Raw genomic sequence first — 57,416 nt, 5'->3', positions numbered from 1 at the left:
TCAGGGCGTAATGTCGACCTACAAAGGCCGTGCGCTGGGGACCATTGGGCATATTGGCTGCTTTAGCTTCCATGAAACCAAAAACTATACCGCAGGCGGTGAAGGCGGGGCGACGCTGATCAACGACCGTAAATTAGTTGAACGTGCAGAAATCATCCGTGAAAAGGGGACGAATCGCAGTCAATTTTTCCGCGGTCAGGTTGATAAATATACCTGGCGTGATATTGGCTCCAGCTATTTGATGTCCGATCTCCAGGCTGCCTATCTGTGGGCGCAACTGGAAGCGGCAGAGCGTATTAATCATCAGCGCCTGGTGCTGTGGCAGAATTATTATGATGCCCTCGAACCGCTGGCGCGTGCCGGGCGTATTGATTTACCCGCCATCCCGGAAGGTTGTGCGCAGAACGCCCATATGTTTTATATCAAGCTGCGTGATATTGACGATCGCACGGCGTTGATTAACTTCCTGAAAGAAGCCGAAATTATGGCGGTATTCCATTATATCCCGCTGCATGATTGTCCGGCTGGCGATAAATTTGGCGTGTTTTCCGGAGTCGATCGTTACACCACCAAAGAGAGTGAACGTCTGCTGCGTCTGCCGCTGTTTTATAACCTGTCGCTGGTGAACCAGCGCACAGTGATTACGACCTTACTCAACTACTTCTCCTGATATGTCGCTGGCTAAAGCGTCCTTGTGGACGGCTACCAGTACGCTGGTAAAAATTGGTGCGGGTTTGTTGGTGGTAAAACTGCTGGCGGTCTCTTTCGGCCCTGCGGGTGTGGGCCAGGCGGGAAACTTCCGTCAGATGGTCACCGTGCTTGGCGTGTTGGCGGGCGCCGGGATTTTCAACGGCGTCACGAAATACGTTGCGCAGCACCATGATGACCCGGCGCGGTTGCGTAAGGTGGTGGGGACATCATCCGCAATGGTGTTGGGATTCTCTACGCTGATGGCGGCGATTTTTTTGCTGGCAGCAGCGCCTATCAGTCAGGGATTGTTTGGTCATACGCATTTTCAGGGGCTGGTACGCCTGGTTGCGCTGGTACAGATGGGGATTGCCTGGGCAAACCTGTTGCTGGCGTTGATGAAAGGATTCCGCGATGCCGCAGGTAATGCGCTATCGCTGATTATTGGCAGCCTGGTCGGCGTCGTGGCCTACTACGGCTGCTATCGGTTGGGCGGATACGAAGGTGCTTTGCTGGGGCTGGCGCTGGTACCAGCGCTGGTGGTGGTGCCCGCCATGCTTATGCTGATCAAGCGTGGAACCCTCCCTGTGCAATACCTGAAACCTTCCTGGGATAACGGGCTGGCAGGGAAACTTAGCAAGTTTACGTTGATGGCGCTCATTACCTCTGTGACGCTGCCCGTGGCGTATGTGATGATGCGAAACCTATTGGCGGCGCAATACAGCTGGGATGACGTGGGGATTTGGCAGGGGGTGAGCAGTATCTCTGATGCGTACCTGCAATTTATTACCGCTTCATTCAGTGTGTATCTGCTGCCAACACTGTCTCGCCTGACTGAAAAGCGCGACATCACGCGTGAAGTTATCAAATCGCTGAAATTTGTATTACCGGCAGTTGCCGCCGCGAGTTTTACCGTCTGGCTGTTACGTGATTTTGCTATCTGGCTGCTTTTCTCCGCTAAATTCACCGCCATGCGTGATTTGTTTGCCTGGCAACTGGTGGGGGATGTACTGAAAGTGGGTGCCTACGTATTTGGCTATCTGGTGATCGCGAAGGCCTCGCTGCGGTTTTATATTCTGGCCGAAATTAGCCAGTTCATTTTGTTGACGGCATTTGCCCACTGGTTGATCCCCGCGCACGGTGCTCTGGGCGCGGCACAGGCCTATATGGCAACGTACATCGTCTATTTTTCTCTTTGTTGTGGCGTGTTTTTACTCTGGCGTAGGCGGGTATGACTGTACTGATTCACGTTCTGGGATCGGATATCCCTCACCATAACCAAACCGTGCTGCGGTTCTTCAACGACGCGTTGGCTGCAACAAGTGAGCACGCACGCGTGTTTATGGTTGCCGGTCAGGATACGGGATTTAGCGAGAGCTACCCGGCGTTATCACTGAGTTTCTACGGTGGAAAAAAGGCGCTGGCAGAGGCCGTTATCGCCAAAGCTAAGACGGATCGCCAGCAGCGTTTCTTCTTTCATGGGCAGTTCAATACTAGTCTGTGGCTGGCATTGCTGAGCGGGGGGATTAAGCCTGAGCAGTTTTACTGGCATATTTGGGGTGCCGATCTGTATGAAGTCTCCAGTGGGCTGAAATTCCGTCTGTTTTACCCGATTCGCCGAATGGCACAAAACCGCGTGGGTTGTGTCTTTGCCACGCGAGGCGATCTGAGCTATTTCGCTGAGCTGCATCCGCGTGTTCGCGGGGAATTGCTCTATTTCCCAACCCGTATGGATCCGTCGCTGAACAATATGAGCAATGAGCGCCAGCGACGCGGGAAAATGACGATCCTGGTCGGAAACTCTGGCGATCGCAGTAATGAGCATATTGCCGCGCTGCGTGCTGTCCATCAGCAGTTCGGCGACACGGTTAACGTGATTGTGCCAATGGGTTACCCGGCAAATAATGCAGGCTATATTGAAGAAGTGCGCCAGGCGGGTCTGGCGTTATTTAGCGCCGATAACCTGCAAATTCTCAGTGAAAAGCTGGAGTTTGATGCCTATCTGGCGCTACTGCGTCAGTGCGATCTGGGTTACTTTATCTTTGCCCGTCAGCAGGGGATTGGTACATTGTGTCTGCTGATTCAGGCGGGGATCCCGTGCGTGCTCAATCGTGAAAACCCATTCTGGCAGGATATGGCAGAGCAAAACATCCCGGTTCTGTTTACGACAGATGTACTCAATGAAGGTATCGTACGCGAGGCGCAGCGCCAACTGGCATCGGTTGATAAAAGTGCAATTACTTTCTTTAGCCCGAATTATCTGCAACCGTGGCATAACGCGCTGCGCATTGCCTCAGGAGAAACCGTATGAGTCTGATGCAATTCAGCGGTCTGCTGGTGGTGTGGCTGCTCTCGACTTTGTTTATCGCCACGCTGACCTGGTTTGAATTCCGACGCGTGCGGTTTAACTTCAATGTCTTCTTCTCATTGCTGTTCTTATTGACGTTTTTCTTTGGTTTTCCGTTGACCAGCGTGCTGGTATTTCGCTTTGATGTGGCGGTGGCCCCGCCGGAAATTTTGCTGCAGGCGTTGCTGTCCGCTGCCTGCTTCTACGCAGTGTACTATGTGACCTATAAAACACGCCTGCGGAAACGGAGCCCGGAGAGAACGCGCAAACCGCTGTTTACCATCAATCGCGTTGAAGCACATTTGACCTGGATTATCCTGATGGCGATTGCGCTGGTGAGCGTGGGCATTTTCTTTATGCACAACGGTTTCCTGCTGTTCAGGTTGCAATCCTATAGCCAGATTTTCTCCAGTGAAGTCTCCGGGGTGGCTCTGAAACGCTTCTTCTACTTCTTCATTCCGGCGATGCTGGTGGTCTACTTCCTGCGTCAGGACAGCAAAGCGTGGTTGTTCTTCCTGGTGAGTACCGTTGCATTTGGTTTGCTGACGTACATGATTGTTGGCGGAACCCGCGCCAATATTATTATCGCGTTTGCCATTTTCCTGTTTATCGGCATTATTCGCGGCTGGATTTCGCTGTGGATGCTGGCCGCGGCGGGCGTCCTGGGTATTGTCGGGATGTTCTGGCTGGCGCTGAAGCGCTACGGGATGAACGTCAGCGGTGATGAGGCGTTCTATACTTTCCTGTACCTCACGCGCGATACCTTCTCGCCGTGGGAGAATCTGGCGCTATTGCTGCAAAATTACCACAATATTGAGTTTCAGGGACTGGCACCGATTGTTCGTGACTTCTACGTCTTTATCCCTTCCTGGCTGTGGCCGGGACGACCTGGCATTGTTCTCAACTCAGCGAACTACTTTACCTGGGAAGTGTTGAATAACCACTCGGGGCTGGCGATTTCGCCGACGTTAATTGGTTCGCTGGTGGTGATGGGCGGGGCGCTGTTTATACCGTTAGGCGCGATTGTCGTCGGCCTAATTATTAAATGGTTCGACTGGTTGTATGAATTAGGCAACCGGGAAACTAATCGCTATAAGTCGGCGATTTTGCACAGTTTCTGTTTCGGTGCCATTTTTAATATGATCGTTTTGGCACGTGAAGGGTTAGATTCGTTTGTCTCGCGAGTGGTTTTTTTCCTCGTGATTTTCGGCGTCTGTCTGTTGGTGGCAAAATTGTTGTACTGGCTGTTTGATAGTGCGGGACTCATCCATAAACGAATAAAGTCGGTGCCCCGGACACAGGTTGAAGGATCGTAATGACAGATAACACAACTGCGCCGCTGTATTCACTGCGCGGATTAGAACTGATTGGCTGGCGCGATATGCAACATGCGCTGAATTACCTGTTTGCCGAGGGACGTCTCAGGCAGGGGACGCTGGTAGCAATTAACGCTGAAAAAATGCTGACAGCGGAGGATAACCCAGAGGTTCGGACGTTGATCGAGGCCGCTGAGTTTAAATATGCGGATGGGATCAGCGTGGTGCGTTCCGTGTGTAAAAAATTCCCGCAGGCGCAGGTATCACGTGTGGCGGGGGCCGATCTCTGGGAAGCGCTGATGGCTCGCGCCGGGAAGGAAGGAACGCCCGTATTCCTGGTGGGCGGTAAGCCTGATGTCCTGACGCAAACAGAGGCAAAACTGCGCGCACAATGGCACGTCAATATTGTTGGCAGTCAGGACGGCTATTTTACCGCCGATCAGCGTCAGGCGCTGTTTGAGCGTATTCATGCCAGCGGCGCACAACTTGTTACCGTGGCGATGGGTTCGCCGAAACAAGAAATTTTTATGCGCGACTGTCGCCAGGTCCATCCGCATGCGCTGTATATGGGCGTGGGCGGCACCTACGATGTGTTTACCGGGCACGTAAAGCGCGCGCCCAAATTCTGGCAGAGCCTGGGATTGGAGTGGCTGTATCGCTTGCTGCTGCAACCGAGTCGTATCACCCGCCAACTTCGTTTATTACGTTATCTCCGCTGGCACTATACCGGCAATCTCTGACATCACCTCTGCGTTGTTCAGTAGCGCGTTATGCTAAACGCGCTACTTATTCACAACATAATCGCTGCTTTCTCGCACAATCTATTCATTTTTTGAATGCTTTAATTGCCATTTAGGCGATTTTAAGAAACCATTCGCAACAATCATTGCAGTGCCGTGGTGTTTTTGGCGCCAACCGTAAAGTGGTCGGTGCTGAATGGCCTGTTATGGCAAAAAACGATGTACCCATAACGATAACCGGTAATACCGGAAACGATGCAAACACAACAAGAGGATCTATGGCCGAGAACAAACCTGAGCTACAGCGTGGGCTGGAGGCTCGTCACATCGAATTAATTGCCCTTGGGGGCACCATTGGCGTCGGACTGTTTATGGGGGCTGCCAGTACCCTGAAATGGGCGGGACCGTCGGTTCTTCTGGCGTATATCGTCGCTGGGTTGTTCGTCTTCTTCATCATGCGTTCCATGGGGGAGATGTTGTTCCTGGAGCCGGTCACCGGCTCATTCGCCGTTTACGCTCACCGCTACATGAGCCCCTTCTTTGGCTATCTTACCGCATGGTCATACTGGTTTATGTGGATGGCGGTGGGGATCTCGGAGATTACCGCCATTGGGGTCTACGTGCAGTTCTGGTTCCCGGAAATGGCGCAATGGATACCCGCACTGATTGCTGTTGGACTGGTTGCGTTAGCAAACCTGGCAGCAGTTCGCTTGTATGGTGAAATCGAATTCTGGTTTGCCATGATCAAAGTGACCACCATCATTGTGATGATTGTCATTGGCGTAGGGGTTATTTTCTTCGGCTTTGGTAACGGTGGTCAGGCGATCGGCTTTGGCAATTTGACCGAGCATGGCGGTTTCTTCGCGGGGGGCTGGAAAGGGTTCCTGACAGCATTGTGTATTGTTGTTGCTTCCTATCAGGGCGTGGAGCTGATCGGCATCACGGCTGGTGAAGCGAAGAACCCACAGGTCACGCTGCGTAGCGCGGTAGGTAAAGTGCTGTGGCGTATCCTGATTTTCTACGTGGGGGCGATTTTTGTTATCGTCACTATTTTCCCGTGGAATGAGATTGGCAGTAACGGCAGCCCGTTCGTTCTCACTTTTGCCAGGATTGGTATTACAGCAGCCGCTGGGATTATCAACTTTGTGGTCCTGACGGCGGCGCTATCTGGCTGTAACAGCGGGATGTACAGCTGTGGCCGTATGCTCTATGCGCTGGCAAAGAATCGCCAACTACCCGCCGCTGTTGGAAAAGTTTCGCGTCATGGCGTACCGGTTGCCGGCGTGGCCATTTCTATCGCCATCCTGCTGATTGGTTCGTGCCTGAACTACATCATTCCCAACCCGCAGCGTGTATTCGTTTATGTTTATAGCGCCAGCGTACTGCCGGGGATGGTGCCATGGTTTGTGATCCTGATAAGCCAGCTGCGTTTCCGTCAGGCCCATAAGGCGGCGATCGCCAGTCATCCTTTCCGCTCGATTTTGTTCCCGTGGGCGAATTATTTGACGATGGCGTTCCTGATTTGCGTATTAATCGGCATGTACTTTAATGAAGATACCCGAATGTCGCTGTTTGTTGGCATCGGCTTCTTACTGGCGGTGACGCTCATTTATAAGGTTTTTGGCCTGAATCGTCATGGCACAGCCCAAAAATTGCAGGAATAAGCGACAAAACGCACAAAGCGTGACCAAACGATAATTTATTTTAAAAAAGCACTAGACAGCAGACCGAGACCTCCGTAATATCCAGCCCCGCAACGGCGCTAAGCGCCCGTAGCTCAGCTGGATAGAGCGCTGCCCTCCGGAGGCAGAGGTCTCAGGTTCGAATCCTGTCGGGCGCACCATTTAGTAAGGTGCCGGAGCTGCGGTGGTTTTAATACCGCGTAAAAGATTTGCAGTGGTGGCTATAGCTCAGTTGGTAGAGCCCTGGATTGTGATTCCAGTTGTCGTGGGTTCGAATCCCATTAGCCACCCCATTAATTTAAAGTTGTGAAATGCGAAGGTGGCGGAATTGGTAGACGCGCTAGCTTCAGGTGTTAGTGTCCTTAGGATGTGGGGGTTCGAGTCCCCCCCCTCGCACCACGACTTAAAGAATTGAACTAAAAATTCAAAAAGCAGTAAAACGGCGAGTAGCGCAGCTTGGTAGCGCAACTGGTTTGGGACCAGTGGGTCGGAGGTTCGAATCCTCTCTCGCCGACCAATTTTGAACCCCGCTTCGGCGGGGTTTTTTGTTTTCTGTTCTTCGCTTTTGTACCTCTTCTCCCCCAAATGTCATGAAGTCCTAAAAAGCCGCAATCCCTGGTTTTTACAGTGCAATCACCGCATACGCTGTGTAATAATATGCGTGTAGATGCTCATTCCATCTCTTATGTTCGCCATCAGGCCTCATAAACTCAGGAATGATGCAGAGCCGTTTACGGTGCTTATCGTCCACTGACAGATGTCGCTTTAGCTTCATCAAACACCATGGACATAACGTTGAGTGAAGCACCCATTTATGTTGTCATACAGACCTGTTTAACGCCTGCTCCTTACCGAGCGGGCGTTTTTTTATGCATAAACAAAATCCTTCGAGCTGCTTCTCGAATGATTTTGCGTATACGATTGAAAAATATGTAAGCCCGGTAAGCGAAAGCGTCACCGGGCATTCAGGAGTTACTGCGGGGGATTGTTGTTCTGCAGTGTCAACATCAAGCCATCACGACGCAGGGTGGCGGCTTCTTCCGGCTGATGCAGCCTGTCCAGTGCGTCGGCAAGCCAGGCGTAGTCGTATGCATCCGGGCGTTGTTTAAGCGCGGCACGGAAGGCGAGCGTAGCTTCCTGCCATTCACCGTGCTTCATCAATGACTGACCAAGCGTACTCCACAGCAGTGGGCGGTCGCCCACCACTTTAATTTGCTGGCGCAGTACTTTTTCTATCTGTTCCGGGTTGTTGGTTTTCAGACGTGGGATCGGCAGCACCAGGCGGTCGTCATACTGACGTTTCAGACCATCGATGATGATTTGCTGTGCCGTATCGTGATCGTCACACTCAATCAGATGTTCTGCCATCGCCACCTGCAGGGCAACCTGATGACGAGTCTTACGGCTCTGGTTTTTCCACCATGCGCGTAATCCCTCGCTGCCCTGATCGGCGCGAACCTGATCCATCAGACCCACCCATGCCTGCTGTTCCAGCATCGCACGGTGCTCGTCATCACCCACATGCGCTTTCGCCATTGATGGAATGATATCCAGCAAAGAACTCCATGCGCCGGTGCGAATATAAGCCTGTTCAGCCAGGCGCAAGACTTCCGGATGACGTGGCGTCACTTCCAGCAGTTTGTCTACGCTGTGGCGTGCGGCATGGTTTTCATTACGCGCCAGCTGCAAACGAACACGGGCTATTTCGACTGGGATCGTATCATTTCCGGCGAGTTCGGCTGCGCGTTCAAGGTGTTGATTAGCGCGAGCTTCATCACCACGCTGCTGAGCCGCTTCTGCCGCCAACAGGTAATTCACCACCGGCTGTTCTGCGTGATCGGCATTTTTTGACATCAGCTTTTCAACCTGCTGATAGTCGCCTTCTGCCAGTTTAAGCAGCGCCTGCTCGGTCTGTTTACGCGCACGACGGCGTTTACGCCCCACGAACCAGCCGCGGGTATGCGCACCAGTACGGAATATACGGCGCAGCAGCCACTCAATCGCAAAAAGAATGACCATCGCGACGATCAGAATGATCACCAGACCCGTCACGCTGGTTTCGATGTTGTAGTTATCCGTCTGGATCAGCACGTAGCCCTGATGACCGGCTATCATCGGACCGACGACGATCCCGGCGATCAACAGCACAAAGAGCAACAATACTTTTAGCATCATTATTCTCCCTGCGGCGCGGCTGCCGGAGCATCTGCCTGAGGTACTGGTGCAGGTGCGGCTTCAGCCGGTGATGTGGATGGCTGGGCCAGCAAATTACGCACGCGAGTCTGCATTAGCTTCTCAAGAATAACCTGGCTCTGAAGCGTTTCCGGTACGTCCATGCTGATGCTTTGCTGGCTCAGTTGATCGACCTCTTCAAGGAACGCTTTTGTCGCCGCATCGTCAGTGTCGTAATAGGCGCGAACCCACGTGGAGACATTTTCCAGCGCCTGGCGGTATGTTTCTTCCTGATGGCGAGGTACGGCTTGCGCCGCCACTAGCAGGCGTGAACGGATGTTCTCACGTAAGTAAACATCCTGGTTTGGCGCCAGTAGCGGGACGGCGGTTTCATCACGACGGCGAATGGTGATAAAACTGTCCATAAAGTTCTGCCAGCTTTTTTGCAGATTGACGCGCCATTCGCTAATGGAACTGGAAAGCTCGCTGCTGTCAGAATCCATCGGTGAATCATCGGTATCGTTATCAGCCAGACGCAGGTTATCAATTTGGTTAGCGAGCTGGTTTACCTTGAGGATAATGCCATCATAGTCGACCTGAGTTACCGCAGAGAGGCTGGCGATATCGTCGGTAATCGCGCGACGAGCGGCAATTAAACTGGGGTCATTCATGTCAGCCAGGCTGGCGTCGGCGCTTTTCAGCAACGCTGCGGCGGTGGTAACGTCCTGATCGCTCCATAATTTACGCCCCGCCAGTTTCACCAGAAAATCGGCCTGCGCCAGTAGCCAGGTTTTGGCATCGCTTCCGGAGATAGTGGCGATTTTTTGCTGAACCTCATCAAGCTGTTTGGCCAGCGCAGTCTGCTGGCGATTGGCTTCATCCAGCTGTGTTGCCTGCTGCTTAATAATGCCTTCCAGCTCGGTCTTTTGGGTTTCTTGCGCTTTTTGCAGCGCCATGAGCTGGTTTGCCAGCGCATCACTGGTTGCTGTCTGCGTAGTGGCCTGCTGTTTTCCCCAGCCATACAGCCCCACACCTGCCGCCAGCGCAATAGCAATCGCCACCGCGCTCAGAATCAGCGCCGTGCTGTTCTTACTCTTTTTTTCAGTATTGACTGGCTGTGATGTGGTTTCCACGGCCTCCCTGGTCTCTTCAACCACGGCGGAGGTTTTTTCTTGTTCCGTCATTATGGCATCCCATTATGAGAGTTATTGTAATGCGCGTAGCAGCGCATCGTTGTCAGCGTTATCAGCGACCTTAATATCTTGCCAGCCCAGTTCCCGGGCGAGGTGCGCCAGACGCTCACTGACGACCAGCAGCCGACAGCGTAGTAACCAGTGCTCACGATACCATTGCGGAATGAGCGACCAGAGCTGTTGTAGCATCTCTCCGCTGGTGACAACCAGCGTGGTCACGCCGCGAGATTGCCAGCGAATCGCTTCCTCTGCGCCATCGTAATGTTTTGCACTGCGTTGATAACATTCACAAAAATCGACATCAGCTCCGCGTGCTGTCAGGGTTTCACCTATTAGCTCGCGGCCACCGTTGCCGCGTAATATCAGTGCGCGTTTTCCCGCAATATTTTGTAATTCAGGTAATTGTAGCAAGACTTCGCTGATTTCCCGATCCAGAGGGTAGTGAATATTGCATCCGCTCACGGTGTGTAACGCCAGCGCCGTTGTACGGCCGATGGCAAAATAGTGCGGGAGAGTGGACCAACTTACCCCTTGCCGCTGAAGCTCGGCATCGGCAAAGGTGACGGCGTGCTGCGAGAGTGCGAAGACCAGATCGTTTTCGGTGAGCGCCGAAAGACGGGGGGCAAGCGTTGGCAGTTCCCGGCCCGGCGCGAACTCAATAAGCGGAAAGCTCCAGGCCACCTGCCCCAGTGTGCGCAGACGGCTCACTAACTCTTCCCCAGTGGGAGACGGGCGGGTGACCAGAATACTCATGCGGGGGCATCTCCGTTATAAACTTCAGCCAGAATGGCGCGCGCACCGTTCTCCAGCAGTTCTTCTGCCAGAGATATACCCATTTTTTCCGCATCCTGCGCGGCGCCGCGACGTTCTCCGCATACCATCTGCGAACCGTCAGGCGCGCCAACCAGCGCTCGTAGCCAAATCTCACCGTTGATGAGTTCGGCATAACTGCCGATGGGCACCTGACATCCCCCTTCCAGGCGGGTGTTCATGGCACGTTCGGCTTTGACGCGTAGCGCAGTTTCTTCATGGTTGAGCGGCGCTAACAGCGCCTGAGTGCGCATGTCATCCAGTCGACATTCTATGCCAACTGCGCCTTGTCCGACCGCAGGCAGGGAGACTTCTGGCGGCAGAGCAGTACGGATTCGCGACTCCAGTCCTAAGCGTTTTAATCCGGCGACCGCCAGAATAATCGCGTCGTAGTCGCCGTTATCCAGTTTGCTCAGGCGAGTGCCTACGTTGCCGCGCAGCGAACGGATGATGAGGTCCGGACGACGCTTCGCCAACTGGCACTGGCGACGTAAGCTGGACGTTCCAACGATGCTACCTGCCGGGAGTTCATCCAGCGTGTTGTACTTATTGGAGACAAAAGCATCACGCGGATCTTCACGCTCGCAAATGGTGACCAGTCCAAGACCGTCAGGGAATTCAACCGGCACATCCTTCATGGAGTGCACGGCGATATCGGCGCGTTTTTCCAGTAGTGCGACTTCCAGCTCTTTAACAAACAAACCTTTACCCCCGACTTTTGCCAGTGGGGTATCCAGAATCACGTCGCCACGGGTCACCATGGGAACCAGTTCCACGATCAGACCGGGGTGGTTTGCCATTAAGGCGTCTTTGACATAATGTGCCTGCCAGAGCGCAAGGGGGCTTTGGCGTGTGGCAATTCTCAAAACATTGTCTAACATGCTTGTTACCGTCATTATCAATCATTGACCATCCTAACATCCTTATCAAAGGGATGTCAGCGTTACGCTCAAACGTAAGTGAGAGGAAAAGGCGCTGCATCATCACTGGCAGTGATTAATGACGAGAAACCTCCCGACCGTATGAAGGAATTTACACGTAACGAACGGTGCTACACTTGTAAGTAGCGCATCTTTCTTTACGGTCAATGAGCAAGGTGTTAAATTGATCACGTTTTAGACCATTTTTTCATCTGTAACTAATAAAAGTGCAGGTGAAAAAGGTAACGGTTATTTTTGACATACGGTTTATCCGGATTGATAACGAGGGTGGTGAGCGTTTGCGCCGCCGCTATCGACACCATGACGGATGCAACATCAGGCGATACGTCTTGTACCTCTATATTGAGACTCTGAAACAGAGACTGGATGCCATAAATCAACTGCGTGTGGATCGCGCGCTTGCTGCCATGGGACCTGCCTTCCAGCAGGTATACAGTCTGCTGCCGACATTATTGCACTACCACCACCCACTGATGCCGGGTTACCTCGATGGTAACGTTCCCAAAGGCATATGCTTTTACACGCCTGATGAAACCCAACGCCACTACCTGAATGAGCTGGAACTGTACCGCGGTATGTCGCCGCAGGATCCCCCAAAGGGCGAACTGCCGATCACCGGCGTTTACTCGATGGGCAGTACCTCTTCGGTAGGGCAGAGCTGTTCGTCTGACCTTGATATCTGGGTCTGCCATCAATCCTGGCTGGATAGCGAAGAGCGCCAGTTGCTGCAGCGTAAATGTAGCCTGCTGGAAAGTTGGGCCGCGTCGCTGGGCGTGGAAGTCAGTTTCTTCCTGATTGACGAAAACCGTTTCCGTCACAATGAAAGCGGCAGTCTGGGTGGTGAAGACTGTGGCTCGACGCAGCATATTCTGCTGCTTGATGAATTCTATCGCACCGCTGTGCGCCTCGCGGGTAAACGTATTCTGTGGAATATGGTGCCGGGCGACGAAGAAGAGCATTACGACGATTACGTCATGACGCTCTACGCACAAGGGGTGCTAACGCCAAACGAATGGTTGGATCTCGGCGGGCTCAGTTCGCTCTCTGCCGAAGAGTATTTTGGCGCCAGCCTCTGGCAGCTGTACAAGAGTATCGACTCCCCGTACAAAGCGGTGCTGAAAACGCTGCTGCTGGAAGCCTATTCCTGGGAATACCCCAATCCACGCCTGTTGGCGAAAGACATTAAACAGCGCCTGCACGACGGCGAGATTGTCTCTTTTGGTCTCGACCCATACTGCATGATGCTGGAGCGCGTGACCGAATACCTCACGGCGATCGAAGACCCGACGCGTCTGGATTTAGTGCGTCGATGTTTCTACTTAAAAGTCTGTGAGAAACTGAGCCGTGAACGCGCCTGCGTGGGCTGGCGTCGTGAAGTATTAAGTCAGTTAGTGACAGAGTGGGGTTGGGATGAAGCCCGTCTGACCATGCTGGATAATCGCGCTAACTGGAAAATTGACCAGGTACGCGAAGCGCACAACGAACTGCTCGACGCAATGATGCAGAGCTATCGTAATTTGATCCGCTTTGCGCGCCGTAACAATCTTAGCGTCAGCGCCAGTCCGCAGGATATTGGCGTGCTGACCCGTAAGCTGTATGCCGCATTTGAAGCCTTGCCCGGCAAAGTGACGCTGGTGAACCCGCAGATCTCACCGGATCTCTCAGAACCCAATCTGACCTTTATCCACGTGCCGCCAGGTCGCGCTAACCGTTCGGGTTGGTATCTCTACAACCGCGCGCCTAACATGGATTCGATCATCAGCCATCAGCCGCTGGAATATAACCGCTACCTCAATAAGCTGGTAGCGTGGGCGTGGTTTAACGGTCTGCTGACCTCGCGTACGCATTTGTTTATTAAGGGTAACGGTATTGTCGACTTGCCGAAGCTGCAGGAGATGGTCGCTGATGTGTCGCACCACTTCCCGCTGCGTCTGCCGGCACCGACGCCGAAAGCGCTCTATAGCCCGTGCGAAATTCGTCATCTGGCGATTATCGTTAACCTCGAATATGACCCGACGGCGGCGTTTCGCAATCAGGTGGTGCATTTTGATTTCCGTAAGCTGGATGTCTTCAGCTTTGGCGAAGAGCAAAATTGTCTGGTGGGTAGCGTAGACCTGCTGTATCGCAACTCGTGGAATGAAGTGCGAACCCTGCACTTCAACGGCGAGCAGGCGATGATTGAAGCGTTAAAAACGATTCTGGGCAAAATGCATCAGGATGCCGCGCCGCCGGATAGCGTCGAGGTCTTCTGCTATAGCCAGCATCTGCGCGGTTTAATTCGTACTCGCGTACAGCAACTGGTGTCTGAGTGCATCGAATTACGCCTGTCCAGTACGCGCCAGGAAACCGGACGCTTTAAAGCACTGCGTGTTTCCGGCCAGACATGGGGACTGTTCTTCGAACGTCTGAACGTCTCGGTACAGAAGCTGGAAAACGCGATTGAATTCTATGGCGCGATTTCACATAACAAACTGCACGGGCTTTCCGTCCAGGTTGAAACCAACCATGTGAAACTCCCGTCGGTGGTGGACGGATTTGCCAGTGAAGGGATCATTCAGTTCTTTTTCGAAGAAACGGGTGATGAGCAGGGCTTTAACATCTACATTCTGGACGAGAGTAACCGGGTCGAGGTGTATCACCACTGTGAAGGTAGCAAAGAGGAACTGGTACGCGACGTCAGCCGTTTCTATTCATCGTCGCACGATCGCTTCACTTACGGCTCCAGTTTTATCAACTTTAACCTGCCGCAGTTTTATCAGATTGTGAAAACTGACGGGCGCGCGCAGGTGATCCCGTTCCGCACCCAGCCGATTAGTCCAGTCCCGCAAACCAGTCAGGATAACGACACGCCGCTGTTGCAGCAGTATTTTTCGTGAACATGATGCCGGATGCCGGTGTAAACACCTTATCCGGCAATCACACTTAGCGGAAGCTCACCTCTTCACCTGCCTGCTGCGTTGCCGCCTGTTCCAGCAGATCCCAGAACGTTTCGCCGCTGCGATCGCAGATCCACTCGTCGCCTTTCAGATCAAAGTGGTAGCCGCCCTGTTTGGTCGCCAGCCACACCTGGTGCAGCGGCTCCTGACGGTTAATGATAATTTTACTGCCGTTTTCGAAGCTGATGGTCAGCACGCCGCCGTTGATTTCACAATCGATATCGCTGTCGCCGTCCCAGTCGTCCAGGCGTTCTTCAATGGTCATCCACAGGGTGTCGGCAAGGCGATGAAATTCACTGTCGTTCATTTTTTTATCCTGTTTTTCGTGATGGTCGCAGTATAACGCGGAATAAATCACGTTGCAGTTTTTAGCCAAACTCTTGCTTTTACGCCTTCTCCTGCGATGATAGAAAACAGAAAGCATGAACTTACAGGCAATCCATAATGAAAAACGTGTTTCAGGCACTCGCTGTACTTTTTACACTGTTCAGCCTGACGGGCTGTGGTCTGAAGGGACCTCTCTATTTCCCGCCAGCAGACAAAAACGCGCCGCCTCCGACGAAGAGCATTCAGTCACCAGCACAATCTACGACGCCAGATAAAAACGATCGTGGAATCAGTGATGGACCTTCTCAGGTGAATTACTGACGGTAAGTTTCTGTACCCGCGTGAACGGAGTAAACAATGCAATTCTCTAAAATGCATGGCCTTGGCAACGATTTTATGGTCGTCGACGCGGTAACGCAGAATGTCTTTTTCTCACCCGAGCTGATCCGCCGCCTGGCCGACAGACATCTCGGCGTTGGATTTGATCAACTGCTGGTGGTTGAGCCTCCGTACGATCCGGAGCTGGATTTCCACTACCGTATTTTTAATGCCGACGGCAGTGAAGTGTCACAGTGTGGCAATGGCGCCCGCTGTTTTGCCCGCTTTGTTCGCCTGAAAGGGCTGACCAATAAGCGCGATATTCGCGTCAGTACTGCGAATGGCCGGATGGTATTAAGCGTAACGGATGATGAGCTGGTGCGGGTCAACATGGGTGAACCCAACTTTGAACCCTCGCAGGTCCCTTTTCGTGCCAATAAAGCAGAGAAGACCTATATTATGCGAGTGGCCGAGCAGACAGTATTGTGCGGCGTAGTTTCAATGGGGAATCCGCACTGCGTGATTCAGGTTGATGATGTTGATACGGCCACGGTAGAAACATTGGGACCGGTTCTGGAAAGTCACGAGCGCTTCCCTGAACGCGCCAATATCGGCTTCATGCAAGTGGTCAAGCGTGAGCATATTCGACTGCGTGTTTATGAGCGCGGGGCGGGTGAAACGCAGGCCTGCGGCAGCGGGGCGTGCGCCGCTGTTGCGGTTGGTATTCAGCAGGGTCTGCTGGCAGATGAAGTGAGGGTGGAATTACCGGGCGGTCGACTTGATATCGCCTGGAAAGGTCCGGGTCATCCGTTATATATGACTGGCCCGGCGGCACATGTCTACGACGGATTTATTCACTTATGAAGCAACCAGGGGAAGAACTACAGGAAACGCTCATGGAACTGGACGACCGGGCGGTCGTCGATTATCTGCAACGTAATCCTGAGTTTTTTATCCGTAATGCTCAAGCGGTTGAAGCGATGCGCGTCCCGCACCCGGTGCGGGGCACGGTCTCTTTAGTTGAATGGCATATGGCTCGGGCACGCAATCATATCAACGTGCTGGAAGAGAACATGGCGCTGTTGATGGAACAAGCGAATGCCAACGAAAGCCTGTTCTATCGACTGTTAAATCTGCAAGGACGACTGGTGTCCGCGAACAGTCTCGACGACATGCTGATGCGACTTCATCGCTGGGCGCGTGAGTTAGGGCTGGCGGGAGCGACGGTTCGTCTGTTCCCGGATCGCTGGCGACTTGGCGCGCCATCAAAATTCACCCATCTGGCATTAAGCCGTCAGGCTTTTGAACCGTTGCGTATCCAGCGTCTGGGTCAGTCGCAGCACTATCTTGGGCCGCTTAATGGCCCGGAATTGCTGGTGATGATGCCGGAGGCGAAAGCCATAGGCTCAGTCGCGATGTCGATGCTCGGGCAGGATGGATCCCTTGGCGTGATGCTGTTCAGCAGTCGTGATGTTAATCATTACCAGCAGGGGCAAGGCACGCAATTGCTGCAGGAAATCTCGCTGATGTTGCCGGAGCTGCTGGAGCGCTGGATTGAACGCGTATGACCGATTCACCCCTTTCTCAGGATGTGGCGCGCTTTTTGCGCTATCTGGGCGTTGAGCGCCAGCTTAGCCCGATCACATTGCTTAATTATCAGCGTCAGCTTGATGCCATCATCGCGTTAGCCGGTGAAACCGGTCTGCAAAGCTGGCAGCAGTGTGATGCGCTCATGGTTCGTAGTTTTGCCGTGCGCAGTCGCCGTAAAGGGTTGGGACCGGCGAGCCTGGCTTTGCGCCTGTCTGCGCTGCGCAGTTTCTTCGACTGGATGGTCAGTCAGGGCGAGCTGAACGCCAATCCGGCAAAAAGCGTTTCCGCACCCAAAGCGCCGCGCCATTTACCCAAAAATATCGACGTCGACGACGTTAATCGCCTGCTGGATATCGATCTCAACGATCCCCTCGCCGTGCGCGACCGTGCGATGCTGGAAGTGATGTACGGTGCCGGGCTGCGTTTATCTGAACTGGTTGGGCTGGATATTAAACATCTCGATCTCGACACCGGCGAAGTGTGGGTGATGGGCAAGGGCAGTAAAGAGCGCCGCCTGCCGATTGGCCGCAATGCGGTGGCGTGGATTGAGCACTGGCTGGATCTGCGCGGGCTATTTGGCAGCGATGACGATGCGCTATTTCTGTCAAAACTGGGCAAACGCATCTCTGCGCGGAACGTGCAGAAACGCTTTGCTGAATGGGGTATCAAGCAGGGGCTGAACAGCCACGTACATCCCCACAAACTACGCCACTCCTTTGCGACGCATATGCTGGAGTCGAGCGGCGATCTGCGCGGAGTGCAGGAGTTATTGGGTCATGCCAATCTCTCCACAACCCAAATCTATACCCATCTTGATTTTCAACACCTGGCTTCAGTGTACGATGCGGCGCATCCGCGCGCCAAACGGGGGAAATAATGCGTTTTTACCGGCCTTTGGGGCGCATTTCTGCGCTCACCTTTGACCTTGATGACACCCTTTACGATAACCGTCCCGTTATCACACGCACCGAGCAGGAAGCGCTCGCGTTTGTACAGAATTACCATCCGGCGTTGAATTCGCTGCAAAATAGCGACCTCCAGCGCTTGCGTCAGGCCGTTCGCGACGCCGAGCCGGAAATCTACCACGATGTTACCCAATGGCGTCACCGTGCCGTAGAGCGCGCTATGCTGGAAGCGGGTTTGTCAGCGGCAGAAGCCAGAATGGGGGCGAATGCGGCGATGATGAATTTTGCCAAATGGCGTAGCCGCATTGAAGTCCCGCAGACGACGCATGACACGCTGAAAGCGCTGGCCCGCAAATGGCCGCTGGTGGCGATTACCAACGGTAACGCGCAGCCGGAACTGTTTGGCCTGGGTGATTACTTTGAGTTTGTGCTGCGCGCCGGTCCCGACGGACGATCAAAACCGTTCAGCGACATGTACGCGCTGGCGGCGAAAAAACTGAACATGCCTGTGGGTGAGATCCTGCATGTGGGTGATGACCTGACGACAGACGTCGCGGGCGCCATCCGTTGTGGTATGCAGGCCTGCTGGATCAAACCGGAAAATGCCGACCTGATGCACACCGCAGACAGTCGTTTGCTGCCGCATATCGAAATTTCACAGTTGGCATCTCTGACCTCGCTGATATAATCATCAGCAACTCTGTATAAATTCCCAGTGTATTTCTGGGACTCTTTTTTTTCCGGCGGTGCCAATGGACGTTTCTTACCTGCTCGATAGCCTCAATGACGAACAGCGCCAGGCTGTGGCCGCGCCACGCAGCAACATGTTGGTTCTGGCAGGCGCGGGGAGTGGTAAAACGCGCGTGCTTGTGCACCGTATCGCCTGGTTACTGACGGTAGAGAACAACTCGCCGTACTCAATTATGGCGGTAACCTTTACCAACAAAGCGGCGGCGGAAATGCGCCACCGTATTGGTCAGATCATGGGAACCAGCCAGGGCGGTATGTGGGTGGGTACGTTCCACGGTCTGGCGCACCGTCTGCTGCGCGCGCACCATATGGATGCCAACCTGCCGCAGGATTTCCAGATCCTCGACAGCGAAGACCAATTGCGTCTGCTCAAGCGCCTGATCAAGGCGATGAACCTGGATGAGAAGCAGTGGCCGCCGCGTCAGGCGATGTGGTTTATCAATAGCCAGAAAGACGAAGGGCTGCGTCCGCACCACCTGCAAAGCTACGGTAACCCGGTTGAACAAACCTGGCAGAAGGTTTATCAAGCCTATCAGGAAGCGTGTGACCGCGCCGGGTTGGTGGATTTCGCCGAGCTGCTGCTGCGCGCCCATGAACTGTGGCTCAACAAACCGCATATCCTGCAGCACTATCGCGAACGCTTTACCAATATCCTGGTGGACGAATTCCAGGACACCAACAACATTCAATACGCCTGGATCCGCCTGCTGGCGGGCGATACCGGTAAAGTGATGATCGTGGGTGATGACGACCAGTCGATCTACGGCTGGCGCGGGGCGCAGGTGGAAAACATCCAGCGCTTCCTCACCGATTTCCCGGGCGCAGAAACCATTCGCCTCGAGCAGAATTACCGCTCGACCAACAATATCCTCAGCGCAGCTAACGCCCTGATTGAGAACAACAACGGGCGTCTGGGTAAAAAGCTGTGGACCGACGGCGTCGATGGTGAACCGATCTCGCTGTACTGCGCGTTCAACGAGCTCGATGAAGCGCGCTTTGTCGTTAACCGCATTAAGACCTGGCAGGACAACGGTGGTGCGCTGGAGCAATGCGCTATTCTTTATCGCAGCAACGCCCAGTCGCGCGTGCTGGAAGAGGCATTGTTACAGGCCAGCATGCCGTATCGGATTTATGGCGGGATGCGCTTCTTCGAACGCCAGGAAATCAAAGATGCTCTCTCCTATCTGCGCCTGATCGCTAACCGTAATGATGACGCGGCGTTTGAGCGCGTAGTAAATACGCCGACGCGCGGGATTGGCGATCGTACTTTAGATGTCGTGCGTCAGACCTCCCGTGACCGCCAGCTAACGTTGTGGCAGGCTTGTCGTGAGCTGTTGCAGGAAAAAGCCCTCGCGGGGCGCGCTGCCAGCGCCTTACAGCGTTTTATGGAGCTGATTGACGCACTGGCCCAGGAGACCGCCGATATGCCGCTGCACGTGCAAACTGACCGGGTGATTAAAGACTCCGGGCTGCGCATGATGTACGAGCAGGAAAAAGGCGAGAAGGGCCAGACGCGTATCGAAAACTTAGACGAACTGGTGACGGCAACGCGCCAGTTCAGCTACAACGAAGAAGATGAAGACTTAATGCCGCTGCAGGCATTCCTGTCTCACGCCGCGCTGGAAGCGGGCGAAGGGCAGGCGGATACCTGGCAGGATGCGGTTCAGCTGATGACCCTGCACTCGGCGAAAGGTCTGGAGTTCCCGCAGGTGTTTATCGTCGGCATGGAAGAAGGCATGTTCCCCAGCCAGATGTCGCTGGACGAAGGCGGACGTCTCGAAGAGGAACGCCGCCTTGCCTACGTCGGCGTGACCCGCGCAATGCAAAAGCTGACGCTGACCTACGCCGAAACGCGTCGTCTGTACGGCAAAGAGGTTTACCATCGCCCGTCGCGCTTTATTGGTGAACTGCCGGAAACGTGTGTTGAAGAGGTACGTCTGCGCGCCACGGTCAGCCGTCCGGTGAGCCATCAGCGAATGGGCACGCCAATGGCGGAAAATGATACCGGCTATAAGCTTGGCCAGCGGGTGCGCCATGCCAAGTTTGGCGAGGGCACCATTGTCAATCTGGAAGGCAGCGGCGAGCACAGTCGTTTGCAGGTTGCGTTCCAGGGGCAGGGGATCAAATGGCTGGTGGCGGCCTATGCCCGACTGGAAACGGTATAACTTTCAGAAAAATATCATTATTTTGTAACGATCTGCTAGCCTTACTGATGAGCAGGTAATTTATCCAGGCTAGCGTTTCGTTGCGTGTTGACGTCAAAATTTTGCTGGCGTAACATGCGCGCACGATTACGCTAAGAGGACATTCGCCTTGGACACACCCAGTAGATACTGGCTCATTATCCTGTCATCCAGGATCAACTCCTAAGGCTATCCCTTTTTGCTGATAGCCTTCGCGGTTGTCAGCGACCTTCTGTTTTTTCCCGTCGCGCTGAGTCAGGCTGTTTAATGGTCTGAAACCCAATTTGTTTCTGTGTGCCCTCCGAACTGTCCGATAATTTTTTGCATTGGGAGTCCCGGTCATGCTGAGCGCATTTCAACTGGAAAACAATCGTTTAACTCGCCTTGAGGCAGACGAGATCGAGCACCTGGCCAGTTCGGTTTGGGTCGATTTAGTCGAGCCGGATGACGAAGAACGAAACCGTGTGCAAAAGGACTTGGGCCAGAATCTGGCTACGCGCCCTGAACTGGAAGACATCGAAGCATCCGCGCGTTTTTTTGAAGACGAAGACGGTCTGCACATTCACTCCTTCTTCTTTTATGAAGACGCCGACGATCACGCGGGTAACTCAACCGTCGCATTTACTATTCGCGAAGGCCGTCTGTTTACCCTGCGCGAGCGCGAATTGCCGGCCTTTCGCCTGTACCGCATGCGTGCGCGTAACCAGGCGATGGTGGATGGCAATGCCTACGAGCTGTTGCTCGACCTGTTCGAAACCAAAATTGAACAGCTGGCGGATGAGATCGAAAACATCTACAGCGACCTGGAAAAACTCAGCCGTGTGATCATGGAAGGGCGTCAGGGCGATGAATATGACGAAGCGCTGTCGACGCTGGCGGAACTGGAAGATATCGGCTGGAAGGTACGTCTGTGTCTGATGGATACCCAGCGCGCACTGAATTTCCTGGTGCGTAAAGCGCGGTTGCCGGGCAGTCAGCTGGAGCAGGCGCGTGAGATCCTGCGCGATATCGAATCTCTGCTGCCGCACAATGAATCGCTGTTCCAGAAGGTTAACTTCCTGATGCAGGCGGCGATGGGTTTTATCAACATCGAGCAGAACCGCATCATCAAGATCTTCTCGGTGGTCTCCGTGGTGTTCCTGCCGCCGACGCTGGTGGCTTCAAGCTACGGGATGAACTTTGAATTCATGCCGGAACTGCACTGGAGCTTCGGTTATCCTGGGGCGATTGTCTTTATGATGCTCGCCGGTCTGGCGCCGTATCTGTACTTTAAGCGCAAGAACTGGCTGTAATAGCGGTGACTTATCCGGCCTACGGCGATGTGCTTTTGTAGGCCGGATAAGCGAAGCGCCATCCGGCAATGCCCTAGCTCCGACGTACCCGTCGTTGCGTATAAATCGCATCCATCACGAAAATCGCCAGCGCGACCCAGATAAACGCAAATGTGACCATTTTATCCGTTCCTGGGACTTCACCGTAGAAGGTGACGGCCAGCAGGAACATCAGCGTAGGTCCGATATACTGGAAGAAACCCAGCGTCGACAGACGCAGGCGGGTTGCCGCGCCGGTAAAGCACAGCAGCGGAATGGTGGTCACGACACCCGCAGCAATCAGCAGCAGATTGAGCGACATCGGGTTTTGCCCCATATGGCTGGTTGGGCTGTCCGCAATACCAAACAGATAGATGGCTGCAACGGGTAAAAGCCACAGGGTTTCGATCAGCATGCCGGTTTGTGCTTCGACCGCAATCTTCTTGCGCACCAGACCATAGAAAGCAAAGCTGAACGCCAGTCCTAGCGCGATTATTGGCAGCGATCCAAAGGTCCACAGCTGTACCAGTACGCCACAGGCGGCTAACAGTACCGCCAGCCACTGCATGCGACGAAAGCGTTCGCCGAGGAAAAGCATTCCCAGCACAATATTCACCAGTGGGTTAATAAAATAGCCGAGGCTGGCTTCCAGCATATGGTGATTATTGACTGCCCAAATGAACAGCAGCCAGTTTCCGCCGATGAGCACTGCAGAGAGCGCCAGCAGGAAGATCTTCTTTGGCGTTTGTAGCAGCGTTTTGACACCCGACCACTGGCGGCTGATGCTCATCAGTACCACCATAAAGAAAAATGACCAGATGACGCGGTGCGTCAGGATCTCATCTGCCGGGACATAGTAAATCAGCTTGAAGTAGGCAGGAGCGATACCCCAAATAAAATAAGCAGCAAGAGCGAGTAACACGCCCTGCCGCGTTTGTTTAGCATCCATCGGGAAAACTCATTGCAGAAATGTAACAGCAGTTTACCTTTTTTTGGCTGCTTACCCCACCATATAAGTGGCGGTTGCGCTGGCAATATAAAGCTGTTCTTCGTTATGCAGTTCCACGCGTGCAACGGCGACTTTATTACCCGCCCGCAGCAGGCTGCTGGTGGCGGTAAAGCGGTTCCCTCTACCAGGGCGCAGGTAATCAACGCGCAAATCGATGGTTCCCATGCGTGACATCCGCTGACGCAGTTCGTCTTCGCTGATCGTTTCATGGCGAGTCAGCGTACTCCCAACGCACACCAGTCCGGCGGCGACGTCCAGCGCCGAGGCGATCACGCCGCCATGCAAAATGCTTTGCGCCCAGTTGCCGACCATCATCGGTTGGTTATTAAAGGCTAATTGAGCAAATTCTTTCTCATAGCGTTCAAGCTCCAGTCCCAGCGCCCGGTTAAACGGCATATGATAGACAAACATTTCACCCACTAACTTCAGCGCTTCCTCAGCAGTAAGTACGGCAGACATACGATCCCTACATCTCAATGGTTAATGAAATGTTGATATTATGCTTATTATTTGTTGTTTTCTACTTTAGGACGGGATGATTAACGAGGAACTCGCTAAGTATGTAGAATACTTGCCAGATAATTATACAATTCATCAATATTTTGGTTCAGGAGAACAGTACCGATGCGGGCGATTTTGGGATGGTTACTACCAGCAGTCATGCTGCCGTTGACCGCGTATGCGCAGGAAGCGACAGTGAAAGAGATTCATGATGCACCGGCGGTTCGTGGCAGTATTATCGCCAACATGCTGCAGGAACATGACAACCCTTTCACGCTTTATCCTTATGACACTAACTATCTTATCTACACCAATACCAGCGACATGAACAAAGAGGCGATCAGCAGCTATAGCTGGTCCGAAAATGCGCGCAAAGATGAGGTTAAGTTTCAGCTAAGCCTGGCGTTTCCGCTGTGGCGCGGGATATTAGGCCCAAATTCGGTACTCGGCGGCTCCTATACCCAGAAATCCTGGTGGCAGCTTTCTAACAGTGAAGAGTCTTCACCGTTTCGCGAAACCAACTACGAACCGCAATTGTTCCTCGGTTTCGCCACCGACTACCGCTTTGCCGGTTGGACGCTTCGTGATGTCGAAATGGGTTATAACCATGACTCTAACGGCCGCTCCGATCCCACTTCACGTAGCTGGAACCGTCTTTATACTCGCCTGATGGCTGAAAACGGTAACTGGCTGGTGGAAGTTAAGCCGTGGTACGTCATCGGCAGCACTGATGATAACCCGGATATCACAAAATATATGGGCTACTATCAGCTCAAACTGGGTTATCACCTCGGTGACGCCGTCTTAAGTGCGAAAGGTCAGTACAACTGGAATACCGGTTACGGCGGCGCTGAGTTGGGTGTCAGTTACCCCATTACGAAGCATGTGCGTCTTTACACCCAGGTTTACAGCGGTTACGGCGAATCGCTGATTGACTATAACTTCAATCAGACCCGTGTTGGTGTGGGCGTGATGCTCAACGATATCTTCTGATAAGTATTGAGAGTATTTTAATCATTGCAGTTTCTCTCTCAGGCGCTGAAAATAGCGCCTGTTTTTATTTCAGGCTAATGGGGTTAATGTGGCGCAGGCGGAAGTGTTGAATCTGGAAATGGGCGCTAAGCAGGTTTTGCAAGAAACCTTTGGCTACCAACAGTTTCGCCCGGGTCAGGAAGAAATCATTGATACAGTGCTCTCTGGTCGCGACTGCCTGGTCGTTATGCCGACCGGCGGCGGTAAATCCCTGTGCTATCAAATTCCCGCATTATTGCTAAACGGACTCACCGTTGTTGTTTCTCCGCTGATTTCCTTGATGAAGGATCAGGTCGATCAACTGCTGGCCAACGGCGTGGCGGCGGCGTGCCTCAACTCCACTCAAAGTCGTGAGCAGCAGCTTGAGGTGATGGCAGGCTGTCGTACAGGACAGATTCGCTTACTGTACATTGCGCCCGAACGCCTGATGCTGGATAACTTCCTTGAGCATCTGGCGCACTGGAATCCGGTGCTGCTGGCGGTTGATGAAGCGCACTGTATTTCGCAGTGGGGGCATGATTTCCGCCCGGAATACGCGGCGCTGGGACAGTTGCGCCAACGTTTCCCAACCCTGCCGTTTGTGGCGCTGACCGCGACTGCGGATGAGACAACCCGGCTGGACATTGTGCGTCTGCTGGGACTCAACGACCCGTTAATTCAGATCAGCAGCTTTGACCGCCCGAACATTCGCTACATGTTGATGGAGAAGTTTAAGCCGCTCGATCAGCTGATGCGCTACGTGCAAGAGCAGCGCGGTAAGTCTGGCATTATCTACTGTAACAGTCGCGCTAAAGTAGAAGACACCGCCGCGCGTCTGCAAAGCCGGGGCATCAGTGCCGGGGCTTATCATGCCGGGCTGGAAAATACCGTACGCGCTGACGTGCAGGAGAAATTCCAGCGCGACGACCTGCAAATCGTGGTGGCGACCGTGGCGTTCGGTATGGGGATCAACAAACCCAACGTACGCTTCGTGGTGCATTTTGATATTCCGCGCAACATCGAGTCCTATTACCAGGAAACCGGCCGCGCCGGGCGTGACGGCCTGCCTGCGGAAGCAATGCTGTTTTACGATCCGGCAGATATGGCATGGCTACGCCGTTGCCTCGAAGAGAAACCCGCTGGGCAACTGCTGGATATCGAGCGCCATAAGCTCAATGCGATGGGGGCGTTTGCCGAGGCGCAAACCTGTCGTCGCCTGGTGCTGCTGAATTATTTTGGCGAAGGGCGTCAGGAGCCTTGCGGTAACTGCGACATCTGCCTCGATCCGCCAAAACAGTACGACGGACTCATGGATGCGCGCAAAGCGCTGTCGACGATTTACCGTGTTAACCAACGCTTCGGCATGGGGTACGTCGTGGAAGTGCTGCGCGGAGCGAATAATCAGCGTATTCGCGAACTGGCTCATGACAAACTGCCGGTCTACGGCATTGGTCGTGAGCAAAGCCACGAACACTGGGTGAGCGTTATTCGCCAGCTTATTCACCTGGGCCTGGTGACGCAGAATATTGCTCATCACTCCGCGTTACAGTTAACCGAAGCCGCGCGTCCGGTGCTGCGCGGTGAAGTTCTACTACAGCTTGCGGTACCGCGTATTGTGGCGCTGAAACCGCGCGCGATGCAGAAATCCTTCGGCGGCAACTATGACCGCAAACTGTTCGCCAAATTGCGTAAGCTGCGTAAAGCTATTGCCGATGAAGAGAACATCCCGCCGTACGTGGTGTTCAACGACGCCACGCTGATTGAAATGGCGGAGCAGATGCCAGTTTCACCGAGCGAAATGCTGAGCGTCAACGGTGTGGGGATGCGTAAACTTGAGCGTTTCGGTAAAGAGTTTATGGCGCTTATTCGCGCACACGTTGATGGTGACGACGAAGAGTAGTCAGCCGGGCAAAAAAGTGCCAGGATGGTGACTCACTGAACTATTCCCCCGCGAGTCATTTTTATGTTAACGCTATTTTTCACCGTTGCGTTGGTGCACATCGTTGCGCTGATGAGTCCCGGTCCCGATTTCTTTTTTGTTTCTCAAACTGCGGTTAGCCGTTCGCGCAAAGAAGCGATGATGGGCGTGCTGGGTATTACCTGTGGCGTCATGGTCTGGGCTGGCGTGGCACTGCTCGGCCTGCATCTGATTATCGAAAAAATGGCCTGGCTGCACACCATTATTATGGTCGGTGGGGGTCTGTATCTGTGCTGGATGGGCTACCAGATGCTGCGCGGCGCGTTTAAAAAACAGGATGTTGCGGCTCCCACTCCGCAGGTGGAGCTGGCGCAGAGCGGGCGCAGCTTTTTGAAAGGTCTGCTGACCAATCTGGCGAACCCTAAAGCCATTATCTATTTTGGCTCCGTCTTCTCATTGTTCGTTGGCGATAACGTGGGAACGGGCGCGCGTTGGGGGATTTTTGCTCTGATCATCGTGGAAACCCTGGCGTGGTTTACCGTAGTTGCCAGCCTGTTTGCGCTGCCGAAAATGCGTCGTGGCTATCAGCGTCTGGCGAAGTGGATTGATGGTTTTGCTGGCGCGCTGTTCGCGGGTTTCGGCATCCACCTGATTATTTCGCGCTAAGTTTGTTACCCGCCTGGGAGCCCCAGGCGGAGTACGGTTTATTGCGCAAGCTTCTGTAATTCATCCTTCGAAAGGCCGGTCATTTCCATAATCGCATCGGTATCCAGACCTCGCTTGAGCATTGCTTTTGCTACATCAGTGAGGGCAATGCGTTTGCCCTCTTCACGTAGTTGATCCGCCATTGTCATCAGTTTGTCTCCATGCTGCGGCACACGCTGTGCCAGCTTATACAGTAATGTCTGAACATCTTGTGTATTCCCTGCTTGCACCATGTAGTTTACCAGCACGGTTATTTGTTGTCCGCTCATCTTCTCCAGCATAAACAGGCGGGTAAGTTTATCCAGCAGCTGTGCCATGTCGCGCTGGCGAATATGCTTTTGCACTAATGTCAGCGCCGCCATACTGCGATGCTGCATGATTTCATCATCTGGAATAACCGTCACATCCACCAACGGAAATGGTGTGCTGTAAAGTTGAAGGGCGGTTCCCGAATCCTCAAAGTGATCCAGCCAGTTCATTGAGCCTTGCCATGGGCTTTGCTTGCCATGGTAAAAGAGCACTGGAATCACCAGCGGTAGAGTGTCGTTTCCAGCCTCAAGATGACGCTGCATCGCTGCGATAGCGTAGCGCATCAGGCGAAATGACATATGCTTGTCAGGTGAGCTTTGATGCTCGATGAGCACATGTACATAGCCATGCCCGCTGGTGGTTTCCAGTGAGTAGAGAATATCGCTGAAATAGGGGCGCAGATCGTCCTCCACAAAACTGCCTGATTCCAGACGGAGCGTTTCCAGTTTGCAGATTTTAATTAACGAAGGCGGAAGATGAAGTTCAATAAAGTCCCGCGCGGTTTCCACGCGGGAGAGGAAGGTCTTAAATACTGCGTCATGGGGTGTCGTTGCTTCCGCCATCGTCCATCATCCGTGAGAAGTGAGAGTGGCGGCATTCTGACTCTGGTATTCAACACCTAACAGCGCAGAATAAAAGACTTTTCCTCCTTTGCGGCTAAGTACGGAAAGTCATATTCAGACGCTCATACTGTTAGCATTTCTTTGCGAGTGCCGTTCCATTTGCTAGGCATGCCTTGCCGATGCCAGCAGGGCGCCTATCAGCATAAACAGCGAGCCGAACACTTTGTTCAGCGCCTTCATTTGCTTTGGCCCTTTAATCCAGCCAGCAATGCGCGTGGCCAGCGTCGCGTAACCGATCATCACAATGATATCGACCACGATGGTCGTAACGCCAAGCACCACGTACTGCATCAGTTGCGGTTCCTGCGGCAGGATAAACTGCGGGAACAGGGCGGCAAGAAAAACAATGCTCTTGGGGTTGGTCAGATTCACAAAGACCGCGCGTTTGAACAGGCGGCTGCGCGATTGTGTATTCGCCATGGTGTTCAGATCGATAGCACCCGCCGCGCGCCATTGTTGAATACCCAGCCAAATCAGATAGGCCGCTCCCGCCCACTTCAGCACCTCAAACGCGATCACCGAACGTGAAAATAGCGTTCCCAGCCCCACGCCTACCAAAACGATATGAATGCCCAGCCCGGTCTGTAAACCCGCAATCGACGCGCTGGCACCGCGATAACCATGGCTGATGGCGGTGGTCATAGTGTTGATTGCGCCAGAGCCTGGAGACAAGCTCAAAATAATAGAGGTCAGCAGGTAGGCGAACCACCATTCAAAGGTCATGAGAAACTCCCGGATTGTCTATTTTTATGCCACAATACGCTACTGCCGTTAGGTTGTGTCAGCGACGGCGAAAAAAACGATTTTACTTGGTCAGCGAGGCTGGATACCCGATGTTTCAGCAGCAAAAAGACTGGGAAACAAGAGAAAACGCGTTTGCTGCTTTTTCCATGGGGCCACTGACAGATTTCTGGCGTCAGCGGGAAGAAGCGGAATTTACGGGTGTGGATAATATCCCCGTACATTTTGTGCGTTTTCATGCAGAAAAAAATGATCGCGTCATCGTCGTCTGTCCTGGACGCATAGAAAGCTACGTGAAATACGCTGAACTGGCGTATGACCTGTTTCATTCTGGTTTTGACGTGCTCATTATCGATCACCGTGGCCAGGGGCGTTCCGGGCGAATGCTTTCGGATCCGCATCGCGGGCATGTCGATAACTTTAATGACTATGTTGACGATTTAACCGCCTTCTGGCAGCAGGAAGTGCTACCCGGTCCGTGGAGAAAACGCTATATACTGGCGCATTCTATGGGCGGAGCGATTGCCACATTGTTCCTGCAGCGCCACCCGAATCAGTGTGATGCCATCGCGCTTTGCGCGCCGATGTTTGGTATTGTGATGCGCTTTCCCGACTGGATGGTGCGCCACATTCTTGACTGGGCTGAAGGGCATCCGCGCATCCGTGAAGGCTATGCGATGGGAACCGGTCGCTGGCGGGCGCTGCCATTCGGTATGAATGCGCTTACCCATAGTCGACAGCGCTATCGGCGTAACCTACGCTTCTACGCAGATGATCCGCGGTTACGTGTGGGTGGCCCTACCTATCACTGGGTGCGTGAAGGCATTCAGGCGGGCGAACAGGTTCTGGCTGGCGCGGGAGACGACGCGACGCCGACGCTGCTGATTCAGGCCGAAGAAGAGCGTGTAGTGGATAACCGCATGCACGATCGTTTTTGTGAACTCCGCGCTGCAGCAGGCCATCCGGTAGAAGGAGGTCAGCCGCTTGTCATAAAAGGCGCGTACCATGAGATCCTTTTTGAAAAGGACGCCATGCGCTCAGTCGCGCTTAACGCTATTGTCGAATTTTTCGACAAGCATAACTCATCCAGCGGAACCCGCTTTGCCTAGAGGTTGAATTTTCTTATGTATCAGGTTGTTGCGTCTGATTTAGACGGTACGCTGCTTTCTCCCGACCATACTTTGTCCCCTTATGCCAAAGAGACGCTAAAACTACTGACGGCTCGCGGTGTTCACTTCGTGTTTGCCACCGGTCGTCATCATGTTGATGTGGGGCAAATTCGCGATAACCTCGGCATTAAAACCTACATGATCACCTCCAACGGCGCGCGGGTGCATGATTCTGACGGGAATCTGGTGTTTTCCCATAACCTGGATCGCGACATTGCCAGCGACCTGTTTGGTGTAGTGAATGCCAACCCGGATATCGTGACGAATGTTTACCGCGATGATGAGTGGTTCATGAACCGCCACCGCCCGGAAGAAATGCGTTTCTTTAAAGAGGCGGTATTCAATTATTCACTGTTTGAACCTGCGCTGCTGGAGCCGGATGGCGTCAGCAAAGTGTTTTTCACCACCGATTCTCACGAAAGATTGCTGCCGCTGGAACAGGCGATTAACGCTCGCTGGGGCGATCGCGTCAATGTCAGCTTCTCTACGCTTACCTGTCTGGAAGTCATGGCGGGCGGCGTGTCGAAAGGTCATGCGCTGGAAGCTGTGGCGAAAGCGATGGGCTATAGCCTGAAAGACTGTATCGCTTTTGGCGACGGGATGAACGACGCGGAAATGCTCTCTATGGCGGGCAAAGGCTGCATCATGGGCAACGCCCATCAGCGCCTGAAGGATCTGCACCCAGAACTGGAAGTCATTGGTGTTAATGCTGACGATGCCGTGCCGCACTACCTGCGCGATCTCTTTTTAAAGTAATTGTTCTTTAGTTGACCAGTTGTCAACTAAACTCTCCGCTACAATGGATGTTCCCTGTTCTAAGAGACATCCATTGTGGCGCTACTCATCATTACCACTATTTTGTGGGCCTTTTCCTTCAGCCTGTTTGGCGAGTACCTTGCCGGTCATGTCGATAGCTATTTTGCGGTGTTGGTGCGCGTTGGGCTGGCGGCGCTGGTGTTCTTGCCGTTTCTACGTACTCGTGGGCACAGCGTAAAAACGAGCGGGCTATATATGCTGGTGGGTGCCATGCAGCTTGGCATTATGTATATGCTGAGTTTTCACGCCTATCTGTATCTGACGGTTTCAGAGCTACTGCTGTTTACCGTGCTGACGCCGCTCTACATCACGCTGATTTATGATCTGATGAGCGGACGCCGTCTGCGCTGGAGCTACGCCTTCAGTGCGTTACTGGCGGTGATTGGCGCGGGGATCATTCGTTACGATCAGGTGACAAGCCACTTCTGGACCGGTCTGCTGCTGGTACAGTTGTCCAATATCAGCTTTGCCATTGGTATGGTGGGCTATAAGCGTCTGATGGAAACGCGGCCAATGCCGCAGCACAACGCCTTTGCCTGGTTTTATATGGGCGCCTTTATGGTGGCTGTAGTGGCCTGGTTCATGCTGGGCAATGCGCAGAAAATGCCTGCAACCACGCTACAGTGGGGAATTCTGGTCTTTCTTGGCGTGGCAGCGTCCGGCATTGGTTACTTTATGTGGAACTACGGCGCGACCCAGGTGGATGCGGGCACGCTGGGCATCATGAACAATATGCATGTCCCGGCAGGGCTGTTGGTTAACCTGGCTATCTGGCATCAACAACCTCACTGGCCAAGTTTCATCATTGGTGCGGCTGTGATAGTGGCTTCACTGTGGGTACATCGAAAGTGGGTCGTTCCGCACTCCGTACAAACGGCAGATGATCGCAGGCGTGATTCCGCGCTGAGCGAATAAACGCTTCTGTGACCGGCTGTCGCTGCTCGCCATCACGCACGGCGGCGTACAGTCGGCTCCACAATCCATCACCCAGGGTTTTAGTCACTACTAAACCCTGGCGTTCAAAACTCTCCACTACCCAGTGCGGTAACGCCGCGATACCCATTCTGGCTGCAACCATCTGAATCAGCAGCAGGGTGTTATCCACGCTCTTCAGCGACGGACTCACGCCCGCAGGCTGCAGGAAATGCCGCCAGACATCCAGTCGACTCCGTTGCACTGGGTAAATGAGCAGTGTCTCGCTGGCCAAATCTTCCGGCGTGATTTGCGTTTTGCTGGCCAACGGATGGTCAGGCGCCAGTACGAGGCGGACTTCAAAATCAAACATCGGTGAGTAGTGCAATCCGCTGCGCGGCAGGATGTCGGAGGTTAACACCAGATCCAGCTCATCCTGCTGTAGCGCTGGTTGCGGATCGAACGTCACGCCGGATTTAAAGTCCATCTCCACCTGCGGCCAGTTGGCACGAAAATTCTCCAGCGCGGGCGTCAGCCATTGAATACAACTGTGACATTCAATCGCGATTCGCAACCGGGTTTGCTGCGGTTCGTTGCAAGCCTGCAGCGCACGACCAATTTGCGGCAACACCTGATTGGCTAACTGCAGCAGGATTTCTCCCTGCGGCGTAAAGCGCAGAGGCTGGCTTTTACGGATAAAAAGTCGAAAGCCAAGGCGCTGCTCCAGATCGCTGAACTGGTGAGAAAGAGCGGATTGGGTCTGATGCAACGTCGCCGCGGCGGCTGCCAGCGAACCACTATTCCGCAACGCCTGGAGCGTTTTCAGGTGTTTAATCTCGATCATGAAAGTCCTTCACTTCGGCATGAACAAATTGCGCTTGAGGAATATACAGTAACCGCCAATTATGGATGTGTAAACATCTGGACGGCTAAAATCCTTCGTCTTTTAAATTTATGGTGCGTTGGCTTCGTTTCCCCACCCCAGTCACTTACTTCAGTAAGCTCCTGGGGATGAGTAAACTTGCCGCCTTCCCTAAATTCAAAATCCATAGGATTTACATATAATTAGAGGAAGAAAAATGACAATATTGAATCACACCCTCGGTTTCCCTCGCGTTGGCCTGCGTCGCGAGTTGAAGAAAGCGCAAGAAAGTTACTGGGCGGGAAATTCTTCCCGTGAAGAGTTGCTGACCGTTGGCCGCGAGCTGCGTGCCCGCCACTGGGATCAGCAGAAGCAGGCGGGCGTTGACCTGCTGCCGGTGGGCGATTTTGCCTGGTACGATCACGTGCTGACCACCAGCCTGCTGCTCGGCAACGTTCCGGCCCGTCATCAGAATAAAGACGGCTCGGTCGATATCGATACCTTATTCCGCATTGGCCGTGGCCGCGCACCGACCGGTGAGCCGGCGGCGGCGGCAGAAATGACCAAATGGTTTAACACTAACTATCACTACATGGTACCGGAGTTCACCAAAGGCCAGCAGTTCAAACTGACCTGGACGCAACTGCTGGATGAAGTAGATGAAGCGCTGGCGCTCGGGCACAAGGTGAAACCTGTGCTGCTGGGGCCGGTAACTTACCTGTGGCTGGGGAAAGTGAAGGGCGAACAGTTTGACCGCCTGAGCTTGTTGAACGACATTCTGCCGGTTTACCAGCAGGTGCTGGGCGAGCTGGCAAAACGCGGTATTGAGTGGGTGCAAATCGATGAACCGGCGCTGGTACTGGAGCTGCCGCAAGCATGGCTGGATGCCTTTAAACCGGCTTATGACGCCCTGCAGGGCCAGGTGAAGCTGCTACTAACCACCTACTTCGAAGGCGTAACGCCAAACCTGGATACCATTACCGCGCTGCCGGTGCAGGGGCTGCACGTTGACTTCGTGCATGGCAAAGATGATGTCGCCGAGTTGCACAAACGTCTGCCTGCCGACTGGCTGCTGTCAGCGGGCCTGGTGAACGGGCGCAACGTCTGGCGCGCCGATCTCAGCGAAAAATACGCGCAAATTAAAGATATCGTCGGGAAGCGTGACCTGTGGGTGGCTTCTTCCTGCTCCCTGCTGCACAGCCCCATCGATCTCAGCGTGGAAACCCGCCTTGATGCAGAAGTGAAGAGCTGGTTTGCCTTCGCCCTGCAAAAATGCGGCGAGCTGGCGCTGCTGCGTGATGCGTTGAACAGCGGTGATACGTCGGCAATTGTCGAGTGGAGCGCACCGATCCAAGCTCGTCGTCACTCTACCCGCGTACACAACGGCGCAGTAGAAAAACGTCTGGCGGCGATCACTGCCCAGGACAGCCAGCGCGCCAACGCTTACCCGGTTCGTGCCGAGGCGCAACGTGCCCGCTTTAATCTGCCAGCATGGCCGACCACAACTATTGGCTCATTCCCGCAAACCACCGAAATTCGTGGCCTGCGCCTGGACTTCAAAAAGGGCAACCTGGATGCTGGTAACTATCGCACCGGAATTGCGGAACATATTAAACAGGCGATCGCTGAACAGGAGCGTCTGGGTCTCGACGTGCTGGTACACGGTGAAGCCGAGCGTAACGACATGGTGGAATACTTTGGTGAGCATCTGGACGGCTTCGTCTTTACCCAGAACGGTTGGGTGCAGAGCTACGGTTCTCGCTGCGTGAAGCCACCGGTTGTTATTGGCGACGTCAGCCGTCCGGAAGCGATTACCGTTGAGTGGGCGAAGTATGCCCAGTCGCTGACCGACAAACCGGTAAAAGGCATGCTGACCGGACCGGTGACCATTCTTTGCTGGTCATTCCCGCGTGAAGACGTGACGCGTGAAACCATCGCGAAGCAGATTGCGCTGGCGCTGCGTGATGAAGTTGCGGATCTGGAAGCGGCGGGGATCGGCATCATCCAGATTGATGAGCCGGCACTGCGTGAAGGTTTACCGCTGCGTCGCAGCGACTGGGCGGCGTATCTGGAGTGGGGCGTGGAAGCCTTCCGCATTAACGCGGCAGTGGCGAAGGATGAAACCCAGATCCACACCCACATGTGTTACTGCGAGTTCAACGACATCATGGACTCCATTGCGGCGCTGGACGCGGACGTGATCACCATCGAAACCTCGCGCTCTGATATGGAGTTGCTGGAGTCGTTCGAAGAGTTCGACTATCCGAACGAAATCGGGCCGGGCGTTTACGATATTCACTCGCCGAACGTTCCGAGCGTGGAATGGATTGAAGCCCTGTTGAAGAAAGCCGAGCAGCGTATTCCGGCTGAGCGTCTGTGGGTGAACCCGGACTGCGGTCTGAAAACGCGCGGCTGGCCGGAAACCCGTGCTGCGCTGGCAAACATGGTTAAAGCGGCACAGAATCTGCGTCAGGCGTAAAAACAAAACGGAGGCTGATGCCTCCGTTTTGTTTATTGGTTTGCCTGGCGGGAATTATTTCTTCCCACCGTATTGCGCGAACCACTCCAGCATTCTCTGCCAGCCGTCTTTCGCGGACTCTTCGTGATAGCTCGGGCGATAATCGGCGTTAAATGCATGCCCGGCATCGGGATAGACCACGATTTCCGCTTTCGCATTGGCGGCGCGTAGCGCCTGACGCATTGTTTCAACGGTATCTTGTGGAATGCTGGTATCCTGGCCGCCATACAGTCCCAAAACGGGAGCGTTCAGATCGGTGGCAATATCGACAGGGTGTTTGGGGGAGTTCAGCGTTTTATCGCCCACCAGTTTGCCGTACCACGCCACCGCCGCTTTTAGCTGTGGATTGTGTGCGGCATACAGCCAGGTAATGCGCCCGCCCCAGCAAAATCCGGTGATCATCAGTTGGTGCGCATCTCCCCCGTTGCGGGAGGCCCAGCTGGCGACGTGATCCAAATCGGCCAGTACCTGAGAGTCAGGCACTTTGGCGACGAGGCCGCTTAGAAGCGTCGGGATATCGGCAAAGTCATTGGGATCGCCTTCGCGAAAATAGAGTTCGGGTGCGATAGCCAGATATCCTTCCAGTGCCAGTCGACGGCAAACATCACGAATGTGCTCATGAATACCAAAAATCTCCTGCACGACAATGATGACGGGCAGCGGACCATCGGTCTGTTGCGGCCGTGCGTAATACGCAGGCATATCATCGCCTTGTGATGGTATTGATGTCACTCCAGCGATAATCGCGTTATCCGGAGTGTGAACCGTCGTGGACTCCGGTGGGGATACAGCAGGTGCAAAACCAGATTGTCGTGTTGTCATGGTATTCTCCGTACCCTTAAATATTCAGCCAAAAAGCGCATTGTTAACTATAGACACATGCAACGAACCACATTGCCTTAAACGGTCTATCTTTTGTGCAGGGCTTCCTTACATCGCATCATTTATGTGATATGCATCACTGTTTGATGGTAATTGAATGCAATTGATTTACATCAGAGTGATGACTGTCACGAAAATATGTTCATGCCTTCGGTAAAGTGTATTTTTGCTTCTTCTGACAAAACCGATTCACAGAGGAGTTTTTATGTCTAAGTCTGATGTTTTTCATCTCGGCCTCACTAAGAGCGACTTACAAGGGGCTACGCTTGCTATCGTCCCTGGCGACCCGGAGCGTGTGGAAAAGATCGCCGCGCTGATGGATAAGCCGGTTAAGCTGGCATCTCATCGCGAGTTCACTACCTGGCGTGCTGAGCTGGATGGTAAAGCCGTGATCGTTTGCTCTACCGGTATCGGCGGCCCGTCAACCTCTATTGCCGTTGAAGAACTGGCACAGCTGGGCATTCGTACCTTCCTGCGTATCGGTACGACTGGCGCTATCCAGCCGCATATCAACGTGGGTGATGTCCTGGTCACCACGGCGTCTGTCCGTCTGGACGGCGCAAGCCTGCACTTTGCGCCAATGGAGTTCCCGGCTGTTGCAGACTTCGAGTGCACCACCGCGCTGGTGGAAGCGGCGAAATCTATCGGCGCCACTACCCACGTTGGCGTTACCGCGTCTTCTGATACCTTCTACCCGGGCCAGGAGCGTTACGACACCTTCTCTGGTCGCGTAGTGAGCCGTTTCAAAGGCTCGATGGAAGAGTGGCAGTCTATGGGCGTTATGAACTACGAAATGGAATCTGCCACGCTGCTGACCATGTGCGCAAGCCAGGGTCTGCGTGCCGGTATGGTCGCGGGTGTTATCGTGAACCGTACTCAGCAAGAGATTCCTAATGCGGAAACGATGAAACAAACCGAAAGCCACGCGGTGAAAATCGTGGTGGAAGCTGCGCGTCGTTTACTGTAATTCTCCCGTCTATTCAAAAAGGCCGACGCGTTCGGCCTTTTTATTTTGCGTAGTACCTCGCAGGAAATTCCTTTTAAACTGGACGTTTATACAGCACAATTCTATTTTGTGCGGGTAAGTCGTTGCTGTAAGGGGGCGTTGTGGATATTTCAATTATGATGAGTGCCGTGCTGGCGTTAGCTGCAGGGCTGCTGGTTGGGTGGCTGGCAACAAAAGCGCATGCCGACAGGATCCGTGCCGATCTCATCGAAGAACGACGTGAACTGGATATCGCGCTAAGCGCCGCCCGGCAACAACTCTCACAGGAAGCCCACTGGCGTGATGAGTGCGAACTGCTGAATAACGAACTCCGCAGCCTGCACAGTATCAACACCTCACTGGAGGCCGATCTCCGTGAAGTCACTACCCGGCTGGAAGCGACGCAGCAGCATGCGGAAGATAAAATTCGCCAGATGATCAACAGCGAACAGCGCCTGAGCGAACAGTTTGAGAATCTGGCGAACCGTATATTCGAGCACAGCAATCGCCGCGTAGATGAGCAAAATCGCCAAAGCCTGAACAGCCTGCTGGCACCGCTTCGCGAACAACTGGACGGTTTTCGCCGCCAGGTTCAGGACAGCTTCGGTAAAGAGGCACAGGAACGTCATACCCTGGCGCACGAAATTCGTAATCTTCAGCAACTGAACGCGCAGATGGCACAGGAAGCGGTAAACCTGACGCGGGCATTAAAAGGCGATAACAAAACGCAGGGTAACTGGGGCGAAGTCGTACTCACGCGGGTGCTTGAGGCTTCCGGTCTGCGCGAAGGCTATGAATACGAAACCCAGGTTAGCATCGAGAATGATGTGCGCTCGCGGATGCAGCCAGATGTTATTGTCCGACTACCGCAGGGCAAAGATGTGGTGATCGACGCGAAAATGACGCTGGTCGCCTATGAACGCTATTTTAACGCTGAAGATGAATTCACCCGCGAGAGCGCGTTGCAGGAGCACATCGCTTCGGTGCGCAACCACATTCGTCTGCTGGGTCGCAAAGACTATCAGCAGCTTCCTGGGTTACGTACGCTTGACTATGTGCTGATGTTTATCCCCGTCGAGCCTGCTTTTTTACTGGCGCTCGACAGACAGCCCGAACTGATTACCGAAGCGCTTAGAAATAACATTATGCTGGTCAGCCCTACCACGCTGTTGGTGGCATTGCGCACGATTGCCAACCTGTGGCGCTACGAGCATCAGAGCCGTAATGCGCAACACATTGCCGATCGGGCCAGCAAACTTTACGACAAAATGCGGTTGTTTGTGGATGATATGTCGGCAATCGGTCAAAGCCTGGACAAAGCCCAGGATAACTACCGACAGGCGATGAAAAAACTCTCTTCAGGCCGTGGAAACGTCTTGTCGCAGGCAGAGGCGTTTCGTAGTTTAGGGGTGGAAATTAAGCGCGAGATTAATCCTGAGCTGGCTGAACAAGCCACTACGCAGGATGAAGAGTACCGTTTGCGCTCGGTCCCTGAGACGCAACAAGATGAGCCTTACCCCGATGATGAAGCGGTAAATCAGCAATCAAGCTAGTCCATTTGGGGTAGTTGAACCCGGCAGAAGGGTAGGGCAAATTGGCCCAATCTGTTACACTTCTCGAACATTTTTTGAATGAGCAGGCACTGAGATGGTGGATAATTCACAAGAAACGACGCACTTTGGCTTTCAGACCGTCGCTAAAGAGCAGAAAGCTGACATGGTGGCCCACGTTTTTCATTCTGTGGCCTCTAAATATGACGTTATGAATGACTTAATGTCATTCGGCATTCATCGTTTGTGGAAGCGCTTCACCATTGACTGCAGTGGCGTGCGTCGCGGACAAACCGTTCTCGATTTGGCTGGCGGTACCGGCGATCTGACGGCGAAATTCTCTCGCATGGTAGGCGAAACCGGCAAAGTTGTGCTGGCGGATATCAATGACTCAATGCTCAAAATGGGTCGCGAAAAGCTGCGCAATATTGGTGTGGTGGGTAACGTTGAGTACGTTCAGGCGAATGCGGAAGCACTACCTTTCCCTGACAACACGTTTGACTGCATCACCATCTCTTTCGGTCTGCGCAACGTTACGGATAAAGACAAAGCATTACGCTCTATGTATCGCGTGTTGAAGCCGGGCGGACGTCTACTGGTGCTGGAATTCTCCAAGCCGATTATCGAACCTCTGAGCAAAGCCTACGACGCATACTCTTTCCACGTTCTGCCGCGCATTGGCTCCATGGTAGCAAGCGATGCAGACAGTTATCGCTATCTGGCGGAATCCATCCGCATGCATCCCGATCAGGACACCTTAAAAGCAATGATGCAAGATGCCGGGTTCGAAAGCGTTGATTACTACAACCTGACGGCAGGTGTCGTTGCGCTGCATCGTGGCTACAAGTTCTGACAGGAGATTGGGGATGCCTTTAAAACCCTTAGTGACCGCAGGCGTTGAAAATCTGCTCAACACCTTTCTGTACCGTTCTCCTGCGCTGAAATCGGCCCGAACGCGTTTGCAGAGTAAGGTGCTGCGTTTTGACCTGAAAGGATTTTCGACGTCGCTAGTCCTGGTATTCAGTGAGCGCCAGGTCGATGTGCTGGGGGCATGGGAAGGCGAAGCCGATTGCACCGTGATTACACATGCCAGCGTGTTACCGAAACTACGCGATCGGCAGCAACTCACCACGCTTATTCGCAGCGGCGAACTGGAAGTGCAGGGCGATATTCAGGTGGTGCAGAACTTTGTGGCGCTGGCTGACCTGGCGGAATTCGACCCTGCAGAGCTATTAGCTCCTTATACCGGTGATATCGTCGCGGAAGGTGTTAGCAAAGTCCTGCGCGGTGGCGCGAAGTTCCTACGTCATGGCATTCAACGTCAGCAACGTTATGTTACCGAAGCGATCACTGAAGAGTGGCGTATGGCCCCTGGCCTGCTTGAAGTTGCATGGTTTGCGGAAGAAACGGCAGCGGTTGAGCGCGCGGTCGAATCTCTGGCCAGACGGCTGGAAAAACTGGAGGCCAAATGACGCCAGGAGAAGTACGGCGCCTTTATTTCATCATTCGCACTTTTTTAAGCTACGGTCTTGATGAACTCATCCCCAAAATGCGTATTACGCTGCCGCTCCGTCTGTGGCGTTACACATTGTTTTGGATGCCAAACCGACATAAAGATAAGCCGCTGGGTGAAAGGCTGAGACTGGCTTTGCAGGAATTGGGGCCGGTATGGATCAAATTTGGTCAAATGCTCTCCACCCGTCGAGATCTGTTTCCGCCGCACATCGCCGATCAGTTGGCCCTGTTGCAGGATCGGGTTGCTCCATTCGATGGACAACGGGCAAAAGAACAAATTGAAGAAGCAATGGGTGGGCTACCTGTTGAAGAGTGGTTTGATGATTTTGAGATAACACCACTGGCATCTGCGTCTGTTGCTCAGGTTCACACCGCGCGACTGAAGTCGAATGGCAAAGAGGTGGTGATCAAAGTTATTCGTCCGGATATCCTGCCGGTAATCAAAGCCGATTTAAAACTGATCTATCGCCTTGCTCGTTGGGTTCCTCGCCTGCTGCCGGATGGTCGTCGTCTGCGGCCAACAGAAGTGGTCCGTGAATATGAAAAAACATTGATCGACGAGCTGAACCTGCTGCGTGAGTCGGCAAACGCCATTCAACTGCGGCGTAATTTTGAAGACAGCCCAATGTTGTACATCCCGGAAGTGTACTCAGACTATTGCAGTCAGAACATGATGGTGATGGAGCGCATTTACGGTATTCCCGTTTCAGATGTCGCCACGCTTGAGAAGAACGGCACCAATATGAAGCTGCTGGCCGAACGCGGTGTTCAGGTCTTTTTTACTCAGGTTTTCCGCGACAGCTTTTTCCATGCGGACATGCACCCGGGCAACATTTTCGTCAGCTATGAGCACCCTGAAAACCCGAAATACATCGGTATTGATTGCGGGATCGTGGGCTCATTAAATAAAGAAGATAAGCGCTATCTGGCTGAAAACTTCATTGCGTTCTTTAACCGCGATTACCGCAAAGTTGCTGAACTGCACGTGGATTCTGGATGGGTTCCACCGGATACCAACGTTGAAGAGTTCGAATTCGCCATTCGTACCGTGTGTGAGCCGATCTTCGAAAAGCCGCTAGCAGAGATCTCCTTTGGTCACGTGCTGTTGAATCTGTTCAATACGGCACGTCGATTTAATATGGAAGTCCAGCCTCAACTGGTGCTGTTACAGAAGACGCTGTTGTACGTTGAGGGTGTTGGCCGACAGCTCTATCCTCAGTTGGATCTGTGGAAAACGGCCAAACCTTTCCTTGAATCCTGGATTAAAGATCAGGTCGGTATTCCGGCGCTTGTCAGGGCATTTAAAGAAAAAGCACCGTTCTGGGTCGAAAAAATGCCAGAAATACCTGAACTGGTGTATGACAGTTTGCGCCAGGGCAAATATTTACAGCACAGTGTTGATAAGATTGCGCGCGAGCTTCATGCGAATCACGTACGTCAGGGACAATCCCGTTATTTATTGGGTATTGGCGCAACGTTGCTGTTAAGTGGGACATTCCTGCTGGTAAGCCGCCCTGAGTGGGGGCTTATGCCGGGCTGGTTAATCGCGGGTGGTGTTATCGCCTGGCTGATCGGCTGGCGCAAAATGCGCTGATTTTTTCATCGCCCAAAGCAGGTCGTGTAACGTATACTACGGCCTTATTAATTCATCATCTATGACAGAGGAACATGTATGGGTGGTATCAGTATTTGGCAGTTGTTGATCATTGCCGTCATCGTTGTACTGCTATTTGGCACCAAGAAACTCGGCTCCATCGGTTCCGACCTTGGCGCGTCTATTAAAGGCTTCAAGAAAGCGATGGGTGATGATGAACCTAAGCAGGATAAAACCAGCCAGGACGCTGATTTTACCGCTAAATCCATCACCGATAAGCAGGGTGAAGTGAAGAAAGAAGACGCCAAAAGCCAAGATAAAGAGCAGGTATAATCCGTGTTTGATATCGGTTTTAGCGAACTGTTATTGGTGTTCGTTATCGGCCTCATCGTACTGGGGCCACAACGATTGCCAGTGGCAGTAAAAACGGTCGCGGGCTGGGTCCGTGCGCTGCGCTCTCTTGCAACTACTGTGCAGAATGAACTGACCCAGGAGCTTAAGCTTCAGGAGTTTCAGGACAGCCTGAAGAAAGTAGAGAAAGCGAGCCTGACAAATTTGACGCCGGAGCTGAAAGCATCGATGGATGAGCTGCGTGAAGCGGCTGAGTCGATGAAGCGTTCTTACAGCGTGCACGATCCTGAGAAAGCGAGCGATGAAGCGCACACTATCCATAACCCTGTAGTGAAAGGAAGTGAAGCGCAGCACGAGGGGGTTACCCCTGCTACTGCTGAAGCACAGGCCAGTTCGCCGGAGCAAAAACCGGAATCCACGGGTGCTGACACGCCGGAGTTGAAGGACACTGTTTCCGTTACGTCGATGGACGCGGAAAAGAAACCTGCTGCACCTGCTGTCGAATCCTCACCCTCGTCGAGTGATAAACCGTAAACATGTCTGTAGAAGATACTCAACCGCTCATCACGCATCTTATTGAGCTGCGTAAGCGACTCCTGAACTGCATTATTGCGGTTATGGTGATCTTTCTGGCGTTGGTTTATTTTGCCAACGACATTTACCATATGGTTGCGGCACCGCTGATTAAGCAGATGCCTCAGGGTGCAACGATGATCGCCACCGATGTGGCTTCACCGTTCTTTACCCCGATAAAGCTAACCTTTATGGTGTCGCTGATCCTGTCGGCACCAGTGATCCTGTACCAGGTATGGGCATTTATTGCGCCTGCTTTGTATAAGCATGAACGTCGCCTTGTCGTGCCGCTGCTGGTCTCAAGTTCGCTGTTGTTCTATATCGGGATGGCATTCGCCTATTTTGTCGTCTTCCCGTTGGCGTTTGGCTTCCTTGCCAACACAGCTCCGCAAGGCGTGCAGGTTTCGACAGACATTGCCAGTTATCTCAGCTTTGTCATGGCGCTGTTTATGGCGTTTGGTGTCTCTTTTGAGGTTCCTGTCGCCATTGTATTGTTGTGCTGGATGGGCATTACGACACCTGAGGACCTACGTAAGAAACGTCCTTACGTAGTTGTCGGGGCATTTGTCGTGGGGATGTTACTGACTCCACCAGATGTCTTCTCGCAAACGCTGTTGGCGATACCGATGTACTGCCTGTTCGAGGTGGGTGTTTTCTTCTCTCGTTTTTATGTCGGCAAGCGACGTACGCGAGACGAAGACAACGAGGCTGAGAATGCGAAAGAAGCCGAAGCCACCGAGAAAACCGAAGAGTAAATTCAGCCGCCCGTAAGGGCGGTTGTCATATGGGAGGAAGCATGTTTGATATTGGCGTTAATCTAACCAGTTCACAATTTGCGAAAGACAGGGATGAGGTTGTGGCGCGCGCCTTTGCTGCGGGTGTAAACGGCATGCTTCTGACCGGAACAAACCTGCATGAAAGCCAGCAGGCGCTAAAGTTGGCACAGCATTATCCACATTGCTGGTCCACAGCTGGCGTCCACCCGCATGACAGTAGCCAATGGCAATCCTCAACACAGGCGGAAATTATTGCACTGGCGAACCAGTCTGAAGTGGTCGCCATTGGTGAGTGTGGCCTGGATTTCAATCGTAATTACTCCACTGCGCAGGAACAGGAACGGGCTTTTGAGGCGCAATTGCGTATTGCCGCCGAATTGCAGATGCCTGTTTTCATGCATTGTCGGGATGCCCACGAACGTTTTCTGACGCTGCTGGAACCCTGGCTGGACAGCCTCCCCGGCGCAGTGCTGCACTGTTTCACTGGTTCGCGCCGGGAGATGCAGGACTGCGTGGACAGAGGGCTTTATATCGGGATTACCGGATGGGTCTGTGATGAGCGTCGGGGTATGGAACTACGGGAGCTACTGCCGTTTATCCCAGTGGAAAGGCTGCTGATAGAAACAGACGCGCCCTATTTACTCCCACGCGATCTGGCCCCGAAGCCGACTTCCCGACGCAATGAACCTGCACACCTGCCGCATATTCTTGAGCGTATTGCGCACTGGCGCGGGGAAGATCCTCAGTGGCTATCAACGGCGATTGATGCCAACGTCAGAACGTTATTCGAAGTGACCTTCTGAGTCAGTCTGTTTATATTTTTCGAAAGCCGGTGTTTTTCACGCTCTGCTTAACCTCTTTATTCAACAGGTTAAGCAGGAGCATGGAACGTGCTTCGCCGTCGGGTTCGGTGAAAATCGCCTTCAACCCTTCAAATGCCCCTTCAGTGATAATGACGCAGTCTCCAGGATGCGGCGTTTCCGGGTCAACAATTCCTTCGGGCTTGTAGATAGAAAGCTGGTGAATGACGGGAGAGGGGACGGTGGCTGGTGTCGCTCCAAAACGTACAAAATGGCTAACGCCACGTGTCGCATTGATGGTCGTGGTGTGGATCACTTCCGGATCGAACTCGACAAACATGTAATTAGGGAAAAGTGGCTCACTGACTGTGGTACGTTTACCACGCACCATTTTTTCCAGGGTGATCATTGGCGTCAAACAGTTTACTGCTTGTCTTTCCAGGTGTTCCTGGGCACGTTGAAGTTGCCCGCGTTTGCAGTACAGTAAATACCAGGCTTGCATAATAACTCTTATCCGCTTGTTCTGAGCGCAAGCATAGCAAAAGTCATTATACACTTCATCTTTCAAGCCTCATCGGTGTTGGTTGCCAGAGTTCACGCTAATTTAACAAAAATACAGCATCACAATGATGAACGCCGTATAATGAGGCGCTTACACAGAGGCCATAATGGACGCCATGAAATATCACGATTTACGCGACTTCCTGACGCAGCTTGAACAGCAGGGCGAGCTCAAACGCATTACGCTTCCAGTGGATCCCCATCTGGAGATCACTGAAATTGCCGATCGCACCTTGCGTGCCGGTGGGCCTGCGCTGCTGTTTGAGAATCCAAAAGGCTATTCAATGCCGGTGCTGTGCAATCTGTTTGGCACGCCGAAGCGTGTCGCCATGGGGATGGGGCAAGAAGATGTCTCAGCACTACGGGAAGTTGGTAAGCTGTTGGCGTTTTTAAAAGAGCCGGAGCCGCCGAAAGGATTCCGCGATCTGTTTGATAAGCTGCCACAGTTCAAGCAGGTGCTGAACATGCCGACCAAACGGCTACGCGGTGCGCCTTGTCAGCAAAAAATCTACTCAGGCGATGACGTTGATTTAAACCGCATTCCGATTATGACCTGCTGGCCGGAAGATGCAGCGCCACTGATTACATGGGGACTCACCGTCACGCGTGGTCCGCATAAAGAGCGACAGAATCTGGGTATTTATCGCCAACAGTTGATTGGCAAAAATAAGCTCATTATGCGTTGGCTTTCACATCGTGGCGGCGCGCTGGATTATCAGGAGTGGTGCGCTGCACACCCTGGTGAGCGTTTCCCAGTCTCCGTTGCGTTAGGGGCAGACCCGGCGACCATTCTGGGCGCGGTGACCCCTGTACCTGATACATTATCAGAGTACGCCTTCGCCGGGCTGCTGCGTGGCACCAAGACCGAAGTCGTCAAATGCATCTCCAACGATCTCGAAGTACCCGCCAGCGCTGAAATCGTACTGGAAGGTTATATCGAGCCGGGTGAACTGGCACCGGAAGGACCGTATGGCGATCATACGGGTTATTACAATGAAGTGGATAGCTTCCCGGTTTTCACCGTCACCCACATTACCCAACGTGAAGATGCGATTTATCACTCCACCTACACCGGACGCCCACCAGATGAGCCAGCGGTTCTCGGTGTGGCGCTGAATGAGGTCTTTGTTCCTATTCTGCAAAAGCAGTTCCCGGAAATCGTCGACTTTTATCTGCCGCCGGAAGGTTGTTCTTATCGACTGGCCGTGGTGACGATGAAAAAACAGTACGCGGGTCATGCCAAACGCGTCATGATGGGCGTTTGGTCATTTTTGCGTCAGTTTATGTACACCAAATTTGTTATTGTCTGCGATGATGATGTCAACGCACGTGACTGGAACGATGTGATTTGGGCAATTACTACCCGTATGGACCCGGCCCGGGATACGGTACTGGTAGAGAATACGCCGATTGATTACCTGGACTTTGCCTCGCCGGTTTCCGGCCTTGGTTCAAAAATGGGGCTGGATGCCACAAATAAATGGCCGGGTGAAACCCAACGAGAGTGGGGACGCCCGATTAAAAAAGATCCTGAAGTGACTGCGCGTATTGACGCAATTTGGGATGAATTAGCCATCTTTAATGACGGCAAAAGCGCCTGAGGCGCGATCGTTTTGCCTATTGATCCGACAGAGAGAGCGCATGACAACCTTAAGCTGTAAAGTGACCTCGGTAGAAGCTATCACTGACACCGTATATCGCGTACGTTTAGTGCCGGACGCGGCGTTTTCCTTTCGTGCAGGTCAGTATTTAATGGTCGTGATGGACGAACGTGATAAACGCCCGTTCTCCATGGCATCTACGCCGGATGAGCATGGGTTCATTGAGCTGCACGTGGGTGCTTCTGAGCTAAATCTTTATGCCATGGCTGTTATGGACCGAATTCTGAAAGATCGGGAAATTAAGGTCGATATCCCGCACGGTGAAGCCTGGCTGCGGGATGATGAGAATCGTCCGCTGATCCTGATTGCCGGAGGTACAGGGTTCTCTTACGTGCGTTCTATTCTGCTTACCGCGCTGGCGCGCAATCCAAACCGCGATATCACTATTTACTGGGGCGGGCGCGAAGAGAAGCATCTCTACGATCTCTCAGAGCTGGAAGCATTGTCGGTGAATCACCCGAACCTGCGCGTTGAGCCGGTGGTAGAGCAGCCTGAAGACGGCTGGCGTGGTCGTACGGGAACCGTATTAACGGCAGTATTACAGGATTACGGCACTCTGGCGGAACATGATATTTATATCGCCGGGCGTTTCGAGATGGCTAAAATCGCGCGCGACCTGTTCTGCAATGAACGTAGTGCGCGTGAAGATCGCCTGTTTGGCGACGCTTTCGCGTTCATTTAAGCGCTGTGCGCCGGATCCCTTCCGGCGCATCCATTACCAACCTTACTTCTTCTAACTGGGTGCAAACCCGGTCTTGTTGTTTCTCTTTTTCAGCATATTTTTTAGTAAACATGTTTTTTCTATCTATTAATCATAAAACTGAGTTTTTGTGACGGGTTTCATTTTGTTTAGTAAACAAAATGGGCAAGCTGTATCGCATCACATTGCGGGACGTCAGCGAGGGAAAACCATGAGGCTCGGACTGGATATCGGCGGGACTAAAATTGAAGCGGTGGTGATTGATAACACGGGTGAAATTGTTTACCGCGAGCGATGTGCGACACCAAAGCTGAGTTACGGTGATTTTTTCCAGGCTGTGACCGAGATGATTGCTAAGGCGAGACAGGCCGTTAATCAGCCTTTATCGGTGGGTATCGGGGTGCCCGGCGCGGTGGATAGCGAAGGTTTGATTAAGAATTCCAATATCCTGGTGCTGAATCAGCAGGCTTTTTCGCAAGATCTTGAGCGTGCATTAGGAATGCCAGTACCCGTAACTAATGACGCCAACTGCTTCACACTGTCGGAAGCGATGGACGGTAGCGGACGGGGCTATCGTGTCGTATTTGGCGTTATCCTCGGTACCGGATGCGGCGGTGGACTATGCATCGATAACCGTTTGATCTCTGGACCTAACGCCTGTTCAGGAGAGTGGGGACATAATGCATTGCCGCGCTACCACGAATCTCGGGACGGGGCTGAAGTGACATGCTATTGCGGACAGGTGAACTGTATTGAGAGCTTTATTTCCGGCAGCGGCCTGGAGCGTCAGTATATGAATCACACCGCGCAACATGCAGGTGTGCCACATATTATGCAGCGGGTAGAATCGGGTGATGCAGATGCCTGTTTGTTATGGGAACGCTATTGCGATCAGCTGGCGCGCGCGTTGGCGGGGGTGGTGAATACGCTCGATCCCGATGTTATCGTGCTGGGCGGTGGGGTATCCAATATCACTTTACTGTACTCAGGCTTGCAGGCGCGAGTGGCGCAGTACGTATTTGGTAAACAGTGCCGTACGCCGATCGTTCAGGCCCGACACGGTGACAGCAGCGGCGTACGCGGCGCGGCCTGGCTGGGGGCGCAAAAGGCCAGCGTAAATCAATGAGAGTGACATGACGAAACCTGTACGTATCAGGGACATTGCCGAAGCCTGCGGCGTTTCAGTTGGCGCGGTTTCCCGCGCCCTGAAAGGGCAGCCGGGGCTACGTGAAGATACCCGGCTGCGCATTATTTCTGTGGCGCAGCAGCAGGGTTATGATTTTTCCCGTCTGCGCAGTGACAAGCTCAAGCGAGTCCTGTTTTTGCTGCACCGCCAGCACAATATCAGCCGGGCATTGCCGTTTTACTCGCAGCTGCTGCTGGGTATCGATGATGCCTGCCGGGATCAGGGTATTGCGCTGAGTTTTCTCTCTATAGGCCCAGGTGATGCAGTGAGTGAGCAGGTGATGCTGCACCAGCCGGATGCGCTGATCTGCGCCGGTTTTTTTGAGCCTGAATTACTTGGCTTGCTGCAACAGATGAAATTGCCGTTGGTGCTGGTGGATCTGTGGGCTCCAGGTTTGCCATGCGTCAATCCGGACAATACCCAGGGCGGCTATCTGGCGACAAAACACTTGATCGAACAGGGGCGCAGCCGTATCGCTTTTCTTGCCAGTTCGCTTGCGCACTACAGCATCCGTCAGCGCGAGAAGGGCTACCGTCAGGCATTGTATGAGGCCCGTTTGCTGATGCCGCCAGAATACGACGCCGTTGCGCCACCGCTGCTGGATACCGAGCAATCCCTGGTGGAAGCGGTTAATGAGCTTTTCAGGCTGCCGGAGCCGCCTGATGCCATTTTTGCCTATAACGACGCGGCGGCGATGGTTGTTCAGCGGGTGTGTGTGCAGCAGGATATACGTATCCCGGAAGATCTCGCGCTGGTGGGGTTTGATGATATCGATGCTGCGGCCTGGTCACATCCGCCGCTGACCACTATTGCGGTTGATAAAAAGCAACTGGGGCGTGAAGCGCTGCGTTTATTGCTGGAAGAGAAACTGGAAGAGAAACTGGAAGAGAATCTGCTGTTGCCGGTGCAATTAGTGGTGCGTGGTAGTTCAGGTAAATAAAAAACCCGCCCCTGACAGGCGGGAAGAACGGCAACTAAACCTTTCCCCGTCATAATTCACTCTGCCTCTTTGTTGGCTGCCTTTGCTCACCCCGGTCACATAGTTATCTATGCTCCCGGGGATTCGCTCAGTTGCCGCCGCGATGCAGCGAGAATTATTTAGGGGAATTTATCTTTGATTAAACTCGCTCAAATACCGTCGCGATGCCCTGACCTAACCCGATACACATCGTTGCCAGACCAAACTGCACGTCTTTGCGTTCCATCAGGTTGAGCAGGGTGGTGCTGATACGCGCCCCGGAGCAACCCAGTGGGTGGCCCAGGGCGATCGCGCCGCCGTTGAGGTTGATCTTCTCGTCGATCTGCTCCATCAGCCCCAGATCTTTAATGCACGGCAGGATCTGGGCGGCAAAGGCTTCGTTCATCTCAAACAAGCCGATGTCGCTGGTGGAGAGTCCCGCTTTTTTCAGCGCCAGTTTTGAGGCCGGAACCGGACCGTAACCCATGATTGACGGGTCGCAGCCAACAACAGCCATCGAACGAATACGGGCACGCGGCGTCAGACCCAGCTCACGGGCGCGACTTTCACTCATGACCAGCATTGCCGCTGCTCCGTCGGAGAGCGCGGAGGAGGTACCGGCAGTGACCGTTCCGCTCACCGGATCGAACGCCGGGCGCAGGGTGGATAGCGCTTCGACAGTGGTTTCCGGACGAATAACCTCATCATAGTTAAACTGTTTCAGCACACCGTCGGCATCATGACCGCCGGTCGGGATGATTTCGTTTTTAAATGCGCCAGACTGTGTTGCAGCCCAGGCGCGAGCATGTGAACGTGCGGCGAAGGCATCCTGCATTTCACGACTGATACCGTGCATACGCGAGAGCATTTCTGCCGTCAGCCCCATCATCCCCGCAGCTTTTGCTACGTTGCGGCTCATGCCTGGATGGAAATCAACGCCGTGGCTCATTGGTACATGGCCCATATGCTCCACGCCACCAATCAGGCACGCCTGAGCATCGCCGGTCATGATCATACGTGCCGCGTCGTGCAGCGCCTGCATCGAGGAACCGCACAGGCGGTTGACGGTGACCGCCGGAACGGAGTGCGGAATTTCTGCCAGCAGCGCGGCGTTACGGGCAATGTTGAAACCCTGCTCCAGCGTTTGCTGCACACAGCCCCAGTAAATGTCATCCAGCGCGGTTGGCTCCAGCGCCGGATTACGCGCCAGCAGGCTACGCATTAAATGTGCGGAGAGATCTTCTGCCCGCACGTTACGAAACGCGCCCCCTTTCGAACGGCCCATCGGGGTACGGATCGCATCAACAATTACAACCTGTTCCATTGTGACTCCTTAAGCCGTTTTCAGGCTGCCAACCGGGCGGGCAGGCTCAACCTGGGGATAATACGGTTCGTTATGGCGCGCTTTGTCACGCAGACCGGCCGGAACTTCATACAGCGGGCCAAGGTGCTGATACTGTTGAGCCATATCGAGATACTTCGCGCTGCCGAGCGTATCCAGCCAGCGGAACGCGCCGCCGTGGAACGGAGGGAAGCCCAGGCCATACACCAGCGCCATATCGGCTTCTGCCGGGCTGGCGATAATGCCTTCTTCCAGACAACGTACCACTTCGTTGACCATTGGGATCATCATGCGGGCGATAATTTCTTCATCGCTAAAGTCGCGCTTCGGCTGGCTGATATCTGCCAGCAAACCGTCAACGGTGGCATCCTCTTCTTTTTTCGGCTTGCCCTTGTTGTCTTCTTTATAACGCCAGAATCCAAGACCGTTTTTCTGTCCGAAACGGTTAGCATCAAACAGGGCGTCTATCGCGTCGCGATAATCTTTCTGCATACGCTGAGGGAAGCCTGCGGACATCACTGCCTGCGCGTGATGTGCGGTATCAATTCCCACCACGTCCAGCAGATAAGCTGGGCCCATCGGCCAGCCAAACTGTTTTTCCATGACTTTGTCGACTTTGCGGAAATCCGCCCCATCGCGCAGCAGCTGGCTGAAACCGGCAAAATACGGGAACAGCACGCGGTTCACGAAGAAACCGGGGCAATCGTTGACCACAATTGGCGTTTTGCCCATCTGGCTTGCCCAGGCGACAACTTTGGCGATGGTTTCATCCGAGCTTTTCTCGCCGCGAATGATCTCAACCAGCGGCATACGGTGCACCGGGTTAAAGAAGTGCATCCCACAGAAGTTTTCCGGGCGCTTGAGCGCGCTGGCCAGTTCGTTGATTGGGATGGTGGAGGTATTCGACGCCAGTACCGTATCCGGGCGAACTTTGTCTTCAGTCTCCGCCAGCACCGCTTTTTTCACTTTCGGGTTTTCTACGACCGCTTCAACCACCACATCCACACGCTCAAAACCGCTATAGTCGAGGGTTGGATGAATAGTGGAAATCACGCCCGCCATTTTCAGACCGTCAATTTTGCCGCGCTCAAGCTGTTTGTTCAGTAGCTTGGCCGCTTCGGTCATGCCGAGCGTTAATGATTTGTCGTTGATATCTTTCATCACAACCGGCACGCCTTTCCAGGCTGACTGATACGCGATGCCGCCGCCCATAATACCTGCACCCAGCACTGCCGCTTGCTTTGGCGCATCAATATTTTTGGTGAGTTTTTTGGCTTTGGCTTTCACGAACTGATCGTTCAGGAAGATACCAACCAACGCGCGGGCTTCACTGGTGTGCGCCAGTGGCACAAAGCTTTTATTTTCCAGATTCAGTGCTTCTTCACGGCCAAAACGAGCCGCTGCTTCAATGGTTTTTACCGCGGTAATCGGTGCGGGATAATGCTTACCTGCCGTCTGCGCCACCATGCCTTTGGCGATGGTAAAGCTCATAGCCGCTTCAATTTTGCTGAGTTTCAACGGCTCCAGCTTCGGCTGACGTTTGGCTTTCCAGTCAAGGTCGCCGTTAATCGCCTGACGTAATACGGCAATCGCGCCATCAAGCAGTTTGTCTTGCTTCACCACGCCATCGACCAGGCCGATTTTTAGCGCCTGGTCAGCGCCAACATCTTTACCTGCAGCAATGATTTCCAGCGCGCTGTCCGCGCCCAGCATACGTGGCATACGCACGGAGCCGCCAAAGCCCGGCATAATGCCCAGCTTGGTTTCCGGCAAGCCAATGCGCAGGTCCGGCGTTGCCAGACGATAATCGGTTGCCAGGACACACTCGCAGCCACCGCCCAACGCATAGCCATTTACCGCTGAGAGGGTCGGAACAGGTAGATCTTCGAGGCGGTTAAAGACGCTGTTGGCAAAATGCAGCCACTGGCTTAACTGTTCTTCAGGCACGAGGAACAGTGAAAGGAATTCGGTGATATCGGCACCAACAATAAAGGCTGCTTTGTTAGAGCGCAGAAGCAGCCCTTTTAAATTCGGTTGTTTTTCCAGCACATCAAGCGCATGGCCCAGGCTGGCAACGGTGGCCGTGTCGAGTTTATTGACCGAACCAGGGGCATCGAACACCAGTTCGGCGATGCCATCTTCCAGCCAGTCGAGGTACAGGGTGTCGCCTTTGTAAAGCATGTCAGTCTCCTGAATCCGCAAGGTGATCTGGTCATACCAGATGAATCGAAGTGTGTGTTTTATGTTAAAAAAATGCAAATGAATGATTAAAGAAATGACGATTCGATCACGCTCGGCAGAAATCACGCACTCACAAGGCGATGTGCTAAGATGCGGAGACTTGAGGTCAAAAAAACAGAAGGATAGAAAATGGAATCACTGGCCGCTCTCTATAAAAATCATATCGTTACCCTACAAGAACGGACGCGCGACGCGCTGGAACGCTTCAAGCTGGATGCGTTACTTATTCACTCAGGTGAGCTGATTAACGTCTTTCTCGACGATCATCCATATCCGTTTAAGGTTAATCCGCAGTTCAAAGCCTGGGTGCCTGTAACGCAGGTTCCTAACTGCTGGTTGCTGGTGGATGGCGTGAACAAGCCGAAACTGTGGTTCTACCTGCCGGTCGATTACTGGCACAACGTTGAGCCGTTGCCGACCTCCTTCTGGACGGAAGAAATTGAGATCATCGCGCTGCCAAAAGCGGACGGTATTGGTAGTCAACTGCCTGCTGCTCGCGGCAATATCGGTTATATTGGTCCGGTTCCGGAACGCGCACTGCAGCTGGATATCGCGGCCAGCAACATCAACCCGAAAGGGGTGATCGACTACCTGCACTATTACCGCGCCTATAAAACAGATTACGAACTGGCCTGTATGCGCGAAGCGCAGAAAATGGCGGTGAATGGACACCGTGCCGCGGAAGAAGCGTTCCGTTCCGGAATGAGCGAGTTTGACATCAACCTCGCTTACCTGACGGCTACCGGTCATCGTGACACCGACGTGCCGTACAGCAACATCGTTGCACTTAACGAGCATGCTTCGGTTCTGCATTACACCAAGCTGGATCATCAGGCTCCGTCTGAAATCCGCAGCTTCCTGCTGGACGCGGGTGCGGAATATAACGGCTATGCGGCAGACCTGACGCGTACCTGGTCGGCGAAAAGCGACAACGACTATGCGCATCTGGTGAAAGATGTGAATGACGAGCAACTGGCGCTGATTGCCACGATGAAAGCAGGCACCAGCTATGTGGATTATCACATTCAGTTCCATCAGCGCATCGCGAAACTGCTGCGTAAGCATCAAATCATCACCGATATGAGTGAAGAGGCGATGGTAGAAAACGATCTTACCGGGCCGTTTATGCCGCACGGCATTGGTCACCCGCTGGGTCTGCAGGTGCATGATGTTGCTGGCTTTATGCAGGATGACAGCGGTACCCACCTGGCCGCGCCGTCGAAGTATCCTTATCTGCGTTGCACCCGCGTTTTGCAACCGGGCATGGTTCTGACCATCGAACCGGGCATCTACTTTATTGAATCGCTGTTGGCACCGTGGCGTGAAGGGCAATTCAGCAAACACTTCAATTGGCAAAAAATCGAAGCCCTGAAGCCGTTCGGCGGGATTCGTATTGAAGACAACGTGGTTGTCCACGAGAGCAATATTGAAAACATGACGCGGGATTTGAAACTGGCGTAATGGACAGTTGGTTAATCCCTGCGGCGCCGGTTATCGTCGTTGAAGAGATCAAAAAAAGCCGCTTCATTACGTTGCTCGCCCATACGGACGGTGTAGAAGCGGCGAAAGCATTTGTTGAGTCAGTTAAAGCGGAACACCCGGATGCCCGTCATCATTGTGTGGCGTGGGTGGCGGGTGCGCCCAATGACTCGCAACAGCTGGGATTTTCAGACGATGGCGAACCGGCGGGTACCGCAGGCAAACCGATGCTCGCTCAACTGATGGGGAGCGGCGTTGGTGAGATTACTGCGGTGGTGGTGCGCTACTACGGCGGTATCCTTCTCGGTACGGGGGGGTTGGTAAAAGCCTACGGTGGTGGTGTGAATCAGGCGCTGCGCCAGTTAACGACACAGCGCAAGACGCCATTAACCGAATATACTTTGCAGTGTGAGTACGGCCAACTGGCAGGCATTGAAACACTGTTGGGGCAGTTTGACGGTAAAATCGTTTTCAGTGATTACCAGGCATTCGTTCTGCTTCGGGTAGCACTTCCTTATGCGAAAGTGGATGAATTTTCAGCAAAGCTGGCGGATTTTAGTCGTGGTTCATTGCAATTGTTATCGATTGCAGAATAATCCCCACCTCATTTTAAAGAACTAAGGAAGCGGCAGAGATGCATTTTCGCGCCATCACCCGAATCGTTGGACTGCTGGTCATCTTATTTTCGGGGACAATGATTATCCCCGGACTGGTAGCGCTCATTTACCGCGATGGGGCAGGGCGTGCATTCACCCAAACTTTCTTCGTGGCTCTGGCTATCGGCTCCATGCTGTGGTGGCCAAACCGTAAAGAGAAGGGCGAACTGAAATCCCGTGAAGGGTTTCTGATCGTCGTCTTATTCTGGACCGTGCTGGGGAGCGTGGGTGCGTTGCCGTTCATTTTTGCGGAAAGTCCTAACCTCACAATAACCGACGCTTTTTTTGAATCCTTTTCCGGATTAACCACCACAGGTGCGACGACGCTGGTGGGGCTGGATTCACTGCCGCATGCCATTCTCTTTTATCGCCAGATGCTGCAATGGTTCGGCGGGATGGGGATCATCGTGCTGGCGGTGGCTATCCTGCCTATTCTTGGCGTGGGTGGCATGCAGCTCTATCGTGCAGAAATGCCGGGGCCGCTGAAAGATAACAAAATGCGCCCACGTATTGCCGAAACGGCGAAAACCTTGTGGCTCATCTATGTGCTATTGACGGTTGCGTGTGCGCTGGCGCTGTGGTTTGCCGGCATGCCTGCCTTTGACGCCATTGGGCACAGCTTCGCCACCATTGCTATCGGCGGCTTTTCCACACACGATGCCAGTGTGGGGTATTTCGACAGCCCCACGATTAACACGATTATTGCTATCTTCCTGCTGATCTCCGGTTGTAACTATGGCCTGCACTTCTCTTTATTAAGCGGGCGTAGTCTGAAGGTCTACTGGCGCGATCCGGAATTCCGCATGTTTATCGGGGTGCAGCTAACGCTGGTGGCCGTCTGTACGCTGGTGTTGTGGATACATAATACCTATGGGTCGGCGCTCACGACGATCAACCAGGCATTTTTCCAGGTGGTATCGATGGCGACGACCGCCGGATTTACTACGGACAGTATTGCTCGCTGGCCGTTGTTCCTGCCGGTGCTGCTACTGTGTTCTGCGTTTATTGGTGGCTGTGCCGGGTCAACGGGCGGTGGCTTGAAGGTGATTCGTATCTTGTTACTGTTCAAACAGGGTAACCGCGAACTGAAGCGACTGGTTCACCCCAATGCGGTCTATAGCATTAAGTTGGGCAACCGAGCGTTGCCGGAACGAATCCTTGAAGCGGTATGGGGCTTCTTTTCTGCCTATGCGCTGGTCTTTATTATCAGTATGCTGGCAATTATTGCGACCGGTGTGGATGACTTCTCTGCGTTTGCCTCAGTTGTGGCGACGCTGAATAACCTCGGGCCTGGGCTGGGGGTTGTTGCCGACAATTTTGCCAGCATGAACCCGGTGGCGAAATGGATCCTGATTGCCAACATGCTGTTTGGTCGTCTGGAGGTCTTTACTCTGCTGGTGCTCTTTACCCCTACTTTCTGGCGTGAATAATGGAGTAACACGTGAAAACACTGATTCTTTTTTCTTCCCGGGACGGACAAACGCGCGAAATCGCTGAGTATCTGGCTTCTGAACTTAAAGAGCTGGGTGTCTGGGCAGATGTCATGAATTTGCATCGTACCGAAGAGCCTGAGTGGAAAAATTATGACAGTGTGGTGATTGGTGCATCAATTCGCTATGGCCATTACCATTCTGCATTTCAGGAATTTGTGAAAAAGCATGCCACGCAGCTGAATACGATGCCGAGTGCGTTTTACTCTGTAAACCTGGTTGCCCGTAAACCGGAGAAACGCACACCGCAAACTAATAGCTATGCGCGTAAGTTTCTGATGAGTTCACCGTGGCGACCAGACCACAGTGCAGTCATTGCGGGTGCTTTGTTGTATCCCCGCTATCGCTGGTATGACCGCGTTATGATCCAACTTATTATGAAGATGTCAGGTGGTGAAACGGATACGAAGAAAGAAGTGATCTATACCGACTGGGAACAGGTGGCGGGATTTGCCCGGGAAATTGCCCAATTAACCAACAAAACGTTGTTAAAATAAACGCAAAGAATAAAAAACACGCACTTGGAAAATTATTTTAAATTTCCCCTTGTCAGCCTGAAATAACTCCCTATAATGCGCCTCCACTGACACGGAACAACGGCACGCAAGCCGCCGGGTCAGCGGGGTTCCACTGAGAACTCCGGCGAAGAAAGCGAAATTAAATGCTTGACTTCGTAGCGGGATGGCGTAATATGCACACCCCGCGCCGCTGAGAAAAAGCGAAGCGGCACTTGACTTCTTTAACAATTTATCAGACAGTCTGTGTGGGCGATCTTACGAAGAATAACGGATTCATTAACGTCGCAAAGACGAAAA

The 57,416-nt window shown here is 53.3% G+C and carries 53 protein-coding genes and 4 tRNA genes (1 of these 57 running past the window's edge); 43 read left to right on the top strand and 14 right to left on the bottom strand.

Annotation, left to right across the window (positions count from 1 at the left end; genetic code table 11):
* From rffA to EHN13_RS22580, 10 genes are all read left to right on the top strand, one after another.
* Nucleotides 1-670 carry the 3' portion of a dTDP-4-amino-4,6-dideoxygalactose transaminase gene (gene rffA, locus EHN13_RS22625; protein ID WP_048214066.1) on the top strand. Its footprint begins 461 nt before the window's first position, so 670 of the gene's 1,131 nt are visible here — the last part of the coding sequence; its start codon lies beyond the left edge, outside the window; it ends in the stop codon at nt 668-670.
* A gap of 1 nt (nt 671) precedes the next feature.
* The gene (gene wzxE / locus EHN13_RS22620; RefSeq protein WP_115601244.1) at nt 672-1,922 is read left to right on the top strand and encodes a lipid III flippase WzxE; all 1,251 of its coding nucleotides are present in this window, start codon (nt 672-674) and stop codon (nt 1,920-1,922) included.
* Nucleotides 1,919-2,998: a TDP-N-acetylfucosamine:lipid II N-acetylfucosaminyltransferase gene (locus EHN13_RS22615; RefSeq protein WP_048214068.1), complete on the top strand. Its 1,080-nt coding sequence runs from the start codon at nt 1,919-1,921 to the stop codon at nt 2,996-2,998. Before wzxE ends, EHN13_RS22615 begins: the two co-directional genes overlap by 4 nt.
* Complete coding sequence (wzyE, locus tag EHN13_RS22610) at nt 2,995-4,350, top strand: ECA oligosaccharide polymerase (RefSeq protein WP_048214069.1); 1,356 nt, start codon at nt 2,995-2,997, stop codon at nt 4,348-4,350. Before EHN13_RS22615 ends, wzyE begins: the two co-directional genes overlap by 4 nt.
* A complete protein-coding gene (gene wecG, locus EHN13_RS22605; RefSeq protein ID WP_005133328.1) occupies nt 4,350-5,090 on the top strand; it encodes a lipopolysaccharide N-acetylmannosaminouronosyltransferase in 741 nt (246 codons plus the stop codon). The genes wzyE and wecG overlap by 1 nt, the downstream gene beginning before the upstream one ends.
* Nucleotides 5,091-5,368: 278 nt before the next feature.
* Entirely contained in the window at nt 5,369-6,754 is a 1,386-nt protein-coding gene (thrP, locus tag EHN13_RS22600; RefSeq protein ID WP_048214071.1) for a bifunctional threonine/serine APC transporter ThrP, read from the top strand.
* 102 nt (nt 6,755-6,856) lie between these two features.
* Nucleotides 6,857-6,933: transfer RNA gene (locus EHN13_RS22595), tRNA-Arg, on the top strand.
* 56 nt (nt 6,934-6,989) lie between these two features.
* A tRNA-His gene (locus EHN13_RS22590) sits at nt 6,990-7,065 on the top strand.
* A gap of 20 nt (nt 7,066-7,085) precedes the next feature.
* Nucleotides 7,086-7,171, top strand: a tRNA-Leu gene (locus tag EHN13_RS22585).
* Nucleotides 7,172-7,212: 41 nt separating this feature from the next.
* Nucleotides 7,213-7,289: transfer RNA gene (locus EHN13_RS22580), tRNA-Pro, on the top strand.
* A 455-nt stretch (nt 7,290-7,744) separates the two neighbouring features.
* Here the strand turns inward: EHN13_RS22580 and hemY are convergent.
* Genes hemY through hemC form a run of 4 tightly spaced genes read right to left on the bottom strand, consistent with a single transcriptional unit; the run spans nt 7,745 to nt 11,828 of the window.
* Complete coding sequence (hemY, locus tag EHN13_RS22575) at nt 7,745-8,944, bottom strand: protoheme IX biogenesis protein HemY (protein ID WP_101743061.1); 1,200 nt, start codon at nt 8,942-8,944, stop codon at nt 7,745-7,747.
* A 2-nt stretch (nt 8,945-8,946) separates the two neighbouring features.
* Nucleotides 8,947-10,128: a uroporphyrinogen-III C-methyltransferase gene (hemX, locus tag EHN13_RS22570; RefSeq protein WP_048214073.1), complete on the bottom strand. Its 1,182-nt coding sequence runs from the start codon at nt 10,126-10,128 to the stop codon at nt 8,947-8,949.
* Between the two features lie 21 nt (nt 10,129-10,149).
* Nucleotides 10,150-10,890 (bottom strand): uroporphyrinogen-III synthase, encoded by a 741-nt coding sequence (gene hemD / locus EHN13_RS22565; protein ID WP_124022117.1) that lies wholly within the window; start codon nt 10,888-10,890, stop codon nt 10,150-10,152.
* Nucleotides 10,887-11,828, bottom strand: a complete 942-nt coding sequence (hemC, locus tag EHN13_RS22560) for a hydroxymethylbilane synthase (RefSeq protein ID WP_137345892.1) — start codon at nt 11,826-11,828, stop codon at nt 10,887-10,889. Before hemC ends, hemD begins: the two co-directional genes overlap by 4 nt.
* A 389-nt stretch (nt 11,829-12,217) precedes the next feature.
* Here hemC and cyaA point away from each other — a divergent pair, with 389 nt between their 5' ends.
* Complete coding sequence (gene cyaA / locus EHN13_RS22555; RefSeq protein ID WP_048214075.1) at nt 12,218-14,764, top strand: class I adenylate cyclase; 2,547 nt, start codon at nt 12,218-12,220, stop codon at nt 14,762-14,764.
* Nucleotides 14,765-14,810: 46 nt separating this feature from the next.
* Here the strand turns inward: cyaA and cyaY are convergent, their stop codons facing one another.
* Nucleotides 14,811-15,131 carry an iron donor protein CyaY gene (gene cyaY / locus EHN13_RS22550; protein WP_003828967.1) on the bottom strand — a complete coding sequence of 107 codons (321 nt, stop codon included), beginning with the start codon at nt 15,129-15,131 and terminating at the stop codon, nt 14,811-14,813.
* 137 nt (nt 15,132-15,268) lie between these two features.
* Between cyaY and lptM the strand changes: the two genes are divergently transcribed.
* The 8 genes from lptM to corA all read left to right on the top strand — a co-directional run bounded on the left by lptM (nt 15,269) and on the right by corA (nt 22,189).
* On the top strand, nt 15,269-15,472 hold the full coding sequence (lptM, locus tag EHN13_RS22545; protein WP_005133315.1) for an LPS translocon maturation chaperone LptM: 204 nt from the start codon (nt 15,269-15,271) through the stop codon (nt 15,470-15,472).
* Between the two features lie 36 nt (nt 15,473-15,508).
* Complete coding sequence (dapF, locus tag EHN13_RS22540) at nt 15,509-16,333, top strand: diaminopimelate epimerase (RefSeq protein WP_005133314.1); 825 nt, start codon at nt 15,509-15,511, stop codon at nt 16,331-16,333.
* Nucleotides 16,330-17,037, top strand: a complete 708-nt coding sequence (locus EHN13_RS22535; protein WP_061066917.1) for a DUF484 domain-containing protein — start codon at nt 16,330-16,332, stop codon at nt 17,035-17,037. Before dapF ends, EHN13_RS22535 begins: the two co-directional genes overlap by 4 nt.
* Nucleotides 17,034-17,936 carry a tyrosine recombinase XerC gene (xerC, locus tag EHN13_RS22530; protein ID WP_048214078.1) on the top strand — a complete coding sequence of 301 codons (903 nt, stop codon included), beginning with the start codon at nt 17,034-17,036 and terminating at the stop codon, nt 17,934-17,936. The genes EHN13_RS22535 and xerC overlap by 4 nt, the downstream gene beginning before the upstream one ends.
* Nucleotides 17,936-18,652 (top strand): 5-amino-6-(5-phospho-D-ribitylamino)uracil phosphatase YigB, encoded by a 717-nt coding sequence (yigB, locus tag EHN13_RS22525; RefSeq protein WP_124022116.1) that lies wholly within the window; start codon nt 17,936-17,938, stop codon nt 18,650-18,652. The genes xerC and yigB overlap by 1 nt, the downstream gene beginning before the upstream one ends.
* A gap of 64 nt (nt 18,653-18,716) precedes the next feature.
* Entirely contained in the window at nt 18,717-20,879 is a 2,163-nt protein-coding gene (gene uvrD, locus EHN13_RS22520; RefSeq protein ID WP_115601240.1) for a DNA helicase II, read from the top strand.
* A 148-nt stretch (nt 20,880-21,027) separates the two neighbouring features.
* Nucleotides 21,028-21,084, top strand: coding sequence for a YsgD/CorL family protein (gene ysgD / locus EHN13_RS24410; protein WP_212723238.1), 57 nt, complete (start codon nt 21,028-21,030; stop codon nt 21,082-21,084).
* Nucleotides 21,085-21,238: 154 nt separating this feature from the next.
* Nucleotides 21,239-22,189 carry a magnesium/cobalt transporter CorA gene (gene corA, locus EHN13_RS22515; protein WP_003017920.1) on the top strand — a complete coding sequence of 317 codons (951 nt, stop codon included), beginning with the start codon at nt 21,239-21,241 and terminating at the stop codon, nt 22,187-22,189.
* Between the two features lie 73 nt (nt 22,190-22,262).
* Here the strand turns inward: corA and rarD are convergent, their stop codons facing one another.
* Together rarD and yigI are read right to left on the bottom strand one after the other, a co-directional pair.
* Entirely contained in the window at nt 22,263-23,156 is an 894-nt protein-coding gene (rarD, locus tag EHN13_RS22510; RefSeq protein ID WP_101743044.1) for an EamA family transporter RarD, read from the bottom strand.
* 51 nt (nt 23,157-23,207) lie between these two features.
* A complete protein-coding gene (gene yigI, locus EHN13_RS22505; protein ID WP_003017917.1) occupies nt 23,208-23,675 on the bottom strand; it encodes an acyl-CoA thioesterase YigI in 468 nt (155 codons plus the stop codon).
* A gap of 165 nt (nt 23,676-23,840) precedes the next feature.
* On the opposite strand from yigI, the gene pldA reads away from it, so the two are divergent.
* The 3 genes from pldA (at nt 23,841) to rhtC (ending at nt 27,312) form a co-directional block, all read left to right on the top strand.
* Complete coding sequence (pldA, locus tag EHN13_RS22500; RefSeq protein WP_003017916.1) at nt 23,841-24,710, top strand: phospholipase A; 870 nt, start codon at nt 23,841-23,843, stop codon at nt 24,708-24,710.
* Nucleotides 24,711-24,798: 88 nt separating this feature from the next.
* Entirely contained in the window at nt 24,799-26,628 is a 1,830-nt protein-coding gene (recQ, locus tag EHN13_RS22495; protein WP_124022115.1) for an ATP-dependent DNA helicase RecQ, read from the top strand.
* Between the two features lie 63 nt (nt 26,629-26,691).
* On the top strand, nt 26,692-27,312 hold the full coding sequence (gene rhtC, locus EHN13_RS22490; RefSeq protein ID WP_003828942.1) for a threonine export protein RhtC: 621 nt from the start codon (nt 26,692-26,694) through the stop codon (nt 27,310-27,312).
* Between the two features lie 38 nt (nt 27,313-27,350).
* On the opposite strand, the gene EHN13_RS22485 is transcribed toward rhtC, so the two are convergent.
* Entirely contained in the window at nt 27,351-28,223 is an 873-nt protein-coding gene (locus EHN13_RS22485; protein ID WP_061066923.1) for an Rpn family recombination-promoting nuclease/putative transposase, read from the bottom strand.
* A 162-nt stretch (nt 28,224-28,385) separates the two neighbouring features.
* Nucleotides 28,386-29,006 carry a homoserine/homoserine lactone efflux protein gene (rhtB, locus tag EHN13_RS22480; protein WP_003828938.1) on the bottom strand — a complete coding sequence of 207 codons (621 nt, stop codon included), beginning with the start codon at nt 29,004-29,006 and terminating at the stop codon, nt 28,386-28,388.
* A 110-nt stretch (nt 29,007-29,116) separates the two neighbouring features.
* Here rhtB and pldB point away from each other — a divergent pair, with 110 nt between their 5' ends.
* The 3 genes from pldB to EHN13_RS22465 all read left to right on the top strand — a co-directional run bounded on the left by pldB (nt 29,117) and on the right by EHN13_RS22465 (nt 31,924).
* A complete protein-coding gene (gene pldB / locus EHN13_RS22475; protein WP_124022114.1) occupies nt 29,117-30,133 on the top strand; it encodes a lysophospholipase L2 in 1,017 nt (338 codons plus the stop codon).
* A 15-nt stretch (nt 30,134-30,148) separates the two neighbouring features.
* A complete protein-coding gene (gene yigL, locus EHN13_RS22470) occupies nt 30,149-30,949 on the top strand; it encodes a sugar/pyridoxal phosphate phosphatase YigL (RefSeq protein WP_124022113.1) in 801 nt (266 codons plus the stop codon).
* Nucleotides 30,950-31,024: 75 nt separating this feature from the next.
* Nucleotides 31,025-31,924 (top strand): carboxylate/amino acid/amine transporter, encoded by a 900-nt coding sequence (locus EHN13_RS22465; protein ID WP_124022112.1) that lies wholly within the window; start codon nt 31,025-31,027, stop codon nt 31,922-31,924.
* Here EHN13_RS22465 and metR read toward each other — a convergent pair.
* A complete protein-coding gene (gene metR, locus EHN13_RS22460) occupies nt 31,812-32,765 on the bottom strand; it encodes an HTH-type transcriptional regulator MetR (RefSeq protein WP_003017908.1) in 954 nt (317 codons plus the stop codon). The genes EHN13_RS22465 and metR overlap by 113 nt on opposite strands.
* A 235-nt stretch (nt 32,766-33,000) precedes the next feature.
* On the opposite strand from metR, the gene metE reads away from it, so the two are divergent.
* Nucleotides 33,001-35,262: a 5-methyltetrahydropteroyltriglutamate--homocysteine S-methyltransferase gene (gene metE, locus EHN13_RS22450; protein WP_124022111.1), complete on the top strand. Its 2,262-nt coding sequence runs from the start codon at nt 33,001-33,003 to the stop codon at nt 35,260-35,262.
* Between the two features lie 54 nt (nt 35,263-35,316).
* On the opposite strand, the gene EHN13_RS22445 is transcribed toward metE, so the two are convergent.
* A complete protein-coding gene (locus tag EHN13_RS22445) occupies nt 35,317-36,123 on the bottom strand; it encodes a dienelactone hydrolase family protein (RefSeq protein WP_124022110.1) in 807 nt (268 codons plus the stop codon).
* Between the two features lie 265 nt (nt 36,124-36,388).
* Between EHN13_RS22445 and udp the strand changes: the two genes are divergently transcribed.
* The 9 genes from udp to tatD all read left to right on the top strand — a co-directional run bounded on the left by udp (nt 36,389) and on the right by tatD (nt 44,330).
* Nucleotides 36,389-37,150: a uridine phosphorylase gene (udp, locus tag EHN13_RS22440; protein WP_003017903.1), complete on the top strand. Its 762-nt coding sequence runs from the start codon at nt 36,389-36,391 to the stop codon at nt 37,148-37,150.
* Between the two features lie 140 nt (nt 37,151-37,290).
* A complete protein-coding gene (rmuC, locus tag EHN13_RS22435) occupies nt 37,291-38,721 on the top strand; it encodes a DNA recombination protein RmuC (protein ID WP_124022109.1) in 1,431 nt (476 codons plus the stop codon).
* A gap of 94 nt (nt 38,722-38,815) precedes the next feature.
* The gene (gene ubiE / locus EHN13_RS22430; RefSeq protein ID WP_003017897.1) at nt 38,816-39,571 is read left to right on the top strand and encodes a bifunctional demethylmenaquinone methyltransferase/2-methoxy-6-polyprenyl-1,4-benzoquinol methylase UbiE; all 756 of its coding nucleotides are present in this window, start codon (nt 38,816-38,818) and stop codon (nt 39,569-39,571) included.
* A 13-nt stretch (nt 39,572-39,584) separates the two neighbouring features.
* Complete coding sequence (ubiJ, locus tag EHN13_RS22425; RefSeq protein WP_124022108.1) at nt 39,585-40,190, top strand: ubiquinone biosynthesis protein UbiJ; 606 nt, start codon at nt 39,585-39,587, stop codon at nt 40,188-40,190.
* The gene (gene ubiB, locus EHN13_RS22420; protein WP_101743054.1) at nt 40,187-41,827 is read left to right on the top strand and encodes a ubiquinone biosynthesis regulatory protein kinase UbiB; all 1,641 of its coding nucleotides are present in this window, start codon (nt 40,187-40,189) and stop codon (nt 41,825-41,827) included. The genes ubiJ and ubiB overlap by 4 nt, the downstream gene beginning before the upstream one ends.
* 78 nt (nt 41,828-41,905) lie before the next feature.
* Complete coding sequence (gene tatA / locus EHN13_RS22415) at nt 41,906-42,160, top strand: Sec-independent protein translocase subunit TatA (RefSeq protein WP_003017888.1); 255 nt, start codon at nt 41,906-41,908, stop codon at nt 42,158-42,160.
* A 3-nt stretch (nt 42,161-42,163) separates the two neighbouring features.
* Complete coding sequence (tatB, locus tag EHN13_RS22410; RefSeq protein ID WP_061066931.1) at nt 42,164-42,712, top strand: Sec-independent protein translocase protein TatB; 549 nt, start codon at nt 42,164-42,166, stop codon at nt 42,710-42,712.
* Between the two features lie 2 nt (nt 42,713-42,714).
* Nucleotides 42,715-43,506 carry a Sec-independent protein translocase subunit TatC gene (gene tatC, locus EHN13_RS22405; RefSeq protein WP_048214092.1) on the top strand — a complete coding sequence of 264 codons (792 nt, stop codon included), beginning with the start codon at nt 42,715-42,717 and terminating at the stop codon, nt 43,504-43,506.
* A gap of 41 nt (nt 43,507-43,547) precedes the next feature.
* On the top strand, nt 43,548-44,330 hold the full coding sequence (tatD, locus tag EHN13_RS22400) for a 3'-5' ssDNA/RNA exonuclease TatD (RefSeq protein ID WP_124022107.1): 783 nt from the start codon (nt 43,548-43,550) through the stop codon (nt 44,328-44,330).
* 10 nt (nt 44,331-44,340) lie between these two features.
* Here the strand turns inward: tatD and rfaH are convergent, their stop codons facing one another.
* The gene (rfaH, locus tag EHN13_RS22395; RefSeq protein ID WP_005133248.1) at nt 44,341-44,829 is read right to left on the bottom strand and encodes a transcription/translation regulatory transformer protein RfaH; all 489 of its coding nucleotides are present in this window, start codon (nt 44,827-44,829) and stop codon (nt 44,341-44,343) included.
* 166 nt (nt 44,830-44,995) lie between these two features.
* Between rfaH and ubiD the strand changes: the two genes are divergently transcribed.
* The 4 genes from ubiD (at nt 44,996) to EHN13_RS22375 (ending at nt 49,375) form a co-directional block, all read left to right on the top strand.
* Nucleotides 44,996-46,489 carry a 4-hydroxy-3-polyprenylbenzoate decarboxylase gene (gene ubiD, locus EHN13_RS22390; protein ID WP_048214094.1) on the top strand — a complete coding sequence of 498 codons (1,494 nt, stop codon included), beginning with the start codon at nt 44,996-44,998 and terminating at the stop codon, nt 46,487-46,489.
* Nucleotides 46,490-46,529: 40 nt separating this feature from the next.
* Nucleotides 46,530-47,231, top strand: a complete 702-nt coding sequence (fre, locus tag EHN13_RS22385) for an NAD(P)H-flavin reductase (protein ID WP_048214095.1) — start codon at nt 46,530-46,532, stop codon at nt 47,229-47,231.
* A 229-nt stretch (nt 47,232-47,460) separates the two neighbouring features.
* Nucleotides 47,461-48,375, top strand: a complete 915-nt coding sequence (locus tag EHN13_RS22380; RefSeq protein ID WP_124022106.1) for an ROK family protein — start codon at nt 47,461-47,463, stop codon at nt 48,373-48,375.
* A 7-nt stretch (nt 48,376-48,382) separates the two neighbouring features.
* Nucleotides 48,383-49,375 (top strand): LacI family DNA-binding transcriptional regulator, encoded by a 993-nt coding sequence (locus tag EHN13_RS22375; protein WP_124022105.1) that lies wholly within the window; start codon nt 48,383-48,385, stop codon nt 49,373-49,375.
* A 178-nt stretch (nt 49,376-49,553) separates the two neighbouring features.
* On the opposite strand, the gene fadA is transcribed toward EHN13_RS22375, so the two are convergent.
* Complete coding sequence (gene fadA, locus EHN13_RS22370) at nt 49,554-50,717, bottom strand: acetyl-CoA C-acyltransferase FadA (protein WP_061066935.1); 1,164 nt, start codon at nt 50,715-50,717, stop codon at nt 49,554-49,556.
* Between the two features lie 9 nt (nt 50,718-50,726).
* Entirely contained in the window at nt 50,727-52,916 is a 2,190-nt protein-coding gene (gene fadB / locus EHN13_RS22365) for a fatty acid oxidation complex subunit alpha FadB (protein WP_124022104.1), read from the bottom strand.
* A 189-nt stretch (nt 52,917-53,105) separates the two neighbouring features.
* Between fadB and pepQ the strand changes: the two genes are divergently transcribed.
* The 4 genes from pepQ to hemG are packed head-to-tail and all read left to right on the top strand — an operon-like array spanning nt 53,106 to nt 57,098.
* Nucleotides 53,106-54,437, top strand: coding sequence for a Xaa-Pro dipeptidase (gene pepQ / locus EHN13_RS22360; RefSeq protein WP_061066937.1), 1,332 nt, complete (start codon nt 53,106-53,108; stop codon nt 54,435-54,437).
* Nucleotides 54,437-55,051, top strand: coding sequence for an IMPACT family protein (locus EHN13_RS22355; protein ID WP_124022103.1), 615 nt, complete (start codon nt 54,437-54,439; stop codon nt 55,049-55,051). The genes pepQ and EHN13_RS22355 overlap by 1 nt, the downstream gene beginning before the upstream one ends.
* A 38-nt stretch (nt 55,052-55,089) precedes the next feature.
* Nucleotides 55,090-56,541, top strand: a complete 1,452-nt coding sequence (gene trkH / locus EHN13_RS22350) for a Trk system potassium transporter TrkH (RefSeq protein WP_003017848.1) — start codon at nt 55,090-55,092, stop codon at nt 56,539-56,541.
* 11 nt (nt 56,542-56,552) lie between these two features.
* Complete coding sequence (hemG, locus tag EHN13_RS22345) at nt 56,553-57,098, top strand: menaquinone-dependent protoporphyrinogen IX dehydrogenase (RefSeq protein WP_005133225.1); 546 nt, start codon at nt 56,553-56,555, stop codon at nt 57,096-57,098.
* Nucleotides 57,099-57,416: the final 318 nt, after the last annotated feature.

The organism is Citrobacter youngae (genome assembly GCF_003818115.1).
Classification (GTDB): domain Bacteria; phylum Pseudomonadota; class Gammaproteobacteria; order Enterobacterales; family Enterobacteriaceae; genus Citrobacter; species Citrobacter youngae.
Note: the sequence above shows the minus strand (reverse complement) of the source record. Positions and strands in the feature narration are given on the sequence as shown.

Bases quoted from the DNA above. Each gene is read 5' to 3' on its own strand.
- wzyE (WP_048214069.1), top strand. From the start codon at position 2,995: ATGAGTCTGATGCAATTCAGCGGTCTGCTGGTGGTGTGGCTGCTCTCG.
- rhtC (WP_003828942.1), top strand. From the start codon at position 26,692: ATGTTAACGCTATTTTTCACCGTTGCGTTGGTGCACATCGTTGCGCTG.
- EHN13_RS22615 (WP_048214068.1), top strand. From the start codon at position 1,919: ATGACTGTACTGATTCACGTTCTGGGATCGGATATCCCTCACCATAAC.
- rarD (WP_101743044.1), bottom strand. From the start codon at position 23,156: ATGGATGCTAAACAAACGCGGCAGGGCGTGTTACTCGCTCTTGCTGCT.
- pepQ (WP_061066937.1), top strand. From the start codon at position 53,106: ATGGAATCACTGGCCGCTCTCTATAAAAATCATATCGTTACCCTACAA.
- pldA (WP_003017916.1), top strand. From the start codon at position 23,841: ATGCGGGCGATTTTGGGATGGTTACTACCAGCAGTCATGCTGCCGTTG.
- EHN13_RS22535 (WP_061066917.1), top strand. From the start codon at position 16,330: ATGAAGCAACCAGGGGAAGAACTACAGGAAACGCTCATGGAACTGGAC.
- ubiE (WP_003017897.1), top strand. From the start codon at position 38,816: ATGGTGGATAATTCACAAGAAACGACGCACTTTGGCTTTCAGACCGTC.
- hemX (WP_048214073.1), bottom strand. From the start codon at position 10,128: ATGACGGAACAAGAAAAAACCTCCGCCGTGGTTGAAGAGACCAGGGAG.
- tatA (WP_003017888.1), top strand. From the start codon at position 41,906: ATGGGTGGTATCAGTATTTGGCAGTTGTTGATCATTGCCGTCATCGTT.
- udp (WP_003017903.1), top strand. From the start codon at position 36,389: ATGTCTAAGTCTGATGTTTTTCATCTCGGCCTCACTAAGAGCGACTTA.
- EHN13_RS22355 (WP_124022103.1), top strand. From the start codon at position 54,437: ATGGACAGTTGGTTAATCCCTGCGGCGCCGGTTATCGTCGTTGAAGAG.
- ubiD (WP_048214094.1), top strand. From the start codon at position 44,996: ATGGACGCCATGAAATATCACGATTTACGCGACTTCCTGACGCAGCTT.
- fadA (WP_061066935.1), bottom strand. From the start codon at position 50,717: ATGGAACAGGTTGTAATTGTTGATGCGATCCGTACCCCGATGGGCCGT.
- EHN13_RS22375 (WP_124022105.1), top strand. From the start codon at position 48,383: ATGACGAAACCTGTACGTATCAGGGACATTGCCGAAGCCTGCGGCGTT.
- metR (WP_003017908.1), bottom strand. From the start codon at position 32,765: ATGATCGAGATTAAACACCTGAAAACGCTCCAGGCGTTGCGGAATAGT.
- uvrD (WP_115601240.1), top strand. From the start codon at position 18,717: ATGGACGTTTCTTACCTGCTCGATAGCCTCAATGACGAACAGCGCCAG.
- hemD (WP_124022117.1), bottom strand. From the start codon at position 10,890: ATGAGTATTCTGGTCACCCGCCCGTCTCCCACTGGGGAAGAGTTAGTG.
- xerC (WP_048214078.1), top strand. From the start codon at position 17,034: ATGACCGATTCACCCCTTTCTCAGGATGTGGCGCGCTTTTTGCGCTAT.
- trkH (WP_003017848.1), top strand. From the start codon at position 55,090: ATGCATTTTCGCGCCATCACCCGAATCGTTGGACTGCTGGTCATCTTA.
- yigI (WP_003017917.1), bottom strand. From the start codon at position 23,675: ATGTCTGCCGTACTTACTGCTGAGGAAGCGCTGAAGTTAGTGGGTGAA.
- EHN13_RS22445 (WP_124022110.1), bottom strand. From the start codon at position 36,123: ATGACAACACGACAATCTGGTTTTGCACCTGCTGTATCCCCACCGGAG.
- rhtB (WP_003828938.1), bottom strand. From the start codon at position 29,006: ATGACCTTTGAATGGTGGTTCGCCTACCTGCTGACCTCTATTATTTTG.
- corA (WP_003017920.1), top strand. From the start codon at position 21,239: ATGCTGAGCGCATTTCAACTGGAAAACAATCGTTTAACTCGCCTTGAG.
- wzxE (WP_115601244.1), top strand. From the start codon at position 672: ATGTCGCTGGCTAAAGCGTCCTTGTGGACGGCTACCAGTACGCTGGTA.
- fadB (WP_124022104.1), bottom strand. From the start codon at position 52,916: ATGCTTTACAAAGGCGACACCCTGTACCTCGACTGGCTGGAAGATGGC.
- lptM (WP_005133315.1), top strand. From the start codon at position 15,269: ATGAAAAACGTGTTTCAGGCACTCGCTGTACTTTTTACACTGTTCAGC.
- metE (WP_124022111.1), top strand. From the start codon at position 33,001: ATGACAATATTGAATCACACCCTCGGTTTCCCTCGCGTTGGCCTGCGT.
- tatD (WP_124022107.1), top strand. From the start codon at position 43,548: ATGTTTGATATTGGCGTTAATCTAACCAGTTCACAATTTGCGAAAGAC.
- EHN13_RS22485 (WP_061066923.1), bottom strand. From the start codon at position 28,223: ATGGCGGAAGCAACGACACCCCATGACGCAGTATTTAAGACCTTCCTC.
- fre (WP_048214095.1), top strand. From the start codon at position 46,530: ATGACAACCTTAAGCTGTAAAGTGACCTCGGTAGAAGCTATCACTGAC.
- rfaH (WP_005133248.1), bottom strand. From the start codon at position 44,829: ATGCAAGCCTGGTATTTACTGTACTGCAAACGCGGGCAACTTCAACGT.
- thrP (WP_048214071.1), top strand. From the start codon at position 5,369: ATGGCCGAGAACAAACCTGAGCTACAGCGTGGGCTGGAGGCTCGTCAC.
- cyaY (WP_003828967.1), bottom strand. From the start codon at position 15,131: ATGAACGACAGTGAATTTCATCGCCTTGCCGACACCCTGTGGATGACC.
- yigB (WP_124022116.1), top strand. From the start codon at position 17,936: ATGCGTTTTTACCGGCCTTTGGGGCGCATTTCTGCGCTCACCTTTGAC.
- yigL (WP_124022113.1), top strand. From the start codon at position 30,149: ATGTATCAGGTTGTTGCGTCTGATTTAGACGGTACGCTGCTTTCTCCC.
- hemY (WP_101743061.1), bottom strand. From the start codon at position 8,944: ATGCTAAAAGTATTGTTGCTCTTTGTGCTGTTGATCGCCGGGATCGTC.
- tatC (WP_048214092.1), top strand. From the start codon at position 42,715: ATGTCTGTAGAAGATACTCAACCGCTCATCACGCATCTTATTGAGCTG.
- ubiB (WP_101743054.1), top strand. From the start codon at position 40,187: ATGACGCCAGGAGAAGTACGGCGCCTTTATTTCATCATTCGCACTTTT.
- pldB (WP_124022114.1), top strand. From the start codon at position 29,117: ATGTTTCAGCAGCAAAAAGACTGGGAAACAAGAGAAAACGCGTTTGCT.
- dapF (WP_005133314.1), top strand. From the start codon at position 15,509: ATGCAATTCTCTAAAATGCATGGCCTTGGCAACGATTTTATGGTCGTC.
- ubiJ (WP_124022108.1), top strand. From the start codon at position 39,585: ATGCCTTTAAAACCCTTAGTGACCGCAGGCGTTGAAAATCTGCTCAAC.
- hemC (WP_137345892.1), bottom strand. From the start codon at position 11,828: ATGTTAGACAATGTTTTGAGAATTGCCACACGCCAAAGCCCCCTTGCG.
- wecG (WP_005133328.1), top strand. From the start codon at position 4,350: ATGACAGATAACACAACTGCGCCGCTGTATTCACTGCGCGGATTAGAA.
- EHN13_RS22380 (WP_124022106.1), top strand. From the start codon at position 47,461: ATGAGGCTCGGACTGGATATCGGCGGGACTAAAATTGAAGCGGTGGTG.